This is a genomic window from Kitasatospora sp. NPDC127121 (assembly GCF_042677305.1).
GTDB lineage: Bacteria > Actinomycetota > Actinomycetes > Streptomycetales > Streptomycetaceae > Kitasatospora.
In genome coordinates this window covers 1-51,336 of the sequence record NZ_JBHXTQ010000063.1, presented here as the reverse complement: position 1 = coordinate 51,336, position 51,336 = coordinate 1, and the positions used below count along the sequence as shown (strand labels likewise).

Annotated in this window: 45 protein-coding genes and 3 pseudogenes; 15 read left to right on the top strand and 33 right to left on the bottom strand. The window is 71.2% G+C overall.

What is annotated here, in order from left to right; genetic code table 11:
• Positions 1-147: 147 nt before the first annotated feature.
• The 8 genes from ACFVHI_RS26940 to ACFVHI_RS26905 form a co-directional block, all read right to left on the bottom strand.
• Positions 148-384, bottom strand: a complete 237-nt coding sequence (locus ACFVHI_RS26940) for a hypothetical protein (protein ID WP_380343568.1) — start codon at positions 382-384, stop codon at positions 148-150.
• A 366-nt stretch (positions 385-750) separates the two neighbouring features.
• On the bottom strand, positions 751-1,005 hold the full coding sequence (locus ACFVHI_RS26935) for a hypothetical protein (protein ID WP_380343566.1): 255 nt from the start codon (positions 1,003-1,005) through the stop codon (positions 751-753).
• A 15-nt stretch (positions 1,006-1,020) separates the two neighbouring features.
• On the bottom strand, positions 1,021-2,511 hold the full coding sequence (locus tag ACFVHI_RS26930) for a hypothetical protein (protein ID WP_380343563.1): 1,491 nt from the start codon (positions 2,509-2,511) through the stop codon (positions 1,021-1,023).
• Positions 2,512-2,561: 50 nt separating this feature from the next.
• Complete coding sequence (locus tag ACFVHI_RS26925; RefSeq protein WP_380343560.1) at positions 2,562-6,053, bottom strand: hypothetical protein; 3,492 nt, start codon at positions 6,051-6,053, stop codon at positions 2,562-2,564.
• Between the two features lie 31 nt (positions 6,054-6,084).
• Positions 6,085-8,355, bottom strand: coding sequence for a hypothetical protein (locus ACFVHI_RS26920; protein ID WP_380343558.1), 2,271 nt, complete (start codon positions 8,353-8,355; stop codon positions 6,085-6,087).
• 7 nt (positions 8,356-8,362) lie between these two features.
• The gene (locus ACFVHI_RS26915) at positions 8,363-11,551 is read right to left on the bottom strand and encodes a DUF6603 domain-containing protein (RefSeq protein WP_380343555.1); all 3,189 of its coding nucleotides are present in this window, start codon (positions 11,549-11,551) and stop codon (positions 8,363-8,365) included.
• Positions 11,552-11,882: 331 nt separating this feature from the next.
• Positions 11,883-12,938 (bottom strand): hypothetical protein, encoded by a 1,056-nt coding sequence (locus tag ACFVHI_RS26910; RefSeq protein WP_380343553.1) that lies wholly within the window; start codon positions 12,936-12,938, stop codon positions 11,883-11,885.
• Positions 12,939-13,097: 159 nt separating this feature from the next.
• On the bottom strand, positions 13,098-13,592 hold the full coding sequence (locus ACFVHI_RS26905) for a cupin domain-containing protein (protein WP_063352331.1): 495 nt from the start codon (positions 13,590-13,592) through the stop codon (positions 13,098-13,100).
• Positions 13,593-14,171: 579 nt separating this feature from the next.
• On the opposite strand from ACFVHI_RS26905, the gene ACFVHI_RS26900 reads away from it, so the two are divergent.
• On the top strand, positions 14,172-15,476 hold the full coding sequence (locus ACFVHI_RS26900; protein WP_380343550.1) for an FAD-dependent oxidoreductase: 1,305 nt from the start codon (positions 14,172-14,174) through the stop codon (positions 15,474-15,476).
• A gap of 80 nt (positions 15,477-15,556) precedes the next feature.
• On the opposite strand, the gene ACFVHI_RS26895 is transcribed toward ACFVHI_RS26900, so the two are convergent.
• The 3 genes from ACFVHI_RS26895 to ACFVHI_RS26885 form a co-directional block, all read right to left on the bottom strand.
• Positions 15,557-15,775: a hypothetical protein gene (locus ACFVHI_RS26895; protein ID WP_063352329.1), complete on the bottom strand. Its 219-nt coding sequence runs from the start codon at positions 15,773-15,775 to the stop codon at positions 15,557-15,559.
• An 82-nt stretch (positions 15,776-15,857) separates the two neighbouring features.
• Complete coding sequence (locus tag ACFVHI_RS26890; protein ID WP_380343547.1) at positions 15,858-17,267, bottom strand: NUDIX domain-containing protein; 1,410 nt, start codon at positions 17,265-17,267, stop codon at positions 15,858-15,860.
• Positions 17,268-17,757: 490 nt separating this feature from the next.
• Positions 17,758-18,507: a hypothetical protein gene (locus tag ACFVHI_RS26885; RefSeq protein WP_380343545.1), complete on the bottom strand. Its 750-nt coding sequence runs from the start codon at positions 18,505-18,507 to the stop codon at positions 17,758-17,760.
• 307 nt (positions 18,508-18,814) lie between these two features.
• On the opposite strand from ACFVHI_RS26885, the gene ACFVHI_RS26880 reads away from it, so the two are divergent.
• Positions 18,815-19,120, top strand: a complete 306-nt coding sequence (locus ACFVHI_RS26880; protein ID WP_159398696.1) for a hypothetical protein — start codon at positions 18,815-18,817, stop codon at positions 19,118-19,120.
• A 37-nt stretch (positions 19,121-19,157) separates the two neighbouring features.
• On the opposite strand, the gene ACFVHI_RS26875 is transcribed toward ACFVHI_RS26880, so the two are convergent.
• Together ACFVHI_RS26875 and ACFVHI_RS26870 are read right to left on the bottom strand one after the other, a co-directional pair.
• Positions 19,158-19,598, bottom strand: coding sequence for a hypothetical protein (locus tag ACFVHI_RS26875; protein ID WP_063352326.1), 441 nt, complete (start codon positions 19,596-19,598; stop codon positions 19,158-19,160).
• 127 nt (positions 19,599-19,725) lie between these two features.
• The gene (locus tag ACFVHI_RS26870; RefSeq protein WP_380343541.1) at positions 19,726-20,313 is read right to left on the bottom strand and encodes a TetR/AcrR family transcriptional regulator; all 588 of its coding nucleotides are present in this window, start codon (positions 20,311-20,313) and stop codon (positions 19,726-19,728) included.
• Positions 20,314-20,392: 79 nt separating this feature from the next.
• On the opposite strand from ACFVHI_RS26870, the gene ACFVHI_RS26865 reads away from it, so the two are divergent.
• The gene (locus ACFVHI_RS26865) at positions 20,393-21,286 is read left to right on the top strand and encodes an NADP-dependent oxidoreductase (protein ID WP_380343582.1); all 894 of its coding nucleotides are present in this window, start codon (positions 20,393-20,395) and stop codon (positions 21,284-21,286) included.
• A gap of 91 nt (positions 21,287-21,377) precedes the next feature.
• Here ACFVHI_RS26865 and ACFVHI_RS26860 read toward each other — a convergent pair whose 3' ends face one another.
• On the bottom strand, positions 21,378-22,010 hold the full coding sequence (locus ACFVHI_RS26860; RefSeq protein ID WP_380343538.1) for a hypothetical protein: 633 nt from the start codon (positions 22,008-22,010) through the stop codon (positions 21,378-21,380).
• A gap of 411 nt (positions 22,011-22,421) precedes the next feature.
• Between ACFVHI_RS26860 and ACFVHI_RS26855 the strand changes: the two genes are divergently transcribed.
• The gene (locus tag ACFVHI_RS26855; protein WP_380343535.1) at positions 22,422-22,664 is read left to right on the top strand and encodes a hypothetical protein; all 243 of its coding nucleotides are present in this window, start codon (positions 22,422-22,424) and stop codon (positions 22,662-22,664) included.
• Here the strand turns inward: ACFVHI_RS26855 and ACFVHI_RS26850 are convergent.
• The gene (locus ACFVHI_RS26850) at positions 22,661-23,227 is read right to left on the bottom strand and encodes a hypothetical protein (protein WP_380343533.1); all 567 of its coding nucleotides are present in this window, start codon (positions 23,225-23,227) and stop codon (positions 22,661-22,663) included. The two genes, ACFVHI_RS26855 and ACFVHI_RS26850, sit on opposite strands and share 4 nt — an antisense overlap.
• Before the next feature lie 204 nt (positions 23,228-23,431).
• On the opposite strand from ACFVHI_RS26850, the gene ACFVHI_RS26845 reads away from it, so the two are divergent.
• From ACFVHI_RS26845 to ACFVHI_RS26835, 3 genes and pseudogenes are all read left to right on the top strand, one after another.
• A complete protein-coding gene (locus ACFVHI_RS26845; protein WP_380343531.1) occupies positions 23,432-24,622 on the top strand; it encodes a helix-turn-helix domain-containing protein in 1,191 nt (396 codons plus the stop codon).
• On the top strand, positions 24,619-25,194 hold the full coding sequence (locus tag ACFVHI_RS26840) for an HD family hydrolase (RefSeq protein WP_380343528.1): 576 nt from the start codon (positions 24,619-24,621) through the stop codon (positions 25,192-25,194). Before ACFVHI_RS26845 ends, ACFVHI_RS26840 begins: the two co-directional genes overlap by 4 nt.
• A 167-nt stretch (positions 25,195-25,361) precedes the next feature.
• Positions 25,362-25,700 (top strand): annotated as a pseudogene (locus ACFVHI_RS26835) (TetR family transcriptional regulator); the annotation flags it as partial.
• On the opposite strand, the gene ACFVHI_RS26830 reads toward ACFVHI_RS26835, so the two are convergent.
• The 3 genes from ACFVHI_RS26830 to ACFVHI_RS26820 all read right to left on the bottom strand — a co-directional run bounded on the left by ACFVHI_RS26830 (position 25,690) and on the right by ACFVHI_RS26820 (position 28,318).
• Positions 25,690-26,070, bottom strand: a complete 381-nt coding sequence (locus ACFVHI_RS26830; protein ID WP_380343526.1) for a CBS domain-containing protein — start codon at positions 26,068-26,070, stop codon at positions 25,690-25,692. The pseudogene ACFVHI_RS26835 and the gene ACFVHI_RS26830 sit on opposite strands and share 11 nt — an antisense overlap.
• A 118-nt stretch (positions 26,071-26,188) precedes the next feature.
• A complete protein-coding gene (locus ACFVHI_RS26825) occupies positions 26,189-27,742 on the bottom strand; it encodes a DEAD/DEAH box helicase (RefSeq protein ID WP_380343523.1) in 1,554 nt (517 codons plus the stop codon).
• Between the two features lie 372 nt (positions 27,743-28,114).
• Positions 28,115-28,318 carry a cold-shock protein gene (locus ACFVHI_RS26820; protein WP_030918248.1) on the bottom strand — a complete coding sequence of 68 codons (204 nt, stop codon included), beginning with the start codon at positions 28,316-28,318 and terminating at the stop codon, positions 28,115-28,117.
• 464 nt (positions 28,319-28,782) lie between these two features.
• Here ACFVHI_RS26820 and ACFVHI_RS26815 point away from each other — a divergent pair, with 464 nt between their 5' ends.
• Positions 28,783-30,837 (top strand): transglycosylase domain-containing protein, encoded by a 2,055-nt coding sequence (locus ACFVHI_RS26815; protein WP_380343520.1) that lies wholly within the window; start codon positions 28,783-28,785, stop codon positions 30,835-30,837.
• Between the two features lie 111 nt (positions 30,838-30,948).
• On the opposite strand, the gene ACFVHI_RS26810 is transcribed toward ACFVHI_RS26815, so the two are convergent.
• The 4 genes from ACFVHI_RS26810 to ACFVHI_RS26795 form a co-directional block, all read right to left on the bottom strand.
• Positions 30,949-31,764, bottom strand: a complete 816-nt coding sequence (locus tag ACFVHI_RS26810; RefSeq protein WP_380343518.1) for an ABC transporter permease — start codon at positions 31,762-31,764, stop codon at positions 30,949-30,951.
• A 13-nt stretch (positions 31,765-31,777) separates the two neighbouring features.
• A complete protein-coding gene (locus ACFVHI_RS26805; RefSeq protein WP_380343579.1) occupies positions 31,778-32,632 on the bottom strand; it encodes an ABC transporter permease in 855 nt (284 codons plus the stop codon).
• A gap of 62 nt (positions 32,633-32,694) precedes the next feature.
• Positions 32,695-33,945 (bottom strand): ABC transporter substrate-binding protein, encoded by a 1,251-nt coding sequence (locus ACFVHI_RS26800; RefSeq protein WP_380343577.1) that lies wholly within the window; start codon positions 33,943-33,945, stop codon positions 32,695-32,697.
• 31 nt (positions 33,946-33,976) lie between these two features.
• Complete coding sequence (locus ACFVHI_RS26795; protein WP_380343515.1) at positions 33,977-35,125, bottom strand: ABC transporter ATP-binding protein; 1,149 nt, start codon at positions 35,123-35,125, stop codon at positions 33,977-33,979.
• 330 nt (positions 35,126-35,455) lie between these two features.
• Between ACFVHI_RS26795 and ACFVHI_RS26790 the strand changes: the two genes are divergently transcribed.
• On the top strand, positions 35,456-36,118 hold the full coding sequence (locus ACFVHI_RS26790; RefSeq protein ID WP_380343512.1) for an SGNH/GDSL hydrolase family protein: 663 nt from the start codon (positions 35,456-35,458) through the stop codon (positions 36,116-36,118).
• Positions 36,119-36,184: 66 nt separating this feature from the next.
• Here the strand turns inward: ACFVHI_RS26790 and ACFVHI_RS26785 are convergent, their stop codons facing one another.
• From ACFVHI_RS26785 to ACFVHI_RS26775, 3 genes are all read right to left on the bottom strand, one after another.
• Positions 36,185-36,514 (bottom strand): hypothetical protein, encoded by a 330-nt coding sequence (locus ACFVHI_RS26785; RefSeq protein ID WP_063352315.1) that lies wholly within the window; start codon positions 36,512-36,514, stop codon positions 36,185-36,187.
• Positions 36,515-36,618: 104 nt separating this feature from the next.
• Positions 36,619-38,058 carry a carboxylesterase/lipase family protein gene (locus ACFVHI_RS26780; RefSeq protein WP_380343510.1) on the bottom strand — a complete coding sequence of 480 codons (1,440 nt, stop codon included), beginning with the start codon at positions 38,056-38,058 and terminating at the stop codon, positions 36,619-36,621.
• Between the two features lie 55 nt (positions 38,059-38,113).
• Positions 38,114-39,031, bottom strand: a complete 918-nt coding sequence (locus ACFVHI_RS26775; protein ID WP_380343574.1) for an MBL fold metallo-hydrolase — start codon at positions 39,029-39,031, stop codon at positions 38,114-38,116.
• A 186-nt stretch (positions 39,032-39,217) separates the two neighbouring features.
• On the opposite strand from ACFVHI_RS26775, the gene ACFVHI_RS26770 reads away from it, so the two are divergent.
• Positions 39,218-40,111 (top strand): helix-turn-helix domain-containing protein, encoded by an 894-nt coding sequence (locus ACFVHI_RS26770; RefSeq protein ID WP_380343507.1) that lies wholly within the window; start codon positions 39,218-39,220, stop codon positions 40,109-40,111.
• Between the two features lie 795 nt (positions 40,112-40,906).
• On the opposite strand, the gene hemC (ACFVHI_RS26765) is transcribed toward ACFVHI_RS26770, so the two are convergent.
• Positions 40,907-41,845: a hydroxymethylbilane synthase gene (gene hemC / locus ACFVHI_RS26765; protein ID WP_380343505.1), complete on the bottom strand. Its 939-nt coding sequence runs from the start codon at positions 41,843-41,845 to the stop codon at positions 40,907-40,909.
• Positions 41,846-41,946: 101 nt separating this feature from the next.
• Between hemC (ACFVHI_RS26765) and hemC (ACFVHI_RS26760) the strand changes: the two genes are divergently transcribed.
• Positions 41,947-42,873 (top strand): hydroxymethylbilane synthase, encoded by a 927-nt coding sequence (gene hemC, locus ACFVHI_RS26760; RefSeq protein WP_380343503.1) that lies wholly within the window; start codon positions 41,947-41,949, stop codon positions 42,871-42,873.
• Here the strand turns inward: hemC (ACFVHI_RS26760) and ACFVHI_RS26755 are convergent.
• Together ACFVHI_RS26755 and ACFVHI_RS26750 are read right to left on the bottom strand one after the other, a co-directional pair.
• Positions 42,870-43,841 (bottom strand): hypothetical protein, encoded by a 972-nt coding sequence (locus tag ACFVHI_RS26755; RefSeq protein ID WP_380343501.1) that lies wholly within the window; start codon positions 43,839-43,841, stop codon positions 42,870-42,872. The genes hemC (ACFVHI_RS26760) and ACFVHI_RS26755 overlap by 4 nt on opposite strands.
• Positions 43,842-43,875: 34 nt before the next feature.
• Positions 43,876-44,412, bottom strand: coding sequence for an ATP-binding protein (locus tag ACFVHI_RS26750; RefSeq protein ID WP_380343498.1), 537 nt, complete (start codon positions 44,410-44,412; stop codon positions 43,876-43,878).
• Between the two features lie 409 nt (positions 44,413-44,821).
• On the opposite strand from ACFVHI_RS26750, the pseudogene ACFVHI_RS26745 reads away from it, so the two are divergent.
• Positions 44,822-45,690, top strand: a pseudogene (locus tag ACFVHI_RS26745) (IS5 family transposase).
• Positions 45,691-45,756: 66 nt separating this feature from the next.
• Here the strand turns inward: ACFVHI_RS26745 and ACFVHI_RS26740 are convergent.
• The 3 genes and pseudogenes from ACFVHI_RS26740 to ACFVHI_RS26730 all read right to left on the bottom strand — a co-directional run.
• Positions 45,757-46,014: pseudogene (locus ACFVHI_RS26740) on the bottom strand (transposase family protein); the annotation flags it as partial.
• Between the two features lie 165 nt (positions 46,015-46,179).
• Positions 46,180-46,818, bottom strand: coding sequence for a DUF6461 domain-containing protein (locus ACFVHI_RS26735; protein WP_380343495.1), 639 nt, complete (start codon positions 46,816-46,818; stop codon positions 46,180-46,182).
• An 81-nt stretch (positions 46,819-46,899) separates the two neighbouring features.
• The gene (locus ACFVHI_RS26730; RefSeq protein WP_063352309.1) at positions 46,900-47,814 is read right to left on the bottom strand and encodes a hypothetical protein; all 915 of its coding nucleotides are present in this window, start codon (positions 47,812-47,814) and stop codon (positions 46,900-46,902) included.
• Here ACFVHI_RS26730 and ACFVHI_RS26725 point away from each other — a divergent pair.
• The gene (locus ACFVHI_RS26725) at positions 47,813-48,013 is read left to right on the top strand and encodes a hypothetical protein (RefSeq protein ID WP_380343493.1); all 201 of its coding nucleotides are present in this window, start codon (positions 47,813-47,815) and stop codon (positions 48,011-48,013) included. The genes ACFVHI_RS26730 and ACFVHI_RS26725 overlap by 2 nt on opposite strands.
• 358 nt (positions 48,014-48,371) lie before the next feature.
• On the opposite strand, the gene ACFVHI_RS26720 is transcribed toward ACFVHI_RS26725, so the two are convergent.
• Complete coding sequence (locus ACFVHI_RS26720) at positions 48,372-48,770, bottom strand: hypothetical protein (protein WP_208869246.1); 399 nt, start codon at positions 48,768-48,770, stop codon at positions 48,372-48,374.
• Positions 48,771-48,825: 55 nt separating this feature from the next.
• Entirely contained in the window at positions 48,826-49,482 is a 657-nt protein-coding gene (locus ACFVHI_RS26715) for a transposase (protein ID WP_380343490.1), read from the bottom strand.
• 419 nt (positions 49,483-49,901) lie between these two features.
• Between ACFVHI_RS26715 and ACFVHI_RS26710 the strand changes: the two genes are divergently transcribed.
• Together ACFVHI_RS26710 and ACFVHI_RS26705 are read left to right on the top strand one after the other, a co-directional pair.
• A protein-coding gene (locus ACFVHI_RS26710; RefSeq protein ID WP_380343571.1) for an IS5 family transposase occupies positions 49,902-50,698 on the top strand; the annotation gives its coding sequence in 2 pieces (ribosomal slippage) (positions 49,902-50,238 and positions 50,238-50,698; 798 coding nt in all).
• Between the two features lie 276 nt (positions 50,699-50,974).
• The coding region (locus ACFVHI_RS26705; RefSeq protein ID WP_380343487.1) for a transposase family protein at positions 50,975-51,336 on the top strand (362 nt) is incomplete at its 3' end.

Below are 51,336 nucleotides of genomic sequence, written 5' to 3'. Positions count from 1 at the left end.
CGATGGTACTGCAGGGGGGACCCTGTGGGAGAGTAGGACGCCGCCGAACAATCATTCACAGAGAACCCCCATCCGGGAAACCGGATGGGGGTTCTCTGCATTTCCGGGGCACACGACGCGGCCGTCACCGTGCCCCGCGCCGGCCTGTCAGATGGTGTCCTTGACCTTGATCTGGCCGCTGTCGATGACGAAGTTCTGGTTGCCGAAGCCGGGGCTCTGACACTGCCAGATCTTGACCCGGTCGCCGTTGTTGCGGGAGCCGCCCACGTCCAGGCACATGGTGTTGGTGGCCACGCGGGGCGCGGCGACGGCAGCCGTGGGCGCCGTCAGGGCGATCAGGCCGGCGGCGGCCAGGGCAGCGAGCGCGGTGGTGGAACGGGACATGATGTACCTCCGCAGGTGCACCGACGGGTGTCGGCTCTCGGTGGGGTGGTCGGACCTGGGCAGGCCTGCCGGAAGGTGTAGCCGGCAGGTCCTGCCTGGTATGGGCAAGGTTCGCAGCGGTCAGTTGCGACACGCCCGGGCACGAACCACAGTCATTCCATAGGGCGACATATGGTTTGAAACCCGGTCACCACTTGGGCAGAGACCGGAGCGCGGCGGCTGAGCGATCCTTCATGGGTGCCGTGGCACTGCGACGGCCGTAACGGAACGTCAGGCCTTCGGTCTGCTCGGTGAAGGTCCGGCGCGGGCGCGCCGGGGTCGAAGCCAAGGCGCGGACGGGGTGGTGTGCGCCGTGCCGGGGCGTGGTTACGCCGCTTCGGGCCGGCGGGTGTCCAGCCAGGCGCGGTAGCGGCGCAGGGCCTTGCGCTGCTGGAGCTGTTCGACGAGCAGGGCCACGGCCGGGCGGGTGCCGGGAGCGGGAGCCCGGCCGGAGGCGAGCGCCTTGTCGGACCAGGTCACCGGGCGCAGGGCACGGTTGGCCGGTGAGCCGCCCCAGGCATCGGTGCGGGTGTTCACCAGCGGGGAGAGGAACTGGGAGAGCAGCCACCTGACCGGGCCCAACGGCGCGGCGCCGGCTCAGGTGAGTTCCAGGGACTTTCCGATCGGGAACCAGTACAGTGTCGTGGCCACCTTGCTCATGTCCACGTCGTGGTCGACATCCGCCAACGTGCCGGAGATCGTCTGCCCCTGGCGGACGAGGAAGCTCATCGGGTGGCGCTGGCCGGAGGTGCCGGACTGGCGCAGGATCGGCGCGTCAACCCAGTATTCGTAGCCGCCGACCGTCAGGTAGAGACGAGCGGGAAGGCCGACGTTGTTGTCCTTGCCCGTATGGTCCTCGATGAGCAGCATGACCGTGAGAAGTCCGTCCGTAGGGGCGGTCTTACTGAATGACGCTGCCTTCGGGTAGAAGTACATGTAGTGGTTGGCAAGCATGTCCGTCACCGCTGTGACGGACAGCGAGTGGTTGATGGTCGCCCCTCCGTCGGCCGTGAGGCTGCCCTTGACCGTCACGGCGCTGTTCGCGGTGAGGTTGCCCGCGACCGTTGCGGTGCCGCCGGCGGTGAGTCCGCCGGTGGTGGAGAGGTCCTTGCCGAACGTGCCGGTGCCGGTGGCGCTGAGGTTGCCGTCGACGGTGAGGGCGCTGGTGACATGGGCGCCGTACAGGGTCACGGGCTTGGTGCGGTCGCCGCCGTACACGGTCCCTGCGACGTGGATCTCACCGCCGACCTCCAGCGTCTGCGCGCAGTGCAGGCCCTGGACGTTGCTCTGCCCGGACACCTGGGCGTCCCCGTTCACCGTCAGGGTGCCGAGCTCCAGGTCGGGCTTGTCCACGGTGACGTTGGTGTGCAGGTAGTGGGTGACGGTGTGGCCGTCGGTGGTGAGGCTGGCGCGCAGGTGGAAGGTGGCGTCGCGGGTGAGTGTCGGGGAGGTCCAGGTGCGGGTGTTGGTGACGTCGTAGGACTTGTTCTCGTGGAGCATGGTGTAGGCGGCGCCGTGGGAGGCGGTCCAGGTCAGGGTGACGGTGTTGCCGTTGGTCACGGTGGTGTGGCCGTCGTCGAGGAACGCGGGTGTCAGGTCGCTGAACTGGAAGCCCGGGAAGCACTTGCCGAGTTGGAACTCGGCCGTTCCCTTGGAGGTGTCGCCCTCGTCGTCCTGGGTCCTCTCCAGGATGTCGAGGGTGGTGACGCCGATCTCGCCGTTGACGGCGATGTCGGTGAGCTCGAACAGCACGGCCTTGTCGGTGACTTCGACGTAGCCCTGGTCCCCGGTGGGCATGGCGAGGAAGGTGCCGTCCTCCCCGTTGGTGAAGGACCAGTCGGTGCCGGGGGTCACCGTGGCGTGGATCTGGTCCAGGTGTTCCGTGAGGGCGCCGGCGCCGGTGCCTGCGAGGAGGGTGAACTTGACGGAGACGACGCGGACCGGGTCGGGGCCGGGGTTGGCGGCGGTGACGGAGATCGTGGCCGGGGTGAACGTGGTGTCCGCCGGGGTGATCTCCAGGGGCGAAGGTGCGGTGGTGACGAGGTAGTTCAGGGCGGTGGAGGCGCTGGCTCCGGCGCGGACGAACACTGCTGCTCCTGGGTCGGTGGTGCGTGGATCGGTGGTGTGTGGGTCGGTGGTCACTTCTCGTCGGCGACCGCGCCGCGCAGGCGCAGGCGGCCGGTGCGGGCGCTGAGGGGGGCGGTCGGGGTCGGGATGTGGCCGGGGGTGCCGGCGGGTGCCAGCGGGTTGTCCTGCCAGCCGGTGGTGGTGGGTTCGGCCCAGCTCCAGTTGCCGTGGCGGGCCGGGGGGCGGGGCAGGACCCAGCCGGTGGCGGGGCTGCCGTCGGCGCCGGTGACGCCCTGCGGGGTGGTCAGGACCGGGCTGAGGCGGAAGGAGACCTCCATCCGGGAGAGCGCGGTGCTGACGAACTCGGCGGGCACGGTGAAGACGGAGACCGGCAGGATGTCGCTGACCGCGTGGACGGCGCCCCGGGGGTCGGCGAGCAGGGTGAGGTACTGCGGGGTGCCGGCGGTGGTGAGCGGGAACCCGGTGCCGATGCCGGCCAGGTAGGACGGGGCGTCCGACGGCAGGTGGACGGTGTGCAGGGTGGTGTAGTCGTCGCCGCTGGTGTAGCCGATCAGGCCGTCGGCGAGGTTCTCCAGGGCGCCGAGCCGCACGCCCCACCGGTAGTCCAGGGAGACCGGCCGGGGCGCGGTGCTGCTCGGGTCGAGGACGTACTGCCACTGTTCCCAGCTGGGGTCCATGACCGGCGGTCCGTCGAGTTCGAGGGCCAGCCGGGTGCGCAGCAGGGCCAGGGGCCGCCCGGCGAGCACGGTCATGGTGGCGTCGTCCCAGCCGCCGAGCGGGTTGACGGTGTAGAGGGTCTCGTCGACGGCCTTCAGGGTGGCGGCCAGGGCCGACGGGCCGGCGTCGCGCAGGCCGGTCAGGAAGGAGGCCAGGTGCGGGAGTTCGGGGGCGAGGCTGTCGAGGGTGGGGTAGCTGGAGCCCGGTGCCGGGTCCCAGACGACCTGCTGCTGGCCGCCGTCGGTGTAGACCGTCCGGCACTGGCCGAGCGCGCCGCCGTCGGGGTCGAAGGCGGCGAGGGCGGCGTCCAGGTGGTTGGGCAGCAGCCAGCCGCAGACGGGGTTGACGCCCGCGTGCAGGTCGAGCACCTGGCTGTCGTCGGTGGCGCTGACGGCGTCGAAGCGGAGCCGGGCTCCTTGCAGGAGGCGGGGGCGCAGTTCGGCGTAGCGGTAGGGGAACTCCGGCAGGATCGTCGCGCCGTCGTCCGGGCGCACGCTGTCGGCCAGCACCAGGTGCTTCTTGTCGTTGTCGGTGGAGCTGCCGCTGCCCTGCGGGTTGATGGGGTCGGTGACCTGGCCGAACTGGTCGACGACGGCGATCCGGTTGAAGTAGAACTGGCCGGCGCGCAGGTGCGGGAAGTCCGAGGCGGGCCACTTGCCGTTGCGGGAGGGCAGGGCGCCGGGGACGGGGGTGCTCTGGTACTGGGAGCCGATCAGGGTGGCCAGGCCCTTGACGTCGTCGGGGTGGGCGGCGAGGGCCGGGTCGCGCAGGGTGATGCGCGGGGTGAGTCCGTCGAGGGCCTGGCTGAGCAGGTCCCAGCCGGCCACCTGGTCGGCGAGTTGCTGGAGCTCGTCCTGGGGCGCGTCGGGGTGGGTGGCGCGGTACTGCTTGATCTGGGCGGCGAGGTTGAAGGTGGCGTGCGGGGTGAGGTAGATCCGCCCCGTGTAGGACTGGTAGACGGGCGGGTCGGCCGGGCCGGTCGTCGTCCAGTGGTAGCGGGTGCCGTCGAACTGCCAGCAGTCGCCGTCGGAGGTGTCGTGCGGGATGGGGTAGTAGGACAGCTCGTAGAGCAGGTAGAGCGGCTTCCAGGGCTGGCGCCAGCTGCTGGTGCCGAGGGCGGGGAGGGTGCCGGTGACCCGCTGGTCGGGGTGGGCCACGGCGTCGGCGAGGGTGCCGGCGGCCTGGGCCTGGTCGAGCAGCCAGAACTCGCCGAGCAGGGTGGCGAGGGTGGTGGCCTCGGGCAGGTGGGTCAGGGCCGGCCCGGGCACGGTGGCCGGGGCGGGGGCGGGGCCGCTGCCCAGGTCGATGCGGGTGAGCAGTTGGTCCGGGGTGCGGCAGGGCAGTGCGGCGGTGAGGTCGGCCGGGGTCGGTGTCTTGATCCCGTTCAGCAGCACCACCGGGTCCTGCGCGTGGTGGAACTCGCCCAGCGGGGAGCGCTTGAGCGTGCAGGTCGCGGGGTCCGCGCCGTGTGCGGTCAGGTAGGCCTGGGCGGCGGTGGCGAGGTCCTCGTCGGTGGCGCCCCAGGGGATCGGCTGCTGGTGCCCGGAGCGGGGGTCGCGGCGGGCGGCGATGTCGGCGGCCAGTGCCGTGACCCGGGCGGCGAGGCTGTCCTGCTCGCTGGGCTTCAGGGTGGCGGGCAGCGTGTCGGTGTAGGCGTCGGGGACGTCGTCGAGGCGGTTGAGCCACCAGGCGCCGTACAACTTCCACTGGGTGTCGGCCAGTTGGCGCACCTGGGCGTCGTGGGCGGCCTGGTCGGTGTTGAGCTGGGCGCAGAGTTCGGCGCCGGCGGTGCCGTCCACCAGGTCCCAGGTGTAGCCGCCGTGGGTGGAGCCGAACCAGGCGCGGTGGATGGACTGGTCGACGGATTCGGTGCCCGCGTCGTCCAGGCCGTCGAGCAGGCCGTGTGCCAGCGCCTCCAGCCGGGCGGCGTCGTCGGCGTCGGTGCCCTTGGCCACCAGCAGGGCGGTGAGCGCGTCGACGGAGCTGTTGCCCACGGCGACGTCCACGTCCACGCCCTGGGGGCGGTCCGAGGCGGGCACGCTGCCCTTCCGGTCCCAACTCAGGCCCAGCACCTGACCGGTGTAGAGGGTGCGGTCGGTGGGCGGGGTGTCGGTGGCGGGGTCGGCGGCCAGGGCCCAGCCGAGGTCGGCCAGGCTGGTCGCCTCGTGCAGCGGGTCGGCGCCGGGTGCGGAGTACCAGCCGGTGACGAGGTAGCTGAGGGTGTCCTGGTCCGCGACGCCCGTGAGGTCGTCGTGCAGGGAGAGCACGTTCTCGTTGAAGGGCTGGAAGGCGGAGAAGGTGAGCAGGCCCGGTCCGGCGGCGGTGACGTACGGGTCCTGGGTGCCGCTCTCGCCCGGCCAGTCGGCGGCGGCGGTGCGCCGTCCGATGTGGACGCTCCTGGCGGTGCCGGGGCGCAGGTAGGGGGTGGTGCCGGTGGCGGTGTCGCCGTCGGCGGGCAGCCAGTCGCTCTCGATCACCCAGGAGTGGGCGGTGCGGTCGGCGGCCGGACCGCTGTAGCGGACGACGAGCCATCGGTTGGGTACCAGCGGGAAGGTGGTGTCGCCGGTGTCCGGGTCGTGCGCGCCGTTGCGCAGGGCCTGGGGCAGCTGCCACTGGAGGTAGACGCCGCCCGCGGTGGTGTCGTTGTCCCAGTGCGCGGCCTGGTTGTTGTCGAAGGGCCCGCCCTCGGGCGGGAGGTTCTGCGCCAGCAGGTTGAAGTTGGCCTGCCAGCGGATGAACGGCACGCTGGAGCGGACCTCGTCGTTGACCGCCAGGGCGTCGACCTGGACCGGGACGATCAGCGGTCCCTTGTCGTCGTTCGGCATGGTGCTCGCTTTCGTCAGGATCGCTGGAGGGTCATCGCTGGAAGGTCATCTGCTGGGCTGCCTTGACCATCTGGATCGCCCAGCCGGCCGAGCTGAGGCCGTTCTCCTGGGCGTGGTCGCCGAGGGCGGCGGTGATGGCGTCGCCGATCCGGGTGACGTCCAGGACCCGGGTGTCCGGGTTCAGGTAGCCGCTGACCTGCGGCAGCTCGACGCCCGGCAGCGTGGTGCCGATGTCGTCGCCCTTGAGGTTGCGCAGGTGCAGGACGTCGCCGTCCTGGATGCCGAAGTGCAGGCCCTGGGGCGGTTCCGCCACCACGAGCCGGTCCACGATGCCGTCGGCCAGCACCAGCAGCACGTCCTCGCCCAGCGTGTCGGCGCGCAGCACCGTCAGTTCGTCCTCGCCGGCGTACAGGTGCATGCGCAGGGCGGGCCAGCCGGGCACCAGGCAGGAGCGGACGAGGAAGCCCGAGATGCGGGCGGGCAGGTCGGTGAGGGCGTCGTGCAGCAGCGTGCTGAGGTCGCTGTCCAGGCTGCCGGCGATGCCGATGCTCAGCGCCCCGTCGACGAGCGCCGTCTGCCAGGCCCGGTCGACGTAGCAGAAGCGCAGGCTCTCGTTGGGCAGCAGCTCCTGGCGGGGCACGAGCTGTTCCAGGGGCACCGGGTGGAGCAGGGCGAGGCGGTCCAGCCAGTCCAGCACCGGGTTCGCGGCGTCGGCGGTCGCCGCCCGCAGTGCCTCGCGTGCCTCGGGCCGGGCCAGCTGGCCGCGCAGCCACGGCGCGGCGGCCTGGAGGGGCGCCGCCGGTCGCGCCTGGGCCAGCCGCCGGCCGGCGGCGGCCTGGTCCAGCGGGCTCGCCAGCGCGGTGGTGAGGGTGTGGGCGAGGCCGCCCAGGGCGCTCGCCTCGAACGCCTGCCGGGCCGGGCGGGCGCCGATCGCCGCGGGTGCGCCCAGGGGGTCGGTCGCGGCCCGGGTGCCGGCGAGGCTGCCGCTGCCGGCCCGGGCGCGCGCGGCGAGCATCCGGCCCGCGCCGGCCCGGGCCACCGTGCGCCAGGCCATCAGCGCGGGCGGGAACTGCGGGTCCGCGAGCGCGAGGGAGCGGCCCAGGGTCCACGCGGCGGCGTAGCTGACGTCGAAGAGGCCGTGCTCCTCCAGGTACACCAGCCGGGCGTCCGCGTTCGCGCTGTGCTCCACGGTCTGCGGGAGCGGCTGGGTGGGCAGCGGGGTGAGCGGGCCCCGGTACCAGGCGTAGCTCTGCTCGCCCGAGTCGAGCTGGTGGGCCAGTGGCGTGTAGCCCTGGGTGAGCCGGTCGCCGGCCTCGCCGGTGGCGCCGTTCGGCGGCAGCCGCAGCCCCAGCGCGGCGGCGTCCTGGCTGCCGGGTGCGGCCAGGTTCTCGACGAGGGTGCCGAAGTGCGCCCCGGAGTCCGGCAGGGAGCGGAACGACCAGGACCGCAGCGAGACCAGGCGCAGCGGCGCGCTCGCCACCGTGCTGCCGTCGAGGTACGCGGCGAAGCCCTCCAGGGAGACCAGGTGGGCCGTGTACTGGCCGCCGGTGGTGGTGGGGAAGCGGTTGCCCACGACCACCGCGTGCAGGCCCTCGTAGGACGGGTCGTCGCGCAGGGTGTGCCACCAGCGGGGCGGGGTGGCGCGGTGGACGCCGCGCAGCGAGCGGGCCCGGGTGCGGTCGCTGCGTGAGCGCGCCCCGCTGGGCTCGTCCTCGCCGCGCCGCAGGTGGACGAGCCGGCCCAGCTCCCCGGTGCGCGGGGCGATCGCGGCGAACAGCTTCGGGGGGACGTCGATCGTTCGGCACTCGGTGGCCTGGTCCGGCTGTTCGACGTCGGTCAGCGCGGGGGCGATGGCCTCGGTGGCGGGGGTGGCCAGCAGGTCGGCGACGGTCGTCGTCTCGGTGCGGCCGGTGGCGGACGGGTCGCCCGGCAGCTCGCCCTCGGCGAAGAGGAGCACCGCCAGCCACGGTACGGCCGGCTGTCCGGGGGTGGGCGGCGCCCCCGTGAGGGTGCGTTCCCAGGGCAGTGGCGGAGTGTCCAGGGTGATGTGCGGCAGCAGCTGGTCGAAGGTGCCGGTGGCGCCGTCGGTGGGGTACACCCCGTGCACCGCGCCGTCGGGCAGCGCGAACCGCGCGGCCTGTACCTCAAGGGTGCGCACCACTGGCGTGGCGAAGTAGTCGCCGGTGTCCAGGCCGTCGATGGCGTGCCCGGTGGTGATCTGGTAGGTCCCCGCCTCCAGGGCCGGGACGAGGCTGTCGTGGAACTCCAGGCCGCTGGCGGTTCCGGAATCTTGACTGAGCATCAGGTGGTCACTTTCCGGTCGGGACGAGAAGCGGCTCGGCGGCCAGGTCGCCGCGGGCGAGGTCGGCGTAGCCGCTCAGCGGGCAGGCGGGGTCGAGCAGGTACCCGAGCCCGCCGAGCTGGGCGCGCAGGGCCTCGCGCTTCGTGGCGGTCGAGGGGGCGGCGATGCCGGTGTCGGCGGAGGTGATGGCCGCCACGGTCTGCGCGCTCGTCTGCGCCACGGGGCCGACCGCGGCCGCTCCCGCGTCCAGGGGCAGGGCGCCCTGGGGCAGCAGCGGGTCGAGGTCGAGGACGCCGGGTGCGACCGTCAGCTGTCCGTTGAAGGCCGGTGCCGGGACGGTGACCGTCAGGCCGGTCAGCCGGCCGGGCAGCAGCCCGGTGCCGTTCAGCGAGCTCTCGCCCGGGCCCCACAGCGACTGCGGCACGTTGGAGCGCACCGGCTCGACGCTCCAGGTGGAGTGGTCGACCTCCTGGCCGTCCTTGGTGATCGTGACGCTGTGGGTGGACGTCAGGTCGCCCTGCTGCATCGGGCGGATGTGCAGCGGGTCCTCGTCCGGGGTCACGGCGGCGCCGCCGAAGAGCACCTTGCTGGCCGGCACGGCCGAGGAGGTGACGAAGCTGAACCCGTGGGTGGAGGCGTACCAGGGGCCGGTGTCCGTTCCGTCGTCGCCCACCCGGGCGAGGGACGAGGGAGCGGTGGGCTTCCAGGACAGCCCGGCGACCGGATTGGCCTGCACGGCCTGCTGTTTGGGCGGCAGCTGGGACTGGAAGTCGGTCCAGGGGACGGGCGGCAGGTGGTCCGGGCGGCTCTTGCCGAAGCCGATGTGGAAGCTGATGAACCACAGGTGGACGGTGGCGTTGCCGCCGATGGGCGGGCCCCACAGCTCCACGTCCACGCCGAGTTCCAGGCTGATCGTGATGTGGACGAACCAGACGTGGAGGGAGAACCGCACCCCGATGCTGACGCCCATGGCGACGTCGAAGAAGAACGGCGACCACTGGATCAGCGCGTCCAGGTGCGCGGTGAACCAGGCCCGCAGCGGACCGGTGTCGAAGACCAGCGCCAGCGCGCCGCCCAGCATCGCCGCGTGCGGGGTGATGGCCGCGTACGCCTGAGCGGTCAGGGTGAGGGTGTTGCTGATCGACCACTTGATCCCCAGCCGGGGTACGGCGGGGTAGTGGCCGGGCTTGACGAACGCCGGGTGGTAGCCGCCGACGGAGACCACGAAGTCCCCGGCGTGCGGGCTCGGGGGCACCCAGACGCAGAGCGCGAGGCCGCCGGTGGGCTTGCAGTTCTTGTCCAGGATGTAGGACTTGTCGGTCAGTTGGGCCGTCAGGGAGAGCAGGCCCTCGCTCTGCCGGTACAGCGCCTCGGCCGCGATCTGGATCCGTGCCACCTTCGGATCCTTGCCCGCCTTCTGCTCGGCCGCCGTCAGCTTGGGGAAGTCGAACTCCCCGAGCCCCAGCAGCGCGATCACCAGGGACTCGCCGAACTCGACCAGTGCCATGGAACGGAAGTCGGCCAGCTCGAACATCGTCCAGTGCAGGCCCGCCGCGACCCAGATCTCGCCGTCCTTGGGCGCGACCCAGGGTTTGAGCCCGCCTGTCAGCGTGTCCAGCACCTTCATCGGGGTCGAGTCGGCGCCGCCGGTCAGGTTGAGCAGGGGGAAGGTGTCCACCTCGGTCAGCGCCGGGACGCGGACCTCGCTGTGGTAGCCGAAGCCCAGGGAGACGTCCTTGACCCGGAAGGGCGGCGGGCCGAAGCCGGCCTCCGGGTTGGTGCCGGTGCCGAGTTGGCCGAAGAGGAAGAGCGAGAGCGTGCCGTCCGCCTTGCGCGCGTAGGAGCCGGCGATCCCGACGCTGATGACCGGCGCCGTCAGCATGCCGTCGCCGTCGTACCGCACCGGCCAGTCCGGAGTCGGGTTCGTGCGCAGCGCGCCGCCCAGCGCGATCGGGTCCGCCTTCGCGCTGATGCCCAGGCCCTTGAGCACGGGGGTTGCCTTGCCGGGGTCGGCCAGCGGAATGCTGACCCCGAAGCCGCTCGCCTCGAACGTCAGGGCGTGGGCGTTGATGCTGAAGTCCGCGGTGACCTGGATCGTGCCCTTGGCGTAGCCGAGGTTGAGCTTGCCCAGCCGGAACGGGCCGCTGGACTCCGCCTTCGCCGGCTGGTCGGCCTTGCCGCTGGGACCCTTGTCCTGCGGCAGGGCGGTCCAGGTGCGCGAGGCCTCGCCGAGCCGGACCTTCACGGCCTCCCGGGGCGTGCCGCCGAGGTCGTAGGCCAGGGACGCCGTGACCCCGCTGTCCAGCGGTCCGGCCGGCAGCTCGGGCGCGTTCCCCGCGGGGAAGTCGGCCTTGACCGCCTTGAGGGCCTTGTTGAGGTCCGCCACCTCGGTGTCGTCCAGCCCCTCCGTGATGAACAGCAGGGCCACGTGCTGCATCACCAGGTCGTTGGCCGGCGGCACCAGTGCCTTGATGATCGGCAGCCCGGACAGCGACAGCTTGACGGCCGCCTGCACCACGCCGAGGTAGCGCCTGCCCGCGTCGCCCCGGTCCTGGATCAGCAGCGCCCAGGCCACGCTGGAGGCCGGGGCTCCGCCGCTCAGGGCGGCGCTCCCGGACAGCACCAGGGTCTTCGTGCCCTGGACGTAGCGGAGCCAGACGTCGGTGAGGTTGAAGCCCAGGTCCGCGGGCAGGGCGCAGCCGAAGGACTGCGTGACGTCCGGCAGCTCGCCGCCGCCGGCGCCGTCCGGCACCAACGGGCCGTCGCCGTCGACCGGCAGGCGGTAGGCGGCGCCGTTGAGCGTGCAGCCCAGGACGGCGCCGACGTCGCCGCTGCGCAGGACGAACCTGGGCTGGGTGAAGCCGAACTTGGACAGGTAGGTGAAGTCCTCGGTCGCTGCCGCCGTGGTGAAGGTCCAGAGACTCAGGGTGAACGCGATGTCGAAGCCGACGAGTTGCTTGCCGTCGGCGTCGGCCGTGAAGGCCACCGTGACCGGCAGGCCGGTCGCTGCCCCCAGCGCGGCGGTGCCGTGGACCGTCAGGGCGTTGCTGTCGGTGGTCGCCTTGCCGACCTTCAGCGAATCGCCGAGGTGGCGCGAGACCAGATCGGCCGCCCCGAGTTCCTCACCGGTGATCTCGAACGTCTTGCCCTGGCTGCCTGCCAGCCGCTGCCGTAGTTCGTCGATGCTCAGTGTCATCAGCCGGTCGGCCTCCCGCCCTGGTTGTGTTCCATCCGGTCCCGGCCCCCCGGCCTGCCCGACCCCCCGGCCTGCCCGACCGGCCGGGCGTCCCCGTCATTGGCCCATTTCGGTTCGGGGCATGACAATTGAGCCCCCCTGGACCAGCCAGGGCGACAACGGCCGTGCGTACCAGGGGCCTTGACTCGCCAGGACCGGTGAGTGCACGTCCGACACGGGACTGTCGCAGCGTATCCGAGGCGTGCGCGGATAGTGACGGAACGATCCGATCTTGGCCGATACGCATCGCCTACGGCCGAGTCCGACAGGTGTCGTCGAGCTTCCCGCCGCCCTAGGTCCTGCCCGCCCCCGCGGCCCGGAAGGCGGGATAGTGCGGCAGCGGAGCTACATCCCACTCCCGGGCGGCCTTGCGCAGCAGTTGTCGCACGGTCTGCGCGAACGCCGGGAACTCCCCGAGCGTGCTCGCCACGTGCCAGCGGTGCCTGAGGACCTGGCGCCTGGTCGCCACGGGTCGACGTGTCCTGTGCATCGGTCCGTCCTCCACCGTCTGCGGCAGCAGGCGCACGGTTGCGTTCACCGTCCAGACCGCGACGGCCTGCCGCATCCCGGCCTGCCACACCGCGTCCTCGGCCAACGCCGGGTACACCGCGACGACCTCCGCCCGGTAAGCCTCCTCGACCTTCCGGGCGATCCCCGCCGGCAGGACGAAGACGCACCAGCAGGTGGAGAACGGCGTTCTGCAGTACGTGGCCGTCAGGAACACCGACTGGTAGCAAGCGGCTTCGAAGTCGAGCAGCCGCAGCCCCTGCGGCGTGAGCAGGTTGTTGTCAGGGCAGGTGTCGCCCGGGGTGAACGCCGGATACTCCTCCCCGCCCGCCGTTCCCATGCGAGCGAGTTCCTCGCACAGCCCGGCGGGAGCCGCGACACCGACCGCGTCGAGCACCCCGGGCAGGGCAGCCACACCCCGCGCGATCCACGGCTCGTCATCCCAGGCGGTCATCCCCGTGCCGTACCGGGCCCACAACTGCCTGAACTCGACTCGCCGATGCACCGACTTCGCAGCCAGCCGCCCAAGCGCGCGCGCCCAGGCCACCAGGCCTTCCCCGGCGGCCTTCGCGTCGCTTCCCAGCAGCACGTCCGCCAGCGTCGGTGAATCACCGAGGTCCGCCATGACCAGCAGCGGGACCTTCGGGTCCACCCCCAGCACCTCGGGGCCGGCAAGACCGAACGAGAGCCCGGCCGCCTCCGCGGCAAAGCAGCGCCGGGCCTCCGGCTCGTCGGTGTAGGCCTTGACGATCACGCTCTCCCCGGAACCGGTCCGGCAGCGCAGCACCGTGCTGCGCCGGCTTCCGCCCAAGTCGACGGGCTCGGACAGCTCCGTGTCCAACAGCTCTGCAGCGGCACGCAATATCCCATCCACCCGGGCATCCTGCCACCATGGCCGACCAACAGCTCGATACACCCCTCGGTACGGAAACATGACCGAACGTCAGCGCGTGATCGCCCGAGTCGTCGTTCGAGCCAACCCCCCGGCCGGACGGGCCGGTCAGGGCAGGAAGTGGTCGTGCCGGCCGTAGAGTTCCGCCCAATCCGCCTCGCTCATCGGACGTCTTTCGGCCGCGATCTCCGAGATTTCCTCGAAGAACGATTCACGTGGCACGCCCGGCACGAAGAGCATCAGCATCGAGGCCGGCTCGTGGGACTCGTTGCGGAAGCCGTGCACAGCGCCCTCCGGCACGTGCAGGAAGTCACCCGCCTCGGCGTCGATCCACCGTTCACCGTCGTACAGGCGCATGATCCCGGACAGGACGAAGAACGACTCGGACATGGTCCGGTGGAAGTGTGGAGCGGGGCCTGTCGGCCGAGGCCCCATGTCCAATCGGTACAGGCCGAACGTCTTGTTCGCGGAGGGCGTGTCGACCAGGTAGTGGACTCTTGTGCCCCCCGCGCCGATCAACACGTCCGGCGTGGCGGCGCCGAATCGGAGATTTGCCGTATTCTCGCCCGATTCGCCCCAGTAGTGAGCTATTGGGTAGGACATGGCGGATTTCCCTTTCGAGGCATCGCGTGATTGGTCGGTGGTGGTCCGTCCCCTCGGTGTCGAAGCGACGTGTAGCCGGCCGGCTGCCGAGGGTGCCGGACAGGGCGGCGGCGCTCGGCCCGGCGGCGCCGATCACGGCCGAAGCACCCTGCGCGGCGTGGGCCTGGCGGTTCCACCGGCTCTTCGCAGCCCAAGATGACCTAGACGTCCGCAGGCCCACAGGTCCACGGTGCGCCGAGGCGGCCGTCGGCGCACCCGCAGCGGCCTGGCGATGGCCCCCGCTACGGGGGCGGGGCCTGTGCGGGCACTGGAGGACCTGCGCGCCGAGAAGTCCTGGCGGGCTGTTCCGAGCGGTGGGTCGGCACCCCGCTGCGTGTGACTCCCGGGGACCACCCTCCTCGGACCGGAATACCGGTGGATCCCCTCCACCTCGCGGCTCGCTGCTACTGTGGGCCCAGAATCAACGGAATGCGCGAAAAATCGCTCCTGAATGGTGTTTCTGAGCGGCGCCCTCGCGGTGTTTGTTCCCTTCGCGGAACCCCAGTGCTTCCTTCGTGACCACAACGAAGGCAGAAGACTGTGCACCAGCACCGTGTCATCATCGCCGGCGCCGGACTCGGCGGCCTCACCCTCGCCCACGGGCTGCGCGCCCGCGGCTTCGACGTCGCCGTGTACGAGCGGGACCCGCACCCGGACGCGAGGTCGCAGGGCTACCGCGTCCAGCTCGACGAACCCGGGCTCGCGGGCCTGGAACGCTGCCTGCCGGAGCACCTCTTCCGGCTGGGCCTGGCGACCGCGGCCTCGCCGCCCGCCCGGGTCTCCGTCCGCGACCGCCACCTGGGCACGCTCGCGGACCGGCCCACCGCGCCGGGCCCCGACCCCGCCGGCGGCACGGCCCGCCCATACCGCCCGTACCGCTCGTACGCGTTCAACCGGCCGACGCTGCGCCAGATCCTGCTCTCCGGCCTGGCGGACACCGTGCGCTACGGCGCGGAACTGCTGAGCTGGGAGAGGGAGCAGGACGGAACGGTCACCGCGCGGTTCGCCGACGGCCGCAGCGCGAGCGCCGACCTCCTGGTCGGTGCCGATGGGGTCGGATCGGTGGTACGCCGACAGCTGCTGCCGCACGCCCGGGTCGAGGACGCCGGACTGCGCCTGATCTACGGCAGGATCCCGCTGGATGCGCTGGATGCGCCGGATGCGCCGGATGCGCCGGATGCGCCGGATGCGCCGGATACCGGGGTTGGAGGGGCCGGAGGGGCGGAGGCGGCCGCGCTGCCGCCGTGGGTGTTCGACAGCATCTTCACCGTGGTGACCGGTGGGCCGGGAAGTCCGCACGTCGGGTTCGGGCCCGTGCGGTTCGCCCGCCCTCCCGGCGCCGCCGGCCCGGCACACACACCGCCCGTCCCCCTCACCCCCGTCGGCGACTACGTCGCCTGCCTGGTGGGAGCGCCGGCGGACCACCCCGCCATGCCCTCGTTCGAGGCGCTGCGCGGTCTCGACGGCCCCGCCCTGCGCGAGCTGGCCGGACGCCTGGTGGGCGACGACTGGCACCCCGACGTGCACCGCCTCCTGGACCGCTGGGAGACCGACTCGCTGTTCCCGCTGCGCATCTCCACGGCGAGCCCCGTACCGCCGTGGGAGCCGGGCCCCGTCACCCTGCTCGGGGACGCGATCCACGCCATGAGTCCGGTGCTGGCGATGGGCGCGAACACCGCGATCCGCGACGCCGCCGAGCTGACGCGGACCCTGGCTGGGGCCGCGGCCTCCGGCGCGCCGCTGGTGGACGGCGTACGGGACTACGAGCTCCGGATGCGGGAGTACGCCTTCTCCGTCGTGGCCGCCTCCCGGCGAACCGGCCGACAGCGGGTCGGACAGAGCTGACGGCCGGGAGGGGCGAGTCCTGGTCCTGGATTGCGGTCCACCCGTGGTGACGGCTCGTCAGGAACGGGCTGCCGAGCCGGTCACCCGGGTGGTCGCCGGGGCAGGTCGAGGCGGACGAGGTGCTGGTCGGTGCCGCCGTCGGGCCGGTGCACGGTGCGGTAGGCGTACGGGACGGTGCTGGCGGGGAAGGTGACGATGCCTTCCTCCACGACGGGCCGCTGGTCGGCGATGGCCCGCAGCCGGGCATCGGTGTCGGCCGGCAGCTGCGGCTCGGGCGGGCGGCGGTGGCGGCCGGCCATCCTCAGGCGGTCGGTTGCGACGGGGCCGGGCGGCCCGACCGGCCGGTTTTGCTCTGGCCGGTTTCGCTGCGCCCGGGCTGGTTCACGAGGTCCTCCTCGCGGGCTGGCCGGCCCCGTCGGCCCTGTCGGCCAGCAGCGGCAGGTAGTGCTGAAGGTAGGGCGGGACCTTGAGGTCGAGCACCTCGGCCAGGGGGATCATGCGGACGGCCAGGCCCTCGTCGCCGAGCTGGAGGTCCGCCTCCGGGCCGTCCCAGGCGGCGTGCAGGACGCGGGTGAGCGGGGAGACCAGCTCGTGGTGCGGGCCGGGCAGGATCCGGAGCCCCGTGATCTCGATGCCGGCTTCCTCGCGGACCTCGCGCGCCGCGTTCTCCTGCGGGGTCTCGACGCCCTCGCGCCAGCCGCCGATGGGGGTCCAGTAGCCCGGCCAGGCGATGCCCGGCTTGTCGTCGCGGTGGTGCATCAGCAGCCGGCCGTGCCGGTCGGTGACGAGGACCATGATTCCTTCGAACTCGTCGGCCGGGGAGGGGCGTTCCAGGTACAGCGGCGTGCCGCAGCGGTGGGCGCGCAGCACTTGGAGGAGCCGCTGGTAGCGGTCCGGTGGCATCAGGTCGCACCAGTCGTGGGCGGTCTCGAAGCGCCACTCGGTGTGCTCGGCCGGGTCGAGCCGGATGCGGGCCTGCTGCTCCGGGGTCAGGACGCCGCCGTCGAAGACGTATCCGCACACCGGCACCGGGTACTCCGTGCCGGCCTGCTCGTGGACGACCGCGACCAGCCGCCGCCGGGCGATCACCTCGGGGTTCTCCGCGGCGAGGTCGAGGCCGAGTTCCTCCTGGGCCTCGCGCAGCGCCGTGCCGAACGGGGTCTCGCCGTGTTCGACGTTGCCGCCGGGGAGGCTCCACACGGCCGGGTTGATGGTCGAGCGCATCCCGAGGACGCGGCCGTCCGGGTCGGTGACCAGGAAGCACCCGTAGACCGTGGGCCGCGCGACGGTGGTGAGGTAGCCGCCGACCGGCCGCCAGCCCGGGATGGCCAGGCGACGGGTGAGCCACCTGATCACCTCGCGCTCTCCGTCACCGGTCTGCGGCAGCTGGTCGGGACGGGCCCACTGCTGGTCGTCGTGCTCGGCCGACAGGGTGACCGGGGTGCCGTCCGGCACGACGGCGGTGAACACGAACTGCCGTACCCGCCGGCCGTTCGGGTCGGTGAGGTCCAGGCTCCGCGCGTACTCCAGCGGCAGCCCGGCGAGCCCGGTCTGCTCGGCCAGTTCCCGGGCCGCGCCCGCCTCGATCCCCTCGCCGCTCTCCCGGCCGCCGATCCCCTCGCCGTCCTCCCGGCCGCCGCCCGGGTACTCCCACATGCCGGGGAGGGCGTCGTGCGCGGCCCGGCGGATCATCAGGACCCGGCCGGAGGCGTCGCGGACCACCACGCCGACGCCGATCCGCTCGATGTCCTCGCGGGCGGCCAGTGCGGTCAGCACCTTGAAATCGATCACTGCGCGGACTCCTCGTTCCCTCGGGCCGACGGGGCTGCTGAGCGGGGGCGCCGGGACGCTCCTCCTGCCGGCGCGCCGGGGCGGGCCGAATCAGCATCAGGGCAGCCGAGTTGGGGCGGCCGTGTGGTCGGCAGGGGACAGATGATGGCGCTGTTCGAACGCGGGGTTCAAGCAGGCCACCTCCGGGCGCGCCCGGGGCGAACGGGGAGTTTTCGAGCACCGCGCCGCCGTGTCGGGTACGCCCTCCAGCCGGTCGCGAACGGCCGGTCGGCAGGGTGGCGGAGCCCAGCGCACGGGCGGCGAGAGCCTGTTCGAGCGCGGTCGTCAGGCGGGCTTCGAGCCTGCTGCCGACGCCCGCGTGGGCGGCGAGGCCGCGCGGGGAGCAGTCGCCGCCGGCTTCACTCGTTCGGCTGGCCGGGCGGTCCAGGAGGTTTCCGCCGGCGGCCCGCCGACGGGTTCCTGGGCGTTCATAGCACGATCTTGTTCATGTTCACATTTTGGCGCTGATCTCGCCGCCGGTGCTGAGCACCATGTACACGCCGTTGGCGACGGCTCCGGCGTCTTGCTGGTTCGCCTCCAGCGTGCCGTTCACCGCGCCGTCGTTGCCGAGGATCTGCGCGCGGTAGTGGAGTTCGCCGATCTTCGTGACCTTGGCCGTCCAGCCGCCCGCGAGCTTGAACGTGCCCGGCCCCTGGTGCCCGCCGCCCATCCAGGAGTGGGCCGTGCCGTCCAGCGAGAGCACGATGAACATGTCGTTGAAGTCGACCCCGGCGTCGGAGTCGTGCGTCTCCAACGTGCCGTACTCCGTACCGTTGTTGACGATCTTCGCGGTGTAGTTCTGGTTGCCGGTCGCGCGGATCTCGGCCGTGCTGCCGTCCACCAGCTTCTGGGTGCGGACCGGGGACGTCCCCTTGGGCGGGGCAGCCGGCGGCGTGGTGGTGGTGTGGCGCGCGGTGGGCGTGGCGGCCGGAGCGGCGGTGCCGGGAGCGGGCGCGGGAGGCGCGGCCGGAGTGCTGGCCGGCGCGGCGGCGTCGGGCGTGGTGGGAGCGCTGGGCGCGGCGGCCGGCGGGATGGTGCCCTGCGCGCTGGGCGTGGTGGGCGCGGCGGCCGGAGCGGCGGTGCCGGGCGCGGGGGACGGGCTGGAGCAAGCTGTCGCGGTGGACACCAGCAGAGCGGCCGCCAGGGCGGAGCCGGCCAGCGTACGGACGGCGGACGAGCGACGGTTCGTTAAGGTCGACATGCGGTGCTCCTGAGCGAAGTACGGGTGAGGAACAGCTCGTTGCCCGTGGCCTCTCCTGCGGGGACCAGGAGCAACGTGGCTGCGTACAGGAACGAAGTTAGTGTGAGCAGTCGACGAAACAGACCCTGCTATGTCACCAGACTGCTACGCCCTCCCCGTGCCCTCACCTGCACCGCAGGCCGGCGCGCCACGGGACCGAAGCGGAAGGGTCGGTTTCGGCCAGTTGTGCTGTTCATGTATACACGCATTCACATCTTCGGAATGCTGGCCGCACATGCTGTGTCGGATCTACGACAAGGAGAAGGTCATGCGTCGAATCGCAGCCATCGGCACCGGGGCGGCACTGCTCATGGGAGCGGGGCTGATCGCCGCGCCGTCAGCCTCGGCGATCTCCTACTGCGTCACCAACCAGGGCCAGAACTGGGGCTCCGTCAACTGCCAGACCAGCGCCCCGAAGAACCACTGGCAACTCGTCCTGATCTGTGAAAGCGACAGCGTCAAGGGCATCCGGCAGACGATCAACGGTCGCTGGCACACCGGCGACGGCTCCGACACCCTGTACTGTTCCACGGGCTACAGCGCCGCCCTCACCAACGTCAACAGCGACAACTGACTGATGGGGATGCGTGCCTGAGCGGTTTCCCGGGCGATCAGCGATCGCGGGCCGGCGCGTCGCGCAATCCCTCCTCGAAGGCCGAGTACGGGTACTGGTCGGTACCGGATCCGGGCATTTCGAGCTTCTTGAGCTGCCCGCCGACGACGTGGGACACCAGCGGCACGGGCAAGGCGTCCGGCCAGAGGCCGGTCCGCTTGCCCTCGGAGAGGACGCGGCGGAACGCGCCGGTGGATCCCCGCAGGCTGCGGCCGTTCGCCTTCAACTCCTCTGCGGCGCACTCGCCGTCGCCTTCGACGACCTGAAGCAGGATCTGCTGCGCCCGGGGCGGCAGGCGGTCGTAGTAGGAGCGGGCCCGCTCCGGTGTCCAGCGATCGTCGGGCAGCGCGGTCACGACGGCGTCCGGCATGGTGGCGAAGGCGAGCAGCTTCTCCAGCGCCTCGGGGGTCGGATTCTCCACGGTGATCGTGATCCTCATGGTGCAACACCCTTGCAGCCCCGGATCCTGAACACAAATAACCGCAGTAGATGTGTCGCAGACACGAAGGTCCCTTCGAGTTGTCGAAGGGACCTTCAGTGCGGTTGCGGGGCTGCTCCGCGACGCTTCACGCGTGTCGAGCAGGGCCGGTGACCTCCCAGGCCGCCTCGATCATCCGGAAGATCTCGTCCACCGCGGCCTCCGGATCGGCCGCCTCACGGGCCAGCGCATAGGCGTCGATCGTGAACCTCGCGATCGCCCGGCAGGCCGTCGTGGTCTGCGGCAGGCCGAGGTCGGTGGCGATGGCCGTTGCCAGCGAGTCCGCGTGGCGCAGCCTCATCGAATCCTCGTACTCCCGCAGGGCGGGGGATTCCTCGATCATGCGCCAGATCGGGGCGGCGGCGTCCGCCGTGCAATGGTGCACCAGGGCGTGGATCTCGCGGCGCAGCGCGGGGATGAGCGGCTCGTGCGGCGCCCGGGCGGTGGCCGCCTGGGTGAGGCGCTGCTCGAAGTCGTCGTCCCGCTCGAACACCAGGGCCTCTTTCGAGGCGAAGTGGGAGAAGAGCGTGGTGACGGCCACGTCGGCTTCGGCGGCCACGTCCCGGATTCCCACCGCGTCGTACCCGCGCTCCAGGAAGAGCCGCAGGGCGGTGTCGGCGATCTTCTGGCGGGTCGCGGCCTTCTTGCGTTCGCGGCGTCCGGGCGGCACGGTCATGACCTCACGCTAGCAGATACGAAGGTGGAACAGTTCCGAAATGCTAACCGTTAGTGCTACGGTCGACCGCATGAAGAACATGAAGAAGGTGAGCTTCGCCGAGTTCGGCGGGCCGGACGTTCTGCAGCTCGTCGACGCCGAGCGGCCCCACCCGGGCCCCGGCCAGATCCGCATCGCCGTACGGGCGGCGGGCGTCAACCCCGTCGACTGGAGGATCCGCGAAGGCCAGTTCCTCCAAGCCCACCCGATCGAGTTGCCCTCTGGCGTCGGGCAGGACGCCTCGGGGGTGGTCGACGAGGTCGGCGAGGGCGTCGAAGGGATCGAGGCCGGCGACCACGTATTCGGCGAGGGCTTGAGCACCTACGCCGAGTTCGCCGTGCTGTCGGCCTGGGCCCGGATGCCCGAAGGGCTGACGTTCGAAGAGGCCGCCGGCTACCCCTCCGTGGTGGAGACCGCGCTGCGCATCATCCGCCAGGTCGGCGTGCGGCCCGGGCAGACGCTGCTGGCCAGCGGCGCGTCCGGGGGAGTCGGCTCGGCAGTGCTGCAGATCGCCCGCGACCGCGGCATCACGGTGATCGGCACGGCCGGGGCCGCGAACCAGGAGTACCTGCGCAGCCTGGGTGCCGTCGCCACGACGTACGGCGAGGGCTGGGTCGAGCGGGTGCGGCAGCTCGGCCAGGTCGACGCGGCGCTCGACCTGGCCGGTTCGGGCGTGATCCGCGAACTCGTCGAGCTGACCGGGGATCCGCAGAAGGTGGTCTCCATCGCCGACCTCGCGGCGCCGCAGTTCGGCGTCCGGTTCTCCGGCGTGGCCGGGAGCATGCCGGAGGCGCTCGCCGAGGCCGTCGACCTCATCGCGCGGGGCAGGCTCCACATCCCGGTCGAGAAGTCGTACACGCTCGCCGAGGCCGCGGCGGCGCACATCGACAGCCACGCCGGCCACACGCGGGGGCGCCGGGTCGTGCTCGTCTGAGCCGTCTTGTTCTCGACCTGTAGAAACAGGCCGAGGTGGTGGGTGCCACGACCCTGCCGTGGCCCCTTCTACCTCCCTGCGGCGCGTGTTCTCAGGGCATCGTCTTCCGTCCTGCGGCAGCGGAAGCGGGGGCAGTCGCAGGGCGGAGGCGGGCCCGCCGCTGGGGGTTGAAGGCGGCGGGGGCCTGGCCGAGCAGCAGCTCGACCCGGTCGAGGGCGGTTTGCGTGGACTCGACCAGCCCGGTGTCCCCCTTGGCGATCCGCAGGCGCAGCGCTTCTTGCAGATGGGCCTGGGCGCCTGCGAGGTCGCCGCGTTCCATGAGGTGCTTTCCGGTGTGCTGGAGCGCGAAGTCAAGGAGCTCCGGGTGCTGGCTTCGCGCGGTGTTCAGCGCGCTGCGGTAGAGCGCGTCCGCAGCCTGCACGGCACCGGCGTAGCGGTGCGCGTCGCCGAGGTTGAGCCCGGTGGCGACGACGGCCCGGGTGTTCCCGATCGCTGCGGCCAGGTCGAGCGACTGCCGGAGGAACGTACGGGCTTCCGCGTGGTGGCCCAGGCACATCTGGCCGATGCCGATCCATCTGGCCAGGACCCGAATACGAGCGGGGTCGGTCCCCTCGGGCAAGGCCCGCAGTTCCTCGTGGAGTTGGCCGACCGCGGTGGTCAGCTCGCTCCGGTCGGTGGGGACCATCCGCAGGTTGTCATCGTGAGTGATGAGGTGATCAAGCACTTGACCCTCCGTGGTTCGGTTCTGCCCAGCGTGGCACTACAGCTGGCCGGTCTGGTGGCGCAGGCCGGCCAGCAGCCGGGTCCTTCCGGTCGAGGTCGAAGAAGGAGCCGGCGGGGGACGTGGGTGGTGATGGAGGTCTTCAATGCGGACTCTCCTTGAGTGGGTGCGTGTGCGACGCCGGGTGGCAGGTCGGCTCGGATGATCACCCGCGCCGACCTGCCCATGCCGTCAACTAGCCGGCATCAGTTGGGGACTGCGGTCAGACCTCGGTCGGTGCTCACACTTGGGGGTGCGTCGCGCCATCGGTCTGTCCTCCTTCGCCGAGGGCGGCTGTGGGGTGGGTCGGCCCTCGGAACTCCTGCGACACCTGGGGCTTGCGCGCTTCGGTGCCTCGATCGCTACTCTGCGTTCATGTCCGCCGAGCCGTTCATCAACGACGACGACGATCACGATGCGTGCTGGATCTGCCCCAGCCTCCGGCTCCCTGCTGGGGCGTTCGATGTGCTCGAACGCCCCAGCAGGGATTACCCGTTCAACCCGGACGACGGCTTCCGGTACAGCCGGGAGGGAATCCCGGCCTGTGTGCACGGAGACCGCATCGGGCTGCCTCCCGGCCGGTACGCGAGTGCCGGCCAGGAGCTGCCCGAGGGCTAGAAGGTGATGGCGTGCTCTCGCCCGCTGCGACCGAAGCCGATGGAGCCGTACTTCTCGGCGAGGATGGCCAGGCGGCGGTCCACCTCGGCCTTGTCGAGCCAGTAGCGGGTGGGCGGCTCGGTGCCCCACGCGGCCAGGTACGCCGCGTGGGTGTACTCGCCGCCGGTGTAGTCGGTGTGTTCCTGATCGGTCTGGTGGATCAGCGTGAAGCCGGTTCGCTCGGCGATGCGGGCGAGCAACTGCGGCTGCGCGATCATCGCGTGCGTCATCTCGTCCACGGGGACGGGCAAGGCCAGCTCGGCGTCGGTCTCGCTGCCGGTCAGATCGTAGGCCGCCGCCTTGAGCGCGATGGCGCGCAGGCCCTCGGCGAACAGCGGAACCTTGTCGGTGTCGAGGTTCCACTGGCTGATGGTCGGGAACCCGGTGAAGCACTGCCAGTCACTGGAGTACTCCAGGGTCGCCGCCTCGAACGCCGAGAACTCGGGGTCCGCGGTGATGGCGGCCAGGATCTCGCGGGCGCGCTCGCCGACCTTGTCGGCCGCCGGCATGGTGCTGGTGGACATGCTGGTCCTCCTGCTGGGTGGTTGAGGCTGCCGCACGGGGATCTACGGCAGGGCATCACGGCTGTTCGCAGGAGACGGAGTTGGCACTAGGCTTCCGCTGTCACCCCGCGATGCCGTAGTTATGAAGTTACGGTCGGTGAATCCAGGGCTCGACGGACTGCCAGTACGAGTTGCCCGGATGATCGAGGCAAAGGGGGGCCCGGAATGGCTGCTCGGACACCACCGAGGCGCACCGAAGCACTGACTGACAGTCAGTCCGCGCTCGTCCGGGTCCCCGAAGGGGTGATTTCCGGCTTCCTGTTCAAGGTCATCCGGGAGCAGATCCCGAGGACTCAGGACGAGTTGGCCGTGGACCTGGGCATCGACAAGAGCACTGTCCAGGGCTGGGAGTCCGGCCGTCGGCCGCTCTCCTCCACCAGGGCCGGGAACCTGGTGGTGCTGCGCCGGAAGCTGATCCTGCTCGGCGCGCCGACTGGGCTGGTGGACCTGATCGGCCTCGCGATGGACGCAGACTTCGTCCTCGGCGAGATACTGCGGTCCCGGCCCACGAATGCCGAGGTTCTGGGGCATCCGCTGGCCGGGTGGGTGCTTACCCGGGACACCACGCACATGATCGGCTGGGCCATCAGCGGGGTTCTGCCCGGCGCGGTGGCCGCCGAGTTGGGCATCCCTGCCGCACGACGCGGGCCGGTCTCCACTGCGCCGCTCCTTGGGCAGGACGTGCGCTCGTGCTTCTTCGACAACCTCCGGCACACCGCTGACCTGGTGGAGGCCGGGGGTGAGGAGACCGCCCTACTCCGGAGACAGGTCTGGTACCTGTCCTCCTACGACCGGGCACGCGATGTGGCCGAGTGGTTCAGTGGGATGCAGCGCCGAGGCCGGATTCCCTCGGCCGGTTCGGGGTGGTCACCCCGCTGGGCCGAAGCGCGGTCGGCCGCGGCAGCACTGGCGCGACAAGGGGACCCCGAGCTGCTCCGGGACTTCATCGCCCGCTCGATCACCGACAACGACGACTTCGAAGCCGCGAACCTGAACTACTGGGCTCACTGGCTCGGGCTCGACTCACGTCCCCAGATCAGCGATGACTTCATGGCGGAGCAGGACCGCCCGGTGTGGGACGCCTCCACGCTGCTGCGGCAGTTCGCCATCCGGCTGGACCGCGCGGGCGAGTACACCGACCTGTACGTCCATTCGATCTGGGCACTCATGCTCACCCGACGCGGCCTGGCCGATGCGGACCCCCGTACAGCCCGCGACCTGGCCGCACGAGTGCGCACGCTGCTTGATGGTGACGGTCTTTCACGACAGTCCCGTCGAGAGTTGGAGTCTGTGCACTACGGTCTGCGGGTAGGTGGGTCCAGCAACTACCGATCCAACAGCGAAGGACAGCTATGACGGACGACAAGCAGGCGAAGGGCACCGCGAGCTACCTGTTCGAGGCGGGCATGCTCAAGCGGGCGAAGCGCCAGGGCTGGTGGATCGCTGGAGTCAAAGACCCTGAGTCGGTCGCGGAGCACTCGTTCCGCACGGGCGTAGTCGGCGCGGTGCTCGCGATGATGGAGGGTGCCGACCCGGCCAAGGTCGCCCTCCTGTGTCTCTTCCACGACACTCAGGAGACCCGGGTCAGCGATATCCCGCACGTCAGCCGGCGCTACCTCACCGCCGTCTCGAACGAGCGCGTGACCGCCGACCAGGTCAGCGCCGCTCACCCGGCCGTTGTTGCCGGGGTTCAGGCCATTGTGGAGGAGTACGAGAACGCCGAGAGCTTGGAAGTCACCGTCGCCCATGACGCGGACAAGCTGGAGTGCCTGATTCAGGCCGTGGAGTACCGCGAGCAGGGGTACCAGAACGTCCAGCCGTGGATTGACAGCAGTCTCGGCAGCCTCAAGACCGAGTCGGCTCGCACCCTGGCGGAGGCCGCACTGGCCATGACGTCCTTGGAGTGGCAGAGGATCTACCTCGGGTGACGCTGCCGACGTCCGTCTACTCGTAGCGGTGGCGGGAGATGAAGTAGGCCGTTCTCCCGGATCTCCTCCATCTCCGACGCGAAGTCGCGGTCGTTGAGGGCGACGTCCAGGCGGCGGTCGTGGCCGGCCCCGGTGACGCTCCAGCGGCTGGCGGAGGAACCCGGCCGCACCCCGGCCGGCCCGGGGAGCAGATCCTGGGCCTGGCCCGCTTCATCGCCGAAGGGCTGCCGGCGATCTCGCACCGGGGCTGTCCGTTCATCGACTCCATCGCCGAACTGCCCGACCGCTCCGACCCGGCGCGGCAGGTGATCGAGGAGTACAAGGCCCGCCAGCTGCGCAGGCTGGTCGCCATGTGCGCCGAGGCCCGGCTGCCCGACCCGGCGCAGACCGCGGCCGAGATCACCTTCGTGCTCGAAGGGGCGCAGGTCTGCGCGCAGAACGGAAGCGTCGAGCAGGCGGGGGAGCGTCTGACGAGGGTCGTCGAGGGGATCGGGTCTAGAAGCTGAGCAGGCCGATGGCGCGGCCGTCGTGGTCCACCACCGGCCACACGTCCAGGTCGCGGGAGCGCATGGCGGCGGCCGCCGTGGTGGCGGGCATGTCGGCGGTGGCGAAGGGGGCGCGGTCGAGGACGATGTCGCGTACCGGGGTGCGCTCGGTGTACCAGGACCGGGCCTGGAACGGCGCGAGGTGCAGGCGGGTCAGCAGCCCGGCGCAGCGGCCGTCGTCGTCGCGGACGAGCAGGTGGTCGCTGCCGGAGCTCTGCAGGACGTCCATTGCGGTGTCGACCATGACGTCGTCGCTGATCTGCAGTTCCGGGCGTTTCATGAGGTCGCCGACCGTGGCGGTGCTTGCGGGGTGTCCGGGGGCGATGGTCATGGGCGGGCTCCTTCGTGTCGCTGCTGCCGGGGTGCCGCGGAGGGCTGGGAGGGACTGGGGAGGCCTGGGAGCGGCTGCGCGGGCCCGGTCCGCACCGTGGACCGGGCCCGCTGGGGTGCTACGCGGCGACGGCGACGCGCCTGGGCGCCCGGCGACGGCCCGAGGAGCCCTGGTTGTCGCGGCCGGCGGCCGCGCGGGTGTCGCCGCCGGTGGGGGCGGGGCGTCCGCGGCGGCCGCGGTTCGTGGCCGCGCTGCGGCGCGGACGCTCGACGACGGGGTCGGCGATGACCACGGGCACGCCGGTGGGGACGCGGGCGCCGGTGATGCGGGTCAGGTCCTCGTCGCCGGCGAGGACCCTGGTGGTGACGGGGGTGATGCCGGCGGTGGTCATCATCCGGGCCATCTGGCGGCGCTGGCTGGGCAGGACGAGGGTGACGACGGTGCCGGACTCGCCGGCCCGGGCGGTGCGGCCGCCCCGGTGGAGGTAGTCCTTGTGGTCGCTCGGCGGGTCGAGGTTGACGACCAGGTCGAGGCCGTCGATGTGGATGCCCCGGGCGGCGACGTTGGTGGCGATCAGCGCGGTGACCTGGCCGGTGCGGAACTGCTCCAGGGTGCGGTTGCGCTGGGGCTGGGACTTGCCGCCGTGCAGGGCCGCGGCCTTGACCCCGTTGGCGAGCAGGTCCTCGACCAGTGCGTCGGCGCGGTCCCGGGTGTCGGTGAACATGATCACCCCGCCGTCGCGGGAGGCGATGTGGGCGATCGTGGTGTTCTTGTCGTGGTTCTGCACGTGCAGCACGTGGTGCTCCATGGTGCTGACCGCTGCTGCGGACGGGTCCACCGAGTGGGTGACCGGGTCGTTCAGGAAGTGCCGCACGAGGCGGTCGACGTTGCGGTCCAGGGTGGCGGAGAACAGCATGGTCTGGCAGCCTTCGGCGACCTGTTCGAGGAGCTCGGTGACCTGGGGCAGGAAGCCCATGTCGGCCATCTGGTCGGCCTCGTCGAGGACGGTGACGCCGACCCCGTCCAGCTGGCAGTCGCCGCGCTGGATCAGGTCCTTGAGTCGGCCGGGGGTGGCCACCACGACCTCCGCCCCGCGGTTCAGCACCTGCGCCTGGCGGCCGATCGACATCCCGCCGACCACGGTCGCCATCCGCAGCCGCACGGAGTGGGCGTAGGGGGTGAGCGCCTCGGTGACCTGCTGCGCGAGCTCGCGGGTGGGGACCAGCACCAGGGCCAACGGGCGGCGGGGTTCGGCCCGCTGCCCCGCGGTGCGGGCCAGGACGGCGAGACCGAAGGCGATGGTCTTGCCGGAGCCGGTGCGGCCCCGGCCGAGCACGTCGCGGCCGGCCAGCGAGTTGGGCAGCGTCGCGGCCTGGATGGGGAACGGCGAGGTGACGCCCTGGCGGGTCAGCGTCTTCAACAGGGCTGCGGGCATGTCCAGTTCGGCGAAGGACTCGACGGCCGGCAGGGCGGGAGTGGTGCTCACCGGCATCGCGAACTCGCCCTGCGGGGAGGAGTCCTGGCGGCGGCCCCGGTCGGAGGAGCGCCGGCCGCCGGCCGGACGGGAGCCGTAGAAGGAACTGCCGCCGGAGCGGGAGCCTGCGCCGGAGCGAGAGCTTGAGCCGGAGCGGGAGTTGGCGTTCTGGTACGAGGAGCGACTGGAGCGGTTCACGTGGAGACCTTCCTCAAGGCGGCGCGTCACGAGGAAGGCCCCGTGGCGCGGGGCGCCGACGGAGACCGCAAGGGAACGGGCCGGAAGTGTGACGGGCGGAGCGTGGACGGTAGAACCGTGCGGCACGTCACCTACGGTCGGCGCTCACCCGGGAGGGGCGGGAGCGAACGACCTCGAACCGTGAGCTGTCACGGCAGGGCGCCGATCCGGACGCGGAGCTGTGGGTCTCGCGTGGGGATGGCCGCCGGTGGCGGAGCCAGGGGGCCTGAGCGGCCGGGAATGCGTCCGTGACGCAATGCCGAGGGGCCCGCACCGGGCAACATGTACGCGGTGCGGGCCCCTCGCTGCTAGGCGGGTGCCGTGGCAGAAAAACTACAGCGGGCGAATGTTCTCGGCCTGCGGGCCCTTCTGGCCCTGCGTGACGTCGAACTCGACCTTCTGGCCCTCGAGCAGCTCACGGAAGCCGTTGGCGTTGATGTTCGAGTAGTGGGCGAAGACGTCCGGGCCGCCGCCCTCCTGCTCGATGAAGCCGAAGCCCTTTTCCGCGTTGAACCACTTCACGGTGCCATTAGCCATAAAAATAATCTCCTTCAAGGGCTATCCGAAGCCCGCACCATGCAGGCTCCGAGTCGCCGCGATGAGCACCCACCCGGGGAAGAGCCGGGAAACAAAAATGCGCCTGCAAAACATCAGCAGGCGCACACAAAGTCCATGGGAACCACTACTGCAACTCGTACGACTCTAGCAGGCTCGGGCCCGCCACGGGCGAATTTGTCGCCCCGGGTTTCGCGGAAGCCTCCCCCCGGGGGCTGCCGGATTCGGAAAGACCACCCTTGCCCTCTCCGGCGCCAACGGCAGGAAGTGTCAATTCCGCCGCCTCGGATGACGGACTTCGCGGAGTTCGCCGGAGCCGGGCTGGACGGGGTGTCGCGACAACCGCTGGAACCCGAGGCGAGCGGCGGACTGTCGCAGGGTTGTGACACGGCGGGGTCCGCCTCCCAAGGAGTTCCTCATGACGCGCACGTAACGTCGCGCACGACATGGCGGAGAAGCGGGAGGCGATGGAGATGCGGAAACTGGGGCACGGAACGCGGCTGATCGGGGTGAGCGTGATCGCCGGGATCGTGGCGGCGGGCATAGCCCTGCCCGCGGTGGCGGCCGCCGGGCTCGGCGCCCGGTCGGCGGCCGACGACTTCCAGAGCCTGCCCGACGACTTCAAGACCCCGGCGCTCTCACAGGCCTCGACGATCCTCGACGCGCAGGGCGGCACGATCGCCACCGTGTACGACCGCGACCGCACCGTCGTCCCGGCGGACCAGATATCCCCGCTGGTGAAGACCGCACTCGTCGACATCGAGGACAACCGCTTCTACGAGCACGGCGCGATCGACCTCAAGGGCGTGCTGCGCGCCCTGGACAAGAACGCCACCTCCGGCGGCACCGCGCAGGGCGCGTCCACCCTGACCCAGCAGTACGTGAAGAACGTCTTCGTCGACGAGGCGGGCGACGACCCGCAGAAGGTGGCCGAGGCGCAGCGCCAGACCGTCGGCCGCAAGATCCAGGAACTGAAGTACGCGATCAAGGTCGAGGAGACCCTGAGCAAGGACCAGATCCTCACCAACTACCTGAACATCACCTTCTTCGGCGAGAAGGCCTACGGCATCGAGTCGGCAGCGCGGCGCTACTTCGGCGTGCGCGCCAAGGACCTCACCCTGCCGCAGGCCGCGCTGCTCGCCGGCCTGGTGCAGTCGCCCACCGGCTACGACCCGACGGTCAACCCGACCGCGGCGAAGGACCGGCGCGACACCGTGCTGCGCAAGATGGCCGAGTACGGGCACATCACCAAGGAGCAGGCCCAGCAGGCCATCGCGACCCCGCTCGGGCTCAACGTCCAGGCGCCGCAACAGGGCTGCATCCTGGCCAAGCAGGGCGAGGGCTTCTTCTGCGACTACGTGCGCCAGACGGTGCTCACCGATCCGGCCTTCGGCAAGTCGGCGGCCGAACGGCAGGCGGTGTGGAAGCGCGGCGGCCTCCAGATCCACACCACGCTCGACCCCAAGGCCCAGGCCTCGCTCTACGCCTCCGTCACCGCCCACGTGAACGCCAGCGACCAGGCCGCGACCGCGATGAGCATCGTCGAGCCGGGCACCGGCAAGATCCTCGCGATGGGCCAGAGCCGCCCGTACGGCGTCGACGGCAAGCAGCACCAGACCCAGATCAACTACAACGTCGGCAAGGCCATGGGCGGCGGGCTCGGCTTCCCGACCGGCTCGACGTTCAAACCGATCGTCGCCGCGGCGGCCCTGGAGAACGGCATCTCGCCGAGCCAGAGCTACACCACCGACTACAGCATCCCGTGGCCGGCGATGACGGACTGCTCCGGCGGCCGGTTCCCCTCCGCCGGGCAGGTGCACAACGACAGCCAGAGCCTCACCGGCCAGTTCGACATGAAGACGGCCATGGCGCAGTCCGTCAACACCTACTTCGCCAAGCTGGAGGGCGACGCCGGGCTGTGCAACGTCGCCCAGATGACCAACAAGCTCGGCATCACCCAGCAGGCGGGCGGCGAGAAGCTCCAGGTCGTCCCGTCGATGACGCTCGGCAGCAACGACCTGACCCCGCTGGAGATGGCCGGCGTCTACGCGGCCTTCGCCGCCCACGGCACCTACTGCGCGCCGACCGCCATCGCCTCGGTGACCGGCCCCGACGGCAAGCAGCTCGCGGTGCCGCAGGCGAACTGCTCCGCCGTGATGTCGACCACCACCGCCGACACCGTCACCGCGATGCTCAAGGGCGTCGTCGAGGACGGCACCGGCCAGACCGCCGGCCTCAGCAGCCGCGACAGCGCCGGCAAGACCGGCACCACCGACGCGAGCCGCCAGGTCTGGTTCGTCGGCTACACCCCCGAGATGGCCGGCGCCACCGTCGTCAGCGACACCGACAACCCCAAGCCCCTGGACGGCCAGCGCATCGGCGGCACCGTCGTGGGCCAGGCCTTCGGCGGCACCCTGGCCGGCCCGATCTGGCGCGACGCCATGAACGGAGCCCTCGCCGACACGCCGGCGGGCGCCTTCACCCCGGTACAGCTGCCTTAGCGGGCTCGTCCCGAGCGGGGTCGCGCCGACGGAATCCGGCGCGACCCTGGTGCCCGGCGCGGTCCCGGTGCCCGGCGCGACCCCCCGCGAGCGCCCCCGGCCGGGGGCCGCTCAGGGGCCGTGCCCCTCCAGCGGCTCGCCGGACAGGCGCTGCGCCAGGTAGACCGGCAGGACGGCCAGGACGATCAGCACCGAGGCCACGACATCCACCACCGGGCCCTGGTTGGGCCGGGCCAGGTTCTCGAAGATCCACAGTGGCAGCGTCCGGGTGCCGGGGCCCGCGGTGAAGGTGGTCACCACGATCTCGTCGAAGGAGAGCGCGAAGGCCAGCAGCGCCCCGGCGAGCAGCGCGCCGCGCACGGCCGGCAGCGTGACGTGCCAGAAGGTCTGGAAGGTGTCCGCCCCGAGGTCCGCCGACGCCTCCTCGGCCGACGGCGCGATGCGCCGCAGCCGCGCCGACACGTTGTTGAACACCACCACGATGCAGAAGGTGGCGTGCCCGACGACCACGGTGAACAGGCCGAAGCCCACCCCGAGCGGGGTCAGCACGGTGCGGAACGCGGCGTTGAGCGCGATGCCGGTGACGATGCCGGGCAGGGCGATCGGCAGGATCAGCAGGAAGGAGACCGACTGCCGGCCGAAGAACCGGTACCGGGTCGCGGCGAAGGCCGCCATGGTGCCCAGGACCAGCGCCACCCCGGTGGCTCCGAGCCCGGCCTTCAGCGACGTGGCCAGCGCCTCGCGCAGCCCGGTCTCCTGCCAGGCGGCCGTCCACCAGCGGGTGCTGAAGCCGGACGGCGGCCAGGCGAAGGAGCGCGAGGCGTTGAAGGAGTTCACCAGGACCAGCAGCAGCGGGGCGTAGATGACGGCGAACCCCAGGGCCGTCGCCGTCCGGAGCAGGATCCGGGTACCGCGGGAGAGTTGCATCAGGGCGTCGGCCTCACAGACTGTCCAGCGCGCCGGTGCGGCGCACGGCGAGCAGGTAGCCCACGATCAGCAGCACCGGGACGCAGGACACCGCGGCCGCCAGGGGCAGGTTCAGCGTCACGTTGGACGCGATGACGTTGCCGAGCATGGACGTGGTGCCGCCGACGATCTGCACCGTCAGGTAGTCGCCCAGGCTCAGCGAGAAGGTGAAGACCGACCCGGCGATGAGCGCCGGCCTGGCCAGCGGCAGCACCACCGTGCGCAGGGTCCGCCAGGGGCCGGCGCCGAGGTCCGCCGCGGCGGCGAGCAGGCTGTCGGGCAGCTGCCCGAACGCGGTGCACAGCGGCAGCACCATGTAGGGCAGCCACAGGTACGCGAGCACCATGACCACCGCCGGCACGCCGAAACCGGGGGAGTGCCCGCCGAAGGGGGCGGCGACCCAGTCCAGGACGCCGCCGTGGCTGAGCATCACCCACCAGGCGTAGGCCTTGACCAGGTAGCCGGCCCACAGCGGCGTCAGCACCGCCACCAGCAGCAGGCGCCGGCTCCCGGGCCGAGAGACGCGGGCGACGAAGAAGGCCATCGGGAGGGCGACCACCGCGTCGATCACCGTCACCGACACCGCGATGCCCAGCGTGCGCACGGCGACCGTCCGGTACTGCGGATCGGTCAGCAGCGACCGGAAGTTGTCGAGGGTCCAGCGCTGCTCGACGGCGGAGGTGAACGCGTTGGTGGTCCAGAACGCGGACAGCAGGAGGATCGCCAGCGAGCCGAGGTACGCCAGCACCAGCCAGGTCATCGGCGCCGCCAGCAGCGCCGCGAGCCGCAGACCGGGGCGCCGGTCCAGCAGCCCGGCCAGCCGGCGCATCGGGGTGCGTGTCGGGGTGCGCGCGGGGGTGTGCGCCGGGGTGCGTGCCGTGGCGGGGGCGCTCAAGAGCTCTTGATCCCGTTCCAGGCGGTGACCCACTGGGCGTACGCGGTGCAGTCGCCGCGGCCGCTGCCGTCGGCGCACTGCGCGGTGGGCGTGGTCCAGTAGTAGACGTCCTTCCACCAGTTCTCGTCGGTGGCGTGGTAGTCGGCGCAGAAGCCCGGGTTGTCGGTGATCTGCGCGCAGGCCTTGGAGTTGGCCGGGGCCTCGCCGAAGTACTCGGCGACCTGCGCGTTGGCCGACGGCGAGACGATGTAGTCCATCCACGCGTAGGCGCAGTTGGGGTGCTGGGCGTGCGCCGAGACCATCCAGGTGTCGGACCAGCCGGTGGAACCCTCGACGGGCAGGACCGCCTGCGTCCGCACCCTGCCGTCGGCGGCGACCGCCTGCTGGATCACCTCCCAGGTGGTGCCGATCAGGGCGTCGCCGGAGTCGAACGCCGCCTGCTCCTTGGTGTAGTCGCTCCAGTAGGAGCCGACCTGCTTCTTCTGGACCTTGAGCAGCGCCACCGCGGCGTCCAGTTGGGAGGAGGTCAGGGCGTAGGGGTTCCTGATGCCGAGCTCGGGCCTGGTCCTCATCAGGTACAGCGCGGCATCGGCGATGTAGATCGGACTGTCGTACGCGGTGAGGTGCCCGGCGTAGGGCGAGTCCGGGGTGAAGACCGCGCCCCAGGAGGTCGGCGCGGGGGTCACCTTGTCGGTGTTGTACATCAGCAGGTTGGCGCCGCGCCCGTGCGGGATCCCGTACGGCACGTCCTTGACCGAGTTCCACGGGCGGTTCTTCAACCCGGGGTAGATATCGGCGTAGTTGGGGACGAGCGCGGTGTTGACCGGCGCGACGTCGCCGCCCGCGATCAGACGCAGCGTCGCGTCACCGGAAGCCGAGACGGTGTCGTACTGGCCGGTCTTCATCAACGCGACCATCTCGTCCGAGGTGCCCGCCACCTTGAGGTTCACCTTGCAACCGGTCTGCCGGATGAACGGGGTGACCCAGTCGACGGCCTTGTTGTCCTGCCCGTACTCGACGTAGCCGGCCCAGGCGACGATGTTGACGGTGCCCTCGCCCGGGCCGAGGGACTTCTGCGCGGGGATGTCCGGTGCGGTGAACCCGGTGCCCGTGCCGCCGCCGCCACCGGAGTTCGACGCGCACGCCACGGGAAGCAGCAGGGCGGCCGCGGCCGCCAGGGCGCTCAGGGGGCGGCGGTGCGGAGGGCGGCGCAGGGTTCGGCGGCGTCGGGGGCGCGTGGTGCTCATGAACTCGATCGCTTTCGTCAAGGGTTGAGGGTCAGGAGTTGTCGATACGGACGGTGTGGTGTCGCCGCCAGGCCAGGAGGACGCTCGCCCCCCGGCGGCGGGAGGCGTCGGCACCGGAGTCGTCGAGACCGGAGCCGTCGAGACCGGAGCCGTCGAGGTTCTGCCGGACGGCCACCAGCCGCCCGCCCGCCGCCAGGTCGACCAGGAAGCGGGTCTGCGCGCCGGCGTAGACGACCTCGCCGATCGTCCCGGTGACGCCGTACTCGTCGGGCCCCGTCGGGTCATCCGGACGGGCGATGCGGATCTTCTCGGGGCGCACCGAGTACGTCCCGGGCCGGCCGAAGACGTGCTCGGCGCAGGCGCCCCGGAGCAGGTTCGAGGTGCCGACGAAGCCCGCCACGAACGCGGTGGCCGGCCGCTCGTACACCTCGGCGGGAGTACCGACCTGCTCGATCCGGCCGGCGTTGAGGACCGCGATCCGGTCGCTCATCGTGAGCGCCTCGTCCTGGTCGTGGGTCACGAGGACGAAGGTGATCCCGGCCTCGCGCTGGATCTGCTGGAGTTCGAGCTGCATCTCCAGCCGGAGCTTCAGGTCGAGGGCGCCGAGCGGCTCGTCGAGCAGCAGCACGGACGGGCGGTTGACCAGCGCGCGGGCCAGCGCGACCCGCTGGCGCTGCCCGCCGGACAGTTCGGCCGGGCGCCGGTCACCGAAGGAGGGCAACTGCACGCTCGCCAGCGCCTCGGCCACCCGTGCGGCCCGCTCCGCCCGCGGCACCCGCTTGACCTTCAGCCCGTACTCGACGTTCTGCCACACCGACAGATGCGGAAAGAGGGCGTAATCCTGGAACACCGTGTTGACGTCGCGGTCGAACGCGGGCAAGCCGGTGACGTCGACCCCGCCCAGCAGCACCCGGCCGGCGCTCGGCGCCTCGAAGCCCGCGATCATGCGCAGCACCGTGGTCTTGCCCGACCCGGACGGCCCGAGCATCGAGAAGAACTCGCCCGGCCTGACGTCCAGATCGATCCCGTCCACGGCGCTGACCACGCCGAACGCCTTGCTGACCCCGGACAACGCGACCGCACCGGGCACGAGCGGACGGCCGGCCGAGCAGCCCGACGCGCGCTCCGGCGGGTTGGGGGAGGGGCTGGCGGACGGACTGGGAACTGGGCTGGACGTCATCCGCACCTCGGTCTCGCGGCTTCTGCTGTCGGATCCGCGGGGCTGCCGAATCCTCTGAATCTTCGACTGAAGCAGAAAAGCCACCGGCCCGGGTGGCGGCGGCCCACCGGCCTCGGGGGCCGTCAGCGCGATGACGGGGGCATGGCGGTGACATGGCGGCGCTTGTCAGCCCGATGACGGCGAGGTCCGGCACCTTCGAGAGGTCCGGCCTTGCCTCTCCTCGCCCGAATTCAGGTCCACGTCAACCGAATTCACGTCCACGTCCACGTCCACGTCCACGTCCACGTCCACGTTCACGTTCACGTTCACGTTCACGTCCAAGGAGCGCACATGACGATCACCATCCGACCGGGAAGCACCGTGATGTTCACCGGCGACTCGATCACCGACTGCCAACGGCAGCAGAGTGAGGACGGCCTCGGGTACGGCTACCCGCTGCGCGTCGCGGGCGAGTGGGGCTTCCGGCACCCGGACCGGCCCGTGACCTGGCTGAACACCGGGAACGCGGGCGACAAGGTGATGAACCTCGAAGCCCGCTGGCAGACCGACGTGCTCGACGCCCGCCCGGACGTGGTGTCGATCCTCGTCGGAGTCAACGACATGGGCTGGCACACGCTGGACCCGGAGGGGCGTGTGATCCCCGCGGAGGAGTTCGAAGCGGGCTACGAGCGCCTGCTCGCGCCCCTCGCCGAGACGGGCACGCAGCTGATCCTCATCGAGCCGTTCCTCCTGCCGATCCACGGCGTCATCGAGGCCGGCGCCGCCCTCATCGGAGAGCATCAGCGGCAGCAATGGCGCACCGACCTGGACCCCAAGATCCAGGCCGTGCACAAGCTCGCCCGCACCTACGGCGCGCACCTGCTCGCCGCCGACGGCATGTTCGCCGAACTCGCCGCCACGGCCGGCCCGGAACACTGGTCCGCGGACGGCGTCCACCCGACGCCCGCCGGCCACGCCGCACTCGCGGCAGCCTGGCTGCGCCTGGTCGCCTGACCGGGCCCGAGACCACCCGCGACCCGGCGATCGGGTGGGCGGGTGGTTCGGGGAGAGCCAATGAGCTTAGGGAAGCTCCTGGCGCACCAGCACGCGGGCGAACGGTGCCCCGGTGAGCCGGGCGTGTGCCATCCGCTCGCGCACCTCGCTGAGCGTGCGCGGCCGGTAGCCGGGGCCACCACAGCAGCCCTTGTGGAACCGGACCCCCGCGTGCAGCAGCACGGAGAGGGTCCGCCAGCCGGCGTCGTCCCTCCGACGAGGAGCCGCGAAGGCCGAGCCGACGTGGATCAGCGCCTCGGTACAGCGCGGGCAGCGCCGTTCGTGCGTACCGAGGTAGCGCTGCTTGTACGAGGCCCGGCAGGGCAGACAGACGTACGAGGTCTTCGCATGGGCCATGCGGCCAGACTATGCGTCGGCGGCAGCCGAGCCGACCGGATTTTCTCCGGTCCAGCACTGGGGGAGCCATGCCTCTGGCGATTCCTGACGGTCACTGGCGGCGCTCAGCCGCCGAAGGCCTCCACCACGGGTCGCCGCAGGTCGTAGGCAGCCCAGCCTGGGTCCCCGGTGCCGGCGAACGCGACCCAGGCACCGTGGACCCGGGCTGCGAGTCCCGCCGGGGCGGGGTCGGGCCCGAGCAGGCCGGTGTCCCCGTGCAGCCACGGTTCGTCGGCGACGTCGAACACGAAGGGCAGTTCGACGGTGTGGGCGGCGCCGAGCCGCCCGCCCAGAGCCGTCGAGCGGTACCCGAACGAGTAACGGTGCGTACGGCCGCCCGAGATCCGCGCGTGCGCCTGCGCCAGACGCGCCGTACCGGCCTCGAACAGGGCCTGCCCGAGCACGGCGGAGCGCAGCTCGCCCGGTGTCGCACCCGGCCGGACCGCGCGGTGCGCGGCGAGGGCGGCCTCCGGATCCGCGTGCACCCGGGCGGCGACGGCGAGCACGTCGGCGTCCGTGGTGGACTCCAGACCACCCTGCGGGACGACGTAGAGGTGCCCCTCCTCGGTGGTGGTGCCGATGAGCAGATCGACGTCGGCGGCCGGGCCGTCGGCGAGGGCGTCGGCGGGCTGCGCCGGCAGGACCAGGCTGAACGGGCTGAGCCCGGCCAGCGGGTCCGAAGCGGTGCCGGTCCGCAGATCCAGGCCGGCCAGCGCGGGCAGGACCGCCACGAAACGCTCGTCCGGGACCAGGGCGAGCGCCTCCACGGTCGGCTCGACGCCCAGCGCGGCCGCCACCGCGGCGGTGACCCGCTGCGCCTGCTCCGGCGTGAACGCGCCGCAGCCGTTGCCGCTCTGGACGATCGCCCGCCGGAACAGACCGGCGGTCGCCGGAGTCGCGAGCAGCGCGCCGACGAGCGTGGCGCCCGCGGACTGGCCGAAGACCGTGACGTTCCCCGGGTCGCCACCGAAGGCCGCCACCGAACCCCGCACCCACCTGAGCGCGGCGAGCACGTCGAGCAGCCCGCGGTTGGCCGGAGCACCCGCCAGCTCCAGGAACCCCGGCACGCCGAGGCGGTAGTTCACCGTCACCAGGACGACGCCGTCGCGGGCGAACGCGCCGCCGCCGTAGAGCGCCGCGCGGTTCGAACCGGTGACGAACCCGCCGCCGTGCACGAAGACCATGACGGGGCGCCTGCCCCCGTCGGCGGCCGGCGTGTGGACGTCGACGGTCAGGTACTCCTCGCCGGGCACCCAGCCCGGCCCGAAGTAGGGGCTCATGTCGAGCCGGCCGAAGTCCCGGGCCGGCTGGGGAGCGGTCGGCGAGGGCCTGCCGCCGTCACGGACACCCGACCAGCCCGGGTGCGGCGCGGGCGCGGCGAACCGGCCGGCACCGACCGGCGCCGCCGCGTACGGGAGGGCGCGGAAGCGCTCGCCGGACTCGCCACGGACGCCGCGCACGGCGCCCGCCGGGGTTTCGACGACCGGATCTGCCTGTCGGGACACGGGATGACTTCCTCTCTGGAAAGGGACATGGTTTGAGGGATCTCCGGACGGGGCGTCAGGAGATCCGGGAGAAACCCGCCCACTCCTTGATCGCGAACTTCGACCCGCTGCGCGCGACCTCCATCGCCCCCCTGCCGCCGAAGTGCGCAGGGAGGACGAGCGCGTTGTTCTCGGCGGCGCGGCCGAGCAGCCTGCGCCGGGTCGCGCGGGACTCCGCCGGGTCCTCGCAGAAACAGGAATTGGTCTCCGGCTCCGCGATCTGCAACGCGGTGTGCACCAGATCCCCGACGAACAGGGCCTGGTCGCCGCCGGACTCCAGGGTGAGCACGGACGAGCCGGGAGTGTGCCCGGGAGCGAGATCGAGCCGCAGATTCCCGTCGATCCGGTACGTCCCCTCCCACAGGTGTGTCAGCCCCGCCGCGTGGACCGGCGCGACGCTGTCCTCGAACACGTTCTGGTTCCCCCGGCCCAACACGCTCCTGTGTTCGTTGGCCGGGTCCCAGAACTCGAAGTCCCGCTGAGGTATCAGATACGTGGCGTTCGGGAAGGTCGGCACCCAGTCCCGGCCGTCCAGGCGGGTGTTCCAGCCCACGTGATCGATGTGCAGATGGGTGTTGACCACGACGTCGACGTCCTCGGGCCGCACCCCGGCAGCGGCGAGGTTGTCGAGGTAGCCCGTGTCCAGGCGGCTCCACACCGGCGCGTAAGGACGGTCCTTGTGGTTGCCCACGCCGGTGTCCACGAGGATCGTGCGCCCCTCACTGCGCAGCAGCCAGGACTGGATCGCCGTACGGCACTCGTCCGTCTCCGGGTCCCAGAAATCGGGCACCAGCCAGTCGCGGTGCTCGTCCCACGAACCGTCGGGGCTGCCCGGGAAGAACTGGCCAGGCGTCAGCCCGGTCGAGCCGTAGAACTCCTTGACGCGGGTGACGGTGACGTCGCCCAGGGTGATCTGGTCGGGGTCCTGATCCATGTCGTGATCCATGCTCTCGTTCATGTTCTGATCCATGCGGTCCGTCCTCGGGTCCGGGATACGCGGCCGAACGGGCGGCCGAATGAGACCGATCCTGGACACCCGGACGGGCACCAACCACTCCCGGCTTGTCCTACCCCTCGCAGGGTGTGGCAGGGAGCGGGCCGCCCACCGAATACTGGGGCGATGAACGGACCAGGCCCACTCGGTGCCTTCCTCCAAGCCCGACGGGCGCAGCTGCGGCCCGAGGACGTCGGTCTGCGCGACCTCGGGCCCCGCAGACGGGTGGCCGGGCTCCGGCGCGAAGAACTGGCCCAACTCGCGGGCGTCAGCGTCTCCTACTACACCCGACTCGAACAGGGCCTGTCTCGCGGGGCCTCCGCCGAGGTACTCGACGCCATCGCCGGCGCACTCCTGCTCGACACCCACGAGCGCGCCCACCTCGACCGGCTCGCCGACACCGCCCGCCACACACCCCGGCCACGCCGCCCACGGCCCGAGAAACTCGCCGACGAAACCCGGGACCTCCTCCGCGCCGTCGACGGCGTCCCCGCGATCGTGCTCGGCCGCCGCACCGACGTCCTGGCCTGGAACACCCTCGGACACGCCCTGCTGGCCGGCCACCTCGACCTCCTCAGCCCGGACGACCCGGCACGACGACCGAACATGAGCCGGATGCTCTTCCTCGACCTGCACTGCCGAGACCTGTACGCGGACTGGGAACACAAGGCACGCGCGGTGGTCGGCAACCTGCGCATCGCCGTCGGCAGACATCCGGAGGACGCGCTGCTCGCGGGTCTGATCGGCGAACTGACCATGAAAAGCCCGGAGTTCGTCGCCCTGTGGGCAGACCACCGCGTAGTGCCGTGCGACGCCTCGTCCTACGAACTGCACCACCCCGTCGTCGGCACGGTCACGGTGACCCAGCAGACCCTGTCCATCGCCCGCTCACCAGACCAGGCGCTCATCGTCTGCACCACCCCCGCCAACTCCCCCTCCGAACAGGCCCTCACCCTCCTCCGCCACGCGGCCGCCAGCCGGGCACCGTACGCGTGCGGCGTGGGCGCTCCCCAGGCGTAGGCCGGGTAAGCGCTGCGGCCTCGGGCCCGCTGTTACGGCGCCGCCCCGGCCTCCGCTGCGCGGGGCGCGGCAGGGCTCGCGGTCTTCCCCGAACCGTCTGCGATCCCCAAGCCGCCGGCACCGACACGGCCAGGCGGACGCAGGCCCACAAGCGCCGGCACGAGGCCGAGGGCACCAAGCGGACCTTGAAGGCGCGCAACGACCCGAAGGCCTCCTACGACCGGTGGCAGGAACTCACCAGCCACCGCCCTCGGCGACAGCAAGGGACATCACCGGGAGGTCGACGCCCCCACACGGACGCCGACCGTGAACAGAGTGGAACAACCCCCGCGAGCGCGGGGCCGATTGTTCCGCGGCGTGCACTTTGTGGGCCAGCCGGGAGCAATCCCCGCGAGCGCGGGGCCGATCCGCCTCTTGGGCGACAGCCCTGGGGACCGTGGGAGCAACCCCCGCGAGCGCGGGGCCGATACTTCCTGACCTGCAGTGATTAGCGGGCGAGGGGCCTGATTGATTCAGTTCGATCGGTAGAGGCGCCGTCGAACAGCCGATGCGTCGCTGCCATCTCTCCTTGCCCCAGGGCTGGTTGTCAGTGTCGTTGCCTACGCTCTCGAAGCGTACTCGCACGTGGAGGTCAAGACGATGGCTGAGGATTGTTGGCAAGGGAAGATGATGCGAAAACAGAACCGCGACAGCCGACCGGCTCGCGGTAGCCCCCTCGGGGAGCCAAGCGGAATGGCCCTGCGACGGCCTCCCGGAGGCCGCCGGGCAGGGCCCCGGCGCCTCCGAGGGGCGAGGTCAGTGGTCGATCGAGTCGATCAGCTCGCGGGCGCCGTCGCGGATCAAGGTGGCGGCGACCCCCACGCCGAGCGCTTCCGGGCTGAGCTGGCCGGCCGATTGGCGGGCTTCCAGCACGGTGGCGCCGTCCGGGGAGAAGACCATCGCGCGAAGGCCCAGGTGCCCGTCCTCGAAGGCGCGGGCGAACCCGGCGATCGGGCTGTTGCAGTGCCCGCGCAGGGCGTTGAGCAGGGCCCGCTCGGCGGTGATCTCCCGCGTCGTGGCGCGGTCGCCGAGTGGGGTGAGGAGGTCGATCAGGTCGGCGTCATCCTCGCGGCACTGCAAGCCGAGCACGGCTGCCCCCAGTGGCGGGCACATCTGCTCGACGGTCAGGACCTGGCTGATCCGGTGTTGTTCACCGATGCGCTCCAGCCCGGAGGCGGCCAGCACCAGAGCATCGACCTCCCCGGCTTCCAGGACCGCCAGCCGCAGGTTCGCCGTCCCCCTGATCGGCACCAGGTCCAGGTGGGGGTGGCTGCGGGTGAGCTGGGCGACACACCGCACCGCCGAGGTGGCGACCCGGGTGCCGGGCGGCAGCTGGTCGAGGGTGAGGCCGCCCGGGTGGATCAGGGCGTCACGAATGTTCGCCCGCTCGGGGTGGGCCGCGAAGACGGTGCCCGGGGTGACCAGCGGGTCGCCTGCCACGTCCTTCATACAGTGCACCGCGAGGTTGCACACCCCGCTCAGCAGGGCTTCCTCGATGTCGCCGGTGAAGGCGCCCTTGTCGTGCAGTTCGGCCTGTTCGCCGGGCTCGCGGTCGCCGGCCGCGACGAACGCCATCAGCTTGGTGGTCGCGTCGGGGTGGAGTGCGGCCAGGTCGGCCCGGACGCTTGCAACCTGGGCTAGCGACATGGCCGAGGCGCGGGCGCCGATGCGGATCGTGCGGCGGGTGGACGGCATTCGATCTCTCCGATCACGACTCCGACAAACCATCGGAAAAAGGTAGGCCCGTGTTCGAGTAGCATGCGGTCAACATCTCTTCAGGTGCCGGGAGTTCGGGAATGCGGACGCTGATTGGCGGATCGCGGGCCAGTCACCTCGCGCGAGCGCAGGTCAGGGAGTTCCTGGCGCCGTTGCGGGACCGCTTCCCCGACGTCGAGTTCCGGCACCAGGCGATCCTTGAAGGCGGTGACCGGGACCGGAAGACGGCCCTGTCGCAGGTGTCGGCCCACTCGGGCGGCTCCGCGTTCTCCACCGAGCAGGAAGCCGCGCTGGTGCGGGGCGAGGTGGACATGATCGTCCACTCGCTGAAAGACCTGCCGACCAGCAACCCGCCCGGCCTGGTGCTGCTGCCCCCGCCCGGCCGCGAGGACGTGCGGGATGAGTTGTGCGGCTCGACGCTGGCCGACCTGCCGCAGGGTGGCCGGGTCGGCACGTCGGCGGCCCGCCGGATCGCCCAGCTGCTGCACGTCCGCCCGGACCTGGTCTTCGTGCCGATCCGTGGAAACGTGCCGCCCCGGCTGAACAAGCTCAAGACGATGAACCTCGACGGCGTCGTTCTGGCGGCGGCCGGGCTGGTGCGACTCGGCTTGGACGGCGCGATCGGCGAGTTGCTGCCGCTTGGCCAGTTCCCCCCGAGCCCTGGTCAGGGGGCGCTCGGGATCCAGATCCGCGAGGACAACGAGCTGGCCCGCGAAATTCTGGCCGACACCGGCGACCTGGTAGTGGACGCGGAGGTTCGGGCCGAGCGGGCAATGCTCGGCGAACTGCAGGGCGGGTGCTCGGTTCCGGTCGGCGCCTACGCGAAGGCCGCCGGCGACACGCTGTCGCTGCACGCGCAGGTCACCTCCCTGGACGGGACGTACCAGGTCGAGGCCAGCTTCTCCGGCCCCGTCTCGGAGCCGGAGAAGCTGGGCATCCAGGTGGCCGGCCTTCTCCTGGACCAGGGCGCCGAGGCGATCCTGTCGGAGATCCGCCCGGCCGCTTAGCCGGCCAGCAGCCGCGCGAGGTCAGCAGCGGCATAGGTGATGATCCGCTCGGCACCCGAGCGCTTGAGCATCATGAACAGCTCCAGCAGCGGGCGGAAGTCCCGCCGCCCGGTGCCCGGGTCGAGCGGGGCGAGCCGGGTGTACTCGCCGGAGACGGAGAACGGCATCAGTGGCGCCGCGGTCTTCTGCTTGAGGGTGGTGAGCACATCCACCGAGAGCATCCCTGGTTCCAGCAGCAGGATGTCGGCCCCCTCGCCGACGAAAGCCAGACCGGTGTCCACCGCGGTTTCCGGCTGGCGCGGGCTGATCTGGAACGGTCGGTGGGCACCGGAGGCCGGGGTGGCCCGCATGGTGGCCCGGTAGCCCTCGTAGAGGGCGGAGTCGAAGATCAGATGGGGCATGGTCGCCACGTCGCGGTGGCCGTTCTCGTCCAGGGCTTGGCGCACGCAGGAGGTGGTGCTCCGGGCCATCGCGGCCGGTCCCACGATGTCGGCGCCGGCCTCGGCCTGGATGACGGCCTGGGCGGCGATCATCGCTGCTGTGCGGTCCAGGTCGATCCGGCCAGCGCTGGCCAGGTGGCATTCGCCGGTGTCGGTGTGGCCGCACAGGCAGTTCTCGGTCATCACCGCGATGCCCGGCTCGGCGTCCTTTGCGGCGTGGATGGCCCGCACCATCAGGCTGTCGGGTGCGACGGCGCCGGACGCCTCGGCGTCGCGATGCGGGCTGTTGGCGAACACCTTCACCGAGCGGACGCCCAGGGAGGCCAGGTCACGCACCGTCTGCGGGATCTCGGCGACCGTGACGGTCGGCATCGGCCGGTCGGCGTCCTCGCTGTCCTCGCGGACCAGTAGGACCATCGACAGGTCGGCCGCCGTGAGCGAGGGGCCCTCCAGGAAGCTGCGGACGGCCGCCCGGCCGTGCAACCGGGCGGGGTCCGTGATCGCTGTGCTGTGTTGGGTGGTGGTCATGTCGTCCTCTCGATCATGGCTGTGGGCAAGGGCGTCAGCGGGTGCCGGTGCCGGTGCCGGTGGCGGCCAGGGCGGGCGGGTGTATCGGCGGGCGGCGGTGGCCCGACAGGCGGCGGGCCACTGCGCGGGCCGCCCTGCGGGGGTGGACGAGGAGCTGGCGGCGGGTGAGCGGCTGCTCGGGCAGGGCCACCTCGGCCCAGACCTTCTTGCCCCGTACGGTGTGCTCGGCCCCGTGGGCGAGGGCCAGGCGCTCGACCAGGAAGATGCCCCGGCCGGCCTCCGCGTCCGGGCCCGAGACCTGGTGGCGGGGCAGGGCCCGCGAGCCGTCGTAGACCTCGATGATCAGGCGGCGCAGGTCGAGGTTGGCGTGCACCCCGACGGTGAGCATCGCTCCGCTGGTGTGCCGCACCGCGTTGGTGACGAGTTCCGAGATCACGGTGTCCAGGGCCAGGCGGCTGTCGTTGTCCGTGCGGACCCCCCACTGTTTGATCAGCCGGCCGAGCCACTGGCGGCTCATGGGGACGGAGACGGGATCGCGGACCAGGAAGAAGCTGCTGTTGTACACGTGCATGTCGAAGGAACCCTTCGGTGCGTCAGGCCGGAGCTGGGGGCTTGGGGGTGCCGTGCGGAGGGAAGGGCCTGATCTCGCCCGATCTCTACCCGGCTGGTACACAGTCAACTACAGCCCGTAGTGGTGCCGGTGGTGCCAGCAGGGGGTGCATTTCTCGCACGGGGGGCCGCTTTGGGGGGCCAGGATTGGGCGCCAGTCAGTCAAAGGCTTGGGGGACGGGCATGATGGCACCAGACGGCATCGGCGCCGTGCTGAGGCGGATCCGGGAGACCGCCGAACTCACCCGCGACGAGCAGGCCCTGCTCTTAGAGGGTGTTCTGCGAGTTTCGGTGGGTCTAGTCGTACTTGAAGGCAGGTTGTCCGGTTTTGGGACTTCACGATCGGCCGGAAATGCGGTGCGCTGGTGGGCGTGGGTGGACGCGCTCCGTACCCGAGTGACCTGTCGGATGAGGCCTGGGAGCTGATCGGGCCGGTCATCGTCGCCTGGAAGGGCCGGCACACCTCGGTCAGCGGCCACCAGGGCGGCTACGACATGCGGGAGATCGTGAACGCGATCCTCTACCAGGCCCGCACCGGCTGCCAGTGGTGCTACCTGCCGCATGACCTGCCGCCGAAGAGCGCGGTGTACTACTACTTCGCACTGTGGCGAGACGACGGCACCGCCGAGACCGTCCACGACCTGATGCGATGGCAGGTCCGCGAGATGCGCAGACGTCACGAGGACCCCACCGCTGTCGTCCTGGACTCGCAGACCGTGCGGGTCTCGACGAACGCGCCCAAGGACACCACCGGACTGGATGCGGGCAAGAAGAGCCCGGGTCGCAAGCGGGGTATCGCCACCGACGCCCTGGGCCTGATCATCGCCGTCGTGGTGGTCGCCGCCAGCGTGCACGACAACGCCATCGGAATCACGCTGCTGGACAAGGTCGCCGCGAGCGCGCCCACCGTGACCAAGGCCTGGTCGACGCCGGATTCAAGAACGCCGTCGTCGAGCACGGCGCCCGCCTGGGCATCGATGTCGAGGTCGTCCAGCGCGCGCCCGGCACACGAGGGTTCACGCCCGAGCCGAAGCGGTGGGTGGTTGAGCAGACGTGGGGCACCTTGATGCTGCGCCGCCGCCTGGCGCGGGACTACGAGGCACTGCCCGCCAGCTCGGTGGCGGTGGTCCACTGGTCGATGACCGACGTCATGCTCCACCGGCTGACCCGCACCGCCACTGCGAGCTGGCGCGACCCGCCCGCCGCGCGGGCCGACGACTGTGACGGGAGCACCCCATGAGGGACATGCTGGAGAAGATCAGCACCCGGCAGCGGCTGGTGCGCGAGACCATCGCGCAACTGCGCGAACAGGCTCGCGGAACGTCTGCCGTGGGCAGCCGAGCACCGGGCAGACCAGACGTCGGACCCGCACCGAGACGACGACCCGCCGCCCATCCACCGGGACATCCGCGACCACCCGGCCGTGGAACCCGTGCACCCGCCCCGTCGGCCGCCCACACACCGGGCACGGCACCGGATCATCCCGCGTCCGCGCCGACACCCGGATGACCTCGCCCTCGTCCGCCACCCCCTCGATGACGAGGGCCGACAGCCCCGAAAACACCACGCTCACAAGCTCGTTGACATCACGCACATCATGCCAACGACCGACGTCACCCTTCGTCACCACCGATTACGGGACAGAGCCTTTGACTGTACAGACCCCATTCTGGCGGGGTGGAGGTCGAGGCCGGTGGCGTCCCGAGCGGTGGCGTCCTGCGCCGGCGGGTTAGGGGCGCGGGGGAAGCCCGGGGAGGAGGCGGCCGAGCCCCTGTGAGGACGCGTCCTCCGGGGCTGCGGGGGCGCGGGAGGAGAGTGGCGCCCGTCGCTCCGGAGGCAGGTACGCGGTGGGCAGGGGGCCTTCCAGGACGTCGCCGTCGATGCGGACGCCCAGGTACGCCTGGACGCCCTCGGCCGCCTGCGTGGCCGTGGAGCGGTCCGGGAGCACCTGGACCGCGTCCCACAGCGGGTGGTCCGGGCCGCTGCGCAGCGTCGACGGGAAGCCCGCCTCGAAGGACTCGATCCGTACGCCGTCCCGGTAGCGTTCGAGGGTGGTCATGCCGTTGACGCTGTACAGCTGGACGGCCTCGGTGCCTGCCGACAGGCGTGAGAGCACGGCCTCCTTGAAGCCCTCGGGCTCGCCGCTCTCGTGGCAGAACGCCCACTCCCCGTCCCCGAGGACACCGGTGCGCAGGACGACGCCTCCCTCCGCGATCGGGAGGGTGGTGCGGGCCTGCTGCAGCGTCAGCTCCCGGACCGGTTCGGCGGCTGCCCCGTAGGCGGCGAGGACGTGTGCGGGGCCGCGGTGGCGGGCGAAGGTCAGGCACACGATGATGTCGTGCGCCCACCAGGGGTCCTGCGTGGTCATCGTCGCGATCCTCTTTCTGCTGGGCCGTTCGTTGTCGGGGCTCCGCGGCCACGGTGTCGTTCGGGCCGGGACCCGTGGACGTCAGGTCGTCCAGGAGACGGTGAACGCCTCGGTGTCGATCAGGCGCTGCGTCTGGACGAAGCTGCCGTACTTCCCGCCGGCCGCCTTGTTGACCGGGAGCGGGACGTGGCCCCGCACGCACGACTCCTTGTACGTGACCGGGTGTCCGGTCGTCTCACGGAACGTCCAGTTGCCGTTGGTGAGTTGGGGGACGATCTCGGCGCACAGCCCGCCGTTCGTGCCGCCCTGGTACGTCCCGGCGAAGGGGAACTCGTCGCAGCTGTCCTCCGGGAACGCGACCGGGTCCAGCTGGGCGAACGGCACCGTGCTCTGCGCGCCGCAGGTGCGCTTGCGGTTCGGCTCGCTGTCGCCCTTCAGTCGCGTGAACTGCTTGGGCATGTTGGGCAGGTAGTTCAGTGCGAAGGCGTAGGTCGCGGCCGCCGCACCGTAGTCCGTCAGGGAGTAGGACAGGTCGGGCCGGACGTCGGCGTAGACGCATCCGGGCGAGCCCTTGCCCGGCTCGTGGACGGCGTTGTCGCAGCGGACCTTGCGCGGATTGGTCCAGTTGACGTTCGGCTGCAGGGGGATGGCGTTGTCCTGCGTGACGTACATGTGGTACTCGTTCGCCAGGGAGTCGACAGCCCCGACGGCGGGCGAGTCCGAGTACAGGACCGTACCCTGCGCCGACGTCCCGGGCGTCAGCGTACGGGCGCCCGCCCAGGGCTTGGCCGCGCCCATCTGGCAGGGCGCCGTACAGCTGGCGTCGAACGCGATGTTGAGGCTCGGCACGTTGCTGGTCGAGGACACCATGGTGACCGTCACCAGTTCGGTCCACATCGAGCTCGTGGCGCTCAGCGACATGCTCAGGTTGATCTTGAGCTGGGCCGAACCGATGGCGGTGCCCTTGTCGTCGCGCAGCGTGTAGGTCGTGGTCATGTCCTTCAGGCACGACCCGAACCGCTCGTACGACCAGTACCCCGCGCTGCCGATCGAGCACGCCCCGGTACCGTCCTGCGTGCTGCTGACGGCCTCGGAAACACTCCTACGACCCGCCGGGCCGTCGGTGACCTGCACGCACTCGGCCGCCGCACCCGCCTTCCCAGGCGCCGACCCCACGGCCACCTCCGTGCACTGAACCCCACCCGGCTCGGCCTTCACCGACAGGTCCTGCCGGTCCGCGGCGCTCACCGCCGTTCCCGGCCCCCCGATCCCCGGCAGACCCGCTGCCCCGGTGCCCGACTGAGCCGCCGACATGCCACCCGAAGCGACGACGAGCGAGACCGCGGCCGCCATCGATGCGGCCAGGGCGACCAGGCGCCGACCATGACGTTTCATCAACTTCCCTCCCCAAGAAGGCGCGAGTGCCATCAGTGGCACCAGCTGCCACTTGGGGCACACGGGTCGCAGCGCCCAGTGGGTTCACCCGGGTGGCGCAAGGGGCGAGAACAAGACAGAGATACAGAACCGGTGGACGCGGATGGTGTGAGTGGACGTTAAGTCCGTTTCTGGTAGCGGCCTCGTCCGGGTTGAGCGAGGAAGCCTTGGCGGGTGAGGCGTCCGAGGCGGCTGCGGGTGATGTTGACGGACGCCTCTTCGGTGGGCATGCCGAGGAGTTCGTGCAGCTCGCGTGCCCGGAATGCCTGGTCGGGATGCTGGTTGAAGGCGTTCACGATGGCCTGGTAGGTGGTGTTCGTCTCGGGTGGTTCTGATTCGGCTCCTGCCGGTGTGACCTCCGCGATGATCTTTCGGGCGGTGGCCAGGTCCGTGAGCCGCGCTTCGGTCTCGGTCAGGTCGGCGGCGAGCTCTTCGATCCGGGCGCGTAGTTCTGCTGCCTGGGCGGCGGCCTCGTCCTGCCGGCTCTGGAGGTCTGCCAGGAGTTCGGCGACGTTCACGCGGCCAGTCCGAGGGTGTCGCGCCAGGCCGGGGCTGGTGCGGTGAGGCGGCGGGTCATGTTCGCGGTGGAGGCCCAGTAGACGCGTGAGGCGGAGGTGTCGGGCCTGTGGTCGTACTCGCGGGCCAGGCGCCGAGCAGCATCAGGGTGCCGTTCGTCTGCTCCACCACCCACCGTTTCGGCTGCGGGGCGAAGCCCTTGCCCTGGTCGGCCGGGTTGCGGCGGACGACTTCGACGTCGATGTCCAGCAGTCCACCGTGGATGACGACCTCGTCCTTGAAGCCCTGGCCCACCAGGGCCTTCTCCAGACGCATCCCGCACCGCTCGGAGACCCGGTCGAGCAGGGCGGCGCCGGCGGCGTTGTCGTGGGCGGAGGCGGCCAGGACGACGACACCGGTGATCAGCCCCATGACGTCGACGGCCAGTCCCCGCTTGCGGCCCGACACCTTCTTGTTCGCGTCCAGTCCCGTCGTGGTCTTCGCAACACCGGCGGCCGCGCGGACGGACTGGGTGTCGATGATCACGAGGGACGGGTCCTCTAATCGGCGGGCCCTCTCCCGAACCTGGCAGCGCGGGAGTTCCTGGATCCGCTGGTCGAGCCCGTCCTGGCGCCACAGGCCGAAGTAGTAGAACACCGCCGACCAGGACGGCAGGTCATGGGGCAGGTAGCGCCACTGACAGCCCGTCCGGTTCTGGTAGAAGACCGCGTTCACGATCTCCCGCAGATCACGGACCCCGGATCCCCGGTTGCCGATCGCGCCACCCGGTCCTGCTTCGAGGCACCGCCGCATCGGCCGAAGGCCGATGCACCACCTGCGGCCGGCAGCTGAGAGGACGCCGACCGCACAGCATGTGAGAGATGCTGGCCGACTCCAAGAACAGCCGCTCCGCATCCCCCGGTTCGCCAGTCTCAGCCCAACCGCTCGCCAGCCGGGGCATCATGACTGCATGCAAGTTGAAGCGATATCAGCGCTTGCAGCCGAGGTCGCCCGCAGGCGGCCCACGATGAATGGCGCGGCAACACGCGACGAGAAGCCGCGATCACGTTCGTCCTCGCGGGGGAACAGCAGCTGGAGACGATCAGGGTTCTTAGAAGACATCTCATTTGGGCTTGCAGGCTGCTTCCGTGACGATCGTGGAGCGCCTGGTGCCGGACGAGTTGTGGGAGCTGTTCCAGTTGGTGGTGCCGGAAGCTCCGGTACGTCCGCAGGGCGGAGGCCGGCGGCGGCACGGGGATCGTGAGGTGTTGGCGGCGATCGTGTTCGTCGCCACCTCGGGGTGTACCTGGGCTCAGCTGCCGCCTTGTTTCGGCCGATCCGGGCCTACCGCCCACCGGCGCTTCACCGAGTGGAGCAGGGCCAGGGTGTGGGCCAAGCTCCACCGGGTCGTCCTGGACGAGCTCGGCTCACGGGGTGAGCTGGACTGGTCGAGGTGCGCGGTCGACTCGGTGAACATGCGGGCCCTGAAAAAGGGGAGCTGACAGGTCCGAATCCTGTCGATCGGGGCAAGTGCAGGTCGAAGATCCACCTGCTCACCGAACGCACCGGTTTACCCCTGTCGCTCGCGATCTCCGGGGCCAACGTCCACGACAGCCAGGCCCTGATACCGCTCGTCGACGCCATCCCGCCGATCCGCTCGCGATGCGGCCCCGGGCGGCGCCGACCCGGCAAACTGCACGGCGACAAAGCCTACGACCACCGCTTCATCCGTGCCTACCTTCGCCGCCGACAGATCCCCGCCCGCATCACCCGCCGAGGCATCGACTCCTCCCAGCGCCTCGGCAGGCACCGCTGGGTGATCGAGCGCACCGTCGCCTGGCTCGGCGGATTCCGCCGACTCCACCGCCGTTACGAACGCAAGGCCGACCACTTCGCCGCCTTTGCCAGCATCGCCGCAGCTCTCATCTGCATCCGAAGACTCTCCAAATGAGATGTCTTCTTAAGATCGCTGAGAAGACATTTGATTTGGACGAGGTCGCGCAAATGTGGCGGGAGCTGCTGAATGCTCTGGCTCTGGTGCGGATCGAGGGTCCGGAACCGTTCTCAGCGAAGGCTTCCCAAGCCTGGAAGAGCCTGAACTCGGTCACGCTCGACGTGGTTAGCGCCCATAGGCGTCTAACTCCCGTGCTGTTATTGCGATCTGCGGCCGACCAGGGAGACTAAGGGCTGTCCCGTAACTGCTGGTCGCGGGTGAGATGATCTTGCCGTGGCTGGTGTGATCACGGCGTCGGAGCCGTCCTGGATAGCCCCGTTCACCGGACTGAGCCCGCGGGACTTCCGCAAGCTGATGACGGTGCTGCGCCGCGAGGGCGCCGACACCGTCAGGCCGGGCAGGCCCTGGAGCCTGCCGCTGGAGGACCGGGTCCTGCTGGTCGCGGCCTACTGGCGAACGAACCTGACACTGCGGCAACTCGCTCCGCTGTTCGGCGTGTCCAAGTCGGCGGCCGACCGCATCATCGACCACGTCGGCCCACTGCTCGCGCTCAAGCCCCGCCGCCGCTTCCGCAAGGACACCGTGCTGATCGTGGACGGGACCCTGGTCCCCACCCGCGACCACACGATCGCCGC

Excerpts from the sequence above, each read along its gene's own strand:
- ACFVHI_RS26940 (WP_380343568.1), bottom strand. The coding sequence starts at position 384 with ATGTCCCGTTCCACCACCGCGCTCGCTGCCCTGGCCGCCGCCGGCCTG.
- ACFVHI_RS26925 (WP_380343560.1), bottom strand. The coding sequence starts at position 6,053 with ATGCCGAACGACGACAAGGGACCGCTGATCGTCCCGGTCCAGGTCGAC.
- ACFVHI_RS26920 (WP_380343558.1), bottom strand. The coding sequence starts at position 8,355 with ATGCTCAGTCAAGATTCCGGAACCGCCAGCGGCCTGGAGTTCCACGAC.
- ACFVHI_RS26915 (WP_380343555.1), bottom strand. The coding sequence starts at position 11,551 with ATGACACTGAGCATCGACGAACTACGGCAGCGGCTGGCAGGCAGCCAG.
- ACFVHI_RS26905 (WP_063352331.1), bottom strand. The coding sequence starts at position 13,592 with ATGTCCTACCCAATAGCTCACTACTGGGGCGAATCGGGCGAGAATACG.
- ACFVHI_RS26895 (WP_063352329.1), bottom strand. The coding sequence starts at position 15,775 with ATGGCCGGCCGCCACCGCCGCCCGCCCGAGCCGCAGCTGCCGGCCGAC.
- ACFVHI_RS26885 (WP_380343545.1), bottom strand. The coding sequence starts at position 18,507 with ATGTCGACCTTAACGAACCGTCGCTCGTCCGCCGTCCGTACGCTGGCC.
- ACFVHI_RS26880 (WP_159398696.1), top strand. The coding sequence starts at position 18,815 with ATGCGTCGAATCGCAGCCATCGGCACCGGGGCGGCACTGCTCATGGGA.
- ACFVHI_RS26875 (WP_063352326.1), bottom strand. The coding sequence starts at position 19,598 with ATGAGGATCACGATCACCGTGGAGAATCCGACCCCCGAGGCGCTGGAG.
- ACFVHI_RS26870 (WP_380343541.1), bottom strand. The coding sequence starts at position 20,313 with ATGACCGTGCCGCCCGGACGCCGCGAACGCAAGAAGGCCGCGACCCGC.
- ACFVHI_RS26865 (WP_380343582.1), top strand. The coding sequence starts at position 20,393 with ATGAAGAAGGTGAGCTTCGCCGAGTTCGGCGGGCCGGACGTTCTGCAG.
- ACFVHI_RS26855 (WP_380343535.1), top strand. The coding sequence starts at position 22,422 with ATGTCCGCCGAGCCGTTCATCAACGACGACGACGATCACGATGCGTGC.
- ACFVHI_RS26850 (WP_380343533.1), bottom strand. The coding sequence starts at position 23,227 with ATGTCCACCAGCACCATGCCGGCGGCCGACAAGGTCGGCGAGCGCGCC.
- ACFVHI_RS26845 (WP_380343531.1), top strand. The coding sequence starts at position 23,432 with ATGGCTGCTCGGACACCACCGAGGCGCACCGAAGCACTGACTGACAGT.
- ACFVHI_RS26840 (WP_380343528.1), top strand. The coding sequence starts at position 24,619 with ATGACGGACGACAAGCAGGCGAAGGGCACCGCGAGCTACCTGTTCGAG.
- ACFVHI_RS26830 (WP_380343526.1), bottom strand. The coding sequence starts at position 26,070 with ATGACCATCGCCCCCGGACACCCCGCAAGCACCGCCACGGTCGGCGAC.
- ACFVHI_RS26820 (WP_030918248.1), bottom strand. The coding sequence starts at position 28,318 with ATGGCTAATGGCACCGTGAAGTGGTTCAACGCGGAAAAGGGCTTCGGC.
- ACFVHI_RS26815 (WP_380343520.1), top strand. The coding sequence starts at position 28,783 with ATGGCGGAGAAGCGGGAGGCGATGGAGATGCGGAAACTGGGGCACGGA.
- ACFVHI_RS26810 (WP_380343518.1), bottom strand. The coding sequence starts at position 31,764 with ATGCAACTCTCCCGCGGTACCCGGATCCTGCTCCGGACGGCGACGGCC.
- ACFVHI_RS26805 (WP_380343579.1), bottom strand. The coding sequence starts at position 32,632 with ATGCGCCGGCTGGCCGGGCTGCTGGACCGGCGCCCCGGTCTGCGGCTC.
- ACFVHI_RS26800 (WP_380343577.1), bottom strand. The coding sequence starts at position 33,945 with ATGAGCACCACGCGCCCCCGACGCCGCCGAACCCTGCGCCGCCCTCCG.
- ACFVHI_RS26795 (WP_380343515.1), bottom strand. The coding sequence starts at position 35,125 with ATGACGTCCAGCCCAGTTCCCAGTCCGTCCGCCAGCCCCTCCCCCAAC.
- ACFVHI_RS26790 (WP_380343512.1), top strand. The coding sequence starts at position 35,456 with ATGACGATCACCATCCGACCGGGAAGCACCGTGATGTTCACCGGCGAC.
- ACFVHI_RS26785 (WP_063352315.1), bottom strand. The coding sequence starts at position 36,514 with ATGGCCCATGCGAAGACCTCGTACGTCTGTCTGCCCTGCCGGGCCTCG.
- ACFVHI_RS26775 (WP_380343574.1), bottom strand. The coding sequence starts at position 39,031 with ATGGATCAGGACCCCGACCAGATCACCCTGGGCGACGTCACCGTCACC.
- ACFVHI_RS26770 (WP_380343507.1), top strand. The coding sequence starts at position 39,218 with ATGAACGGACCAGGCCCACTCGGTGCCTTCCTCCAAGCCCGACGGGCG.
- hemC (WP_380343505.1), bottom strand. The coding sequence starts at position 41,845 with ATGCCGTCCACCCGCCGCACGATCCGCATCGGCGCCCGCGCCTCGGCC.
- hemC (WP_380343503.1), top strand. The coding sequence starts at position 41,947 with ATGCGGACGCTGATTGGCGGATCGCGGGCCAGTCACCTCGCGCGAGCG.
- ACFVHI_RS26755 (WP_380343501.1), bottom strand. The coding sequence starts at position 43,841 with ATGACCACCACCCAACACAGCACAGCGATCACGGACCCCGCCCGGTTG.
- ACFVHI_RS26750 (WP_380343498.1), bottom strand. The coding sequence starts at position 44,412 with ATGCACGTGTACAACAGCAGCTTCTTCCTGGTCCGCGATCCCGTCTCC.
- ACFVHI_RS26735 (WP_380343495.1), bottom strand. The coding sequence starts at position 46,818 with ATGACCACGCAGGACCCCTGGTGGGCGCACGACATCATCGTGTGCCTG.
- ACFVHI_RS26725 (WP_380343493.1), top strand. The coding sequence starts at position 47,813 with ATGTCCTTCAGGCACGACCCGAACCGCTCGTACGACCAGTACCCCGCG.
- ACFVHI_RS26730 (WP_063352309.1), bottom strand. The coding sequence starts at position 47,814 with ATGACCACGACCTACACGCTGCGCGACGACAAGGGCACCGCCATCGGT.